General features: G+C 36.5%; 38 protein-coding genes and 1 other annotated feature. Of the genes, 16 read left to right on the forward strand and 22 right to left on the reverse strand.

The window, feature by feature from the left end; all coding sequences use genetic code 11:
* Positions 1 to 275 precede the first annotated feature (275 nt).
* A complete protein-coding gene (locus FC97_RS04140) occupies positions 276 to 1,295 on the reverse strand; it encodes a YeiH family protein (protein WP_056967847.1) in 1,020 nt (339 codons plus the stop codon).
* 100 nt (positions 1,296 to 1,395) lie between these two features.
* On the opposite strand from FC97_RS04140, the gene FC97_RS04145 reads away from it, so the two are divergent.
* A complete protein-coding gene (locus FC97_RS04145) occupies positions 1,396 to 2,265 on the forward strand; it encodes a LysR family transcriptional regulator (protein WP_054643846.1) in 870 nt (289 codons plus the stop codon).
* Here FC97_RS04145 and FC97_RS04150 read toward each other — a convergent pair.
* Entirely contained in the window at positions 2,255 to 2,839 is a 585-nt protein-coding gene (locus FC97_RS04150; protein ID WP_054643847.1) for a peptidylprolyl isomerase, read from the reverse strand. The genes FC97_RS04145 and FC97_RS04150 overlap by 11 nt on opposite strands.
* A 121-nt stretch (positions 2,840 to 2,960) precedes the next feature.
* Between FC97_RS04150 and FC97_RS04155 the strand changes: the two genes are divergently transcribed.
* Complete coding sequence (locus FC97_RS04155; protein WP_056967849.1) at positions 2,961 to 3,320, forward strand: DUF2200 domain-containing protein; 360 nt, start codon at positions 2,961 to 2,963, stop codon at positions 3,318 to 3,320.
* On the opposite strand, the gene FC97_RS04160 is transcribed toward FC97_RS04155, so the two are convergent.
* Positions 3,317 to 3,766 carry a helix-turn-helix domain-containing protein gene (locus tag FC97_RS04160; RefSeq protein WP_054643848.1) on the reverse strand — a complete coding sequence of 150 codons (450 nt, stop codon included), beginning with the start codon at positions 3,764 to 3,766 and terminating at the stop codon, positions 3,317 to 3,319. The genes FC97_RS04155 and FC97_RS04160 overlap by 4 nt on opposite strands.
* Before the next feature lie 187 nt (positions 3,767 to 3,953).
* Between FC97_RS04160 and FC97_RS04165 the strand changes: the two genes are divergently transcribed.
* Together FC97_RS04165 and FC97_RS04170 are read left to right on the forward strand one after the other, a co-directional pair.
* Positions 3,954 to 4,205, forward strand: a complete 252-nt coding sequence (locus tag FC97_RS04165; RefSeq protein ID WP_054643849.1) for a hypothetical protein — start codon at positions 3,954 to 3,956, stop codon at positions 4,203 to 4,205.
* 86 nt (positions 4,206 to 4,291) lie between these two features.
* Entirely contained in the window at positions 4,292 to 5,134 is an 843-nt protein-coding gene (locus FC97_RS04170; RefSeq protein WP_054643850.1) for a mechanosensitive ion channel family protein, read from the forward strand.
* Positions 5,135 to 5,350: 216 nt separating this feature from the next.
* Here the strand turns inward: FC97_RS04170 and FC97_RS04175 are convergent, their stop codons facing one another.
* Both FC97_RS04175 and FC97_RS04180 read right to left on the reverse strand, forming a co-directional pair.
* Positions 5,351 to 6,304, reverse strand: a complete 954-nt coding sequence (locus FC97_RS04175) for an aldo/keto reductase (protein ID WP_054643851.1) — start codon at positions 6,302 to 6,304, stop codon at positions 5,351 to 5,353.
* A gap of 82 nt (positions 6,305 to 6,386) precedes the next feature.
* Positions 6,387 to 7,391 carry an NAD-dependent epimerase/dehydratase family protein gene (locus FC97_RS04180; RefSeq protein ID WP_054643852.1) on the reverse strand — a complete coding sequence of 335 codons (1,005 nt, stop codon included), beginning with the start codon at positions 7,389 to 7,391 and terminating at the stop codon, positions 6,387 to 6,389.
* A gap of 97 nt (positions 7,392 to 7,488) precedes the next feature.
* On the opposite strand from FC97_RS04180, the gene FC97_RS04185 reads away from it, so the two are divergent.
* Together FC97_RS04185 and FC97_RS04190 are read left to right on the forward strand one after the other, a co-directional pair.
* Positions 7,489 to 8,130 (forward strand): TetR/AcrR family transcriptional regulator, encoded by a 642-nt coding sequence (locus tag FC97_RS04185; protein WP_054643853.1) that lies wholly within the window; start codon positions 7,489 to 7,491, stop codon positions 8,128 to 8,130.
* Positions 8,131 to 8,200: 70 nt separating this feature from the next.
* Positions 8,201 to 9,610, forward strand: coding sequence for a C69 family dipeptidase (locus FC97_RS04190; protein WP_054643854.1), 1,410 nt, complete (start codon positions 8,201 to 8,203; stop codon positions 9,608 to 9,610).
* A gap of 163 nt (positions 9,611 to 9,773) precedes the next feature.
* Here FC97_RS04190 and FC97_RS04195 read toward each other — a convergent pair whose 3' ends face one another.
* Positions 9,774 to 10,313, reverse strand: a complete 540-nt coding sequence (locus FC97_RS04195) for a hypothetical protein (protein ID WP_054643855.1) — start codon at positions 10,311 to 10,313, stop codon at positions 9,774 to 9,776.
* A 177-nt stretch (positions 10,314 to 10,490) separates the two neighbouring features.
* Here FC97_RS04195 and FC97_RS04200 point away from each other — a divergent pair, with 177 nt between their 5' ends.
* Both FC97_RS04200 and FC97_RS04205 read left to right on the forward strand, forming a co-directional pair.
* Positions 10,491 to 11,669 carry an exonuclease SbcCD subunit D gene (locus FC97_RS04200; RefSeq protein WP_056967851.1) on the forward strand — a complete coding sequence of 393 codons (1,179 nt, stop codon included), beginning with the start codon at positions 10,491 to 10,493 and terminating at the stop codon, positions 11,667 to 11,669.
* 2 nt (positions 11,670 to 11,671) lie between these two features.
* Positions 11,672 to 14,842 carry an AAA family ATPase gene (locus FC97_RS04205; protein ID WP_056967853.1) on the forward strand — a complete coding sequence of 1,057 codons (3,171 nt, stop codon included), beginning with the start codon at positions 11,672 to 11,674 and terminating at the stop codon, positions 14,840 to 14,842.
* A 238-nt stretch (positions 14,843 to 15,080) separates the two neighbouring features.
* Here FC97_RS04205 and carB read toward each other — a convergent pair whose 3' ends face one another.
* The 3 genes from carB to FC97_RS04220 form a co-directional block, all read right to left on the reverse strand.
* A complete protein-coding gene (gene carB, locus FC97_RS04210; RefSeq protein ID WP_054643859.1) occupies positions 15,081 to 18,257 on the reverse strand; it encodes a carbamoyl-phosphate synthase large subunit in 3,177 nt (1,058 codons plus the stop codon).
* 18 nt (positions 18,258 to 18,275) lie between these two features.
* Complete coding sequence (locus tag FC97_RS04215; protein ID WP_054643860.1) at positions 18,276 to 19,334, reverse strand: carbamoyl phosphate synthase small subunit; 1,059 nt, start codon at positions 19,332 to 19,334, stop codon at positions 18,276 to 18,278.
* A 277-nt stretch (positions 19,335 to 19,611) separates the two neighbouring features.
* A complete protein-coding gene (locus FC97_RS04220) occupies positions 19,612 to 20,511 on the reverse strand; it encodes an HNH endonuclease (protein ID WP_054643861.1) in 900 nt (299 codons plus the stop codon).
* 104 nt (positions 20,512 to 20,615) lie between these two features.
* On the opposite strand from FC97_RS04220, the gene FC97_RS04225 reads away from it, so the two are divergent.
* Positions 20,616 to 23,501 (forward strand): DEAD/DEAH box helicase, encoded by a 2,886-nt coding sequence (locus FC97_RS04225; protein ID WP_056967855.1) that lies wholly within the window; start codon positions 20,616 to 20,618, stop codon positions 23,499 to 23,501.
* A gap of 50 nt (positions 23,502 to 23,551) precedes the next feature.
* Here the strand turns inward: FC97_RS04225 and FC97_RS04230 are convergent, their stop codons facing one another.
* Complete coding sequence (locus FC97_RS04230; RefSeq protein ID WP_054643862.1) at positions 23,552 to 24,994, reverse strand: aminotransferase-like domain-containing protein; 1,443 nt, start codon at positions 24,992 to 24,994, stop codon at positions 23,552 to 23,554.
* 124 nt (positions 24,995 to 25,118) lie between these two features.
* Between FC97_RS04230 and FC97_RS04235 the strand changes: the two genes are divergently transcribed.
* Complete coding sequence (locus FC97_RS04235; RefSeq protein ID WP_054643863.1) at positions 25,119 to 25,733, forward strand: LysE/ArgO family amino acid transporter; 615 nt, start codon at positions 25,119 to 25,121, stop codon at positions 25,731 to 25,733.
* A gap of 226 nt (positions 25,734 to 25,959) precedes the next feature.
* Here the strand turns inward: FC97_RS04235 and FC97_RS04240 are convergent, their stop codons facing one another.
* The 4 genes from FC97_RS04240 to FC97_RS04255 form a co-directional block, all read right to left on the reverse strand.
* Positions 25,960 to 27,912, reverse strand: a complete 1,953-nt coding sequence (locus FC97_RS04240; RefSeq protein ID WP_054643864.1) for a hypothetical protein — start codon at positions 27,910 to 27,912, stop codon at positions 25,960 to 25,962.
* 133 nt (positions 27,913 to 28,045) lie between these two features.
* Complete coding sequence (locus FC97_RS04245; RefSeq protein ID WP_056967858.1) at positions 28,046 to 29,827, reverse strand: ABC transporter ATP-binding protein; 1,782 nt, start codon at positions 29,825 to 29,827, stop codon at positions 28,046 to 28,048.
* Positions 29,824 to 31,545, reverse strand: coding sequence for an ABC transporter ATP-binding protein (locus FC97_RS04250; RefSeq protein WP_054643865.1), 1,722 nt, complete (start codon positions 31,543 to 31,545; stop codon positions 29,824 to 29,826). Before FC97_RS04250 ends, FC97_RS04245 begins: the two co-directional genes overlap by 4 nt.
* A 251-nt stretch (positions 31,546 to 31,796) precedes the next feature.
* Complete coding sequence (locus FC97_RS04255; RefSeq protein ID WP_054643866.1) at positions 31,797 to 33,125, reverse strand: enolase C-terminal domain-like protein; 1,329 nt, start codon at positions 33,123 to 33,125, stop codon at positions 31,797 to 31,799.
* Positions 33,126 to 33,224: 99 nt separating this feature from the next.
* On the opposite strand from FC97_RS04255, the gene FC97_RS04260 reads away from it, so the two are divergent.
* Positions 33,225 to 34,124, forward strand: coding sequence for a LysR family transcriptional regulator (locus FC97_RS04260; protein ID WP_054643867.1), 900 nt, complete (start codon positions 33,225 to 33,227; stop codon positions 34,122 to 34,124).
* 26 nt (positions 34,125 to 34,150) lie between these two features.
* On the opposite strand, the gene FC97_RS04265 is transcribed toward FC97_RS04260, so the two are convergent.
* Positions 34,151 to 35,278, reverse strand: a complete 1,128-nt coding sequence (locus FC97_RS04265; RefSeq protein ID WP_056967859.1) for a lactonase family protein — start codon at positions 35,276 to 35,278, stop codon at positions 34,151 to 34,153.
* 14 nt (positions 35,279 to 35,292) lie between these two features.
* Positions 35,293 to 36,591 (reverse strand): mandelate racemase/muconate lactonizing enzyme family protein, encoded by a 1,299-nt coding sequence (locus FC97_RS04270; RefSeq protein WP_225868796.1) that lies wholly within the window; start codon positions 36,589 to 36,591, stop codon positions 35,293 to 35,295.
* A gap of 218 nt (positions 36,592 to 36,809) precedes the next feature.
* Between FC97_RS04270 and FC97_RS04275 the strand changes: the two genes are divergently transcribed.
* On the forward strand, positions 36,810 to 37,799 hold the full coding sequence (locus FC97_RS04275; RefSeq protein ID WP_054643870.1) for a hydroxyacid dehydrogenase: 990 nt from the start codon (positions 36,810 to 36,812) through the stop codon (positions 37,797 to 37,799).
* Positions 37,800 to 37,815: 16 nt separating this feature from the next.
* Positions 37,816 to 39,213, forward strand: a complete 1,398-nt coding sequence (locus FC97_RS04280; protein WP_054643871.1) for an SLC13 family permease — start codon at positions 37,816 to 37,818, stop codon at positions 39,211 to 39,213.
* 52 nt (positions 39,214 to 39,265) lie between these two features.
* On the opposite strand, the gene FC97_RS04285 is transcribed toward FC97_RS04280, so the two are convergent.
* Positions 39,266 to 40,120 carry a LysR family transcriptional regulator gene (locus FC97_RS04285; RefSeq protein ID WP_054643872.1) on the reverse strand — a complete coding sequence of 285 codons (855 nt, stop codon included), beginning with the start codon at positions 40,118 to 40,120 and terminating at the stop codon, positions 39,266 to 39,268.
* 110 nt (positions 40,121 to 40,230) lie between these two features.
* Between FC97_RS04285 and FC97_RS04290 the strand changes: the two genes are divergently transcribed.
* Positions 40,231 to 40,716 carry a GNAT family N-acetyltransferase gene (locus tag FC97_RS04290; protein WP_054643873.1) on the forward strand — a complete coding sequence of 162 codons (486 nt, stop codon included), beginning with the start codon at positions 40,231 to 40,233 and terminating at the stop codon, positions 40,714 to 40,716.
* Here the strand turns inward: FC97_RS04290 and FC97_RS04295 are convergent.
* Complete coding sequence (locus tag FC97_RS04295; protein ID WP_054643874.1) at positions 40,709 to 41,215, reverse strand: hypothetical protein; 507 nt, start codon at positions 41,213 to 41,215, stop codon at positions 40,709 to 40,711. The genes FC97_RS04290 and FC97_RS04295 overlap by 8 nt on opposite strands.
* Before the next feature lie 187 nt (positions 41,216 to 41,402).
* Positions 41,403 to 41,653 (forward strand) — a binding site (T-box leader).
* A 78-nt stretch (positions 41,654 to 41,731) separates the two neighbouring features.
* Here FC97_RS04295 and asnA point away from each other — a divergent pair.
* Complete coding sequence (gene asnA / locus FC97_RS04300) at positions 41,732 to 42,739, forward strand: aspartate--ammonia ligase (protein ID WP_054643875.1); 1,008 nt, start codon at positions 41,732 to 41,734, stop codon at positions 42,737 to 42,739.
* Positions 42,740 to 42,781: 42 nt separating this feature from the next.
* Here asnA and FC97_RS04305 read toward each other — a convergent pair whose 3' ends face one another.
* From FC97_RS04305 to FC97_RS04320, 4 genes are all read right to left on the reverse strand, one after another.
* Complete coding sequence (locus tag FC97_RS04305) at positions 42,782 to 43,576, reverse strand: N-formylglutamate amidohydrolase (RefSeq protein ID WP_054643876.1); 795 nt, start codon at positions 43,574 to 43,576, stop codon at positions 42,782 to 42,784.
* Between the two features lie 177 nt (positions 43,577 to 43,753).
* Positions 43,754 to 44,503 (reverse strand): LiaF transmembrane domain-containing protein, encoded by a 750-nt coding sequence (locus FC97_RS04310; protein WP_054643877.1) that lies wholly within the window; start codon positions 44,501 to 44,503, stop codon positions 43,754 to 43,756.
* A gap of 2 nt (positions 44,504 to 44,505) precedes the next feature.
* Positions 44,506 to 44,958 (reverse strand): LytTR family DNA-binding domain-containing protein, encoded by a 453-nt coding sequence (locus tag FC97_RS04315; protein ID WP_054643878.1) that lies wholly within the window; start codon positions 44,956 to 44,958, stop codon positions 44,506 to 44,508.
* 294 nt (positions 44,959 to 45,252) lie between these two features.
* Complete coding sequence (locus FC97_RS04320; RefSeq protein WP_056967862.1) at positions 45,253 to 47,451, reverse strand: alpha-galactosidase; 2,199 nt, start codon at positions 47,449 to 47,451, stop codon at positions 45,253 to 45,255.
* Positions 47,452 to 47,717: 266 nt separating this feature from the next.
* Here FC97_RS04320 and FC97_RS04325 point away from each other — a divergent pair, with 266 nt between their 5' ends.
* A complete protein-coding gene (locus tag FC97_RS04325; protein WP_054643879.1) occupies positions 47,718 to 48,416 on the forward strand; it encodes a Bax inhibitor-1/YccA family protein in 699 nt (232 codons plus the stop codon).
* Positions 48,417 to 48,613 lie beyond the last annotated feature (197 nt).

Consider the following 48,613-nt stretch of genomic DNA (forward strand, 5'->3'; position numbering starts at 1 on the left):
TAAGCTTCAAAGCGTTGATGCCATTGCTCTGTCGCAACAACAAGATATATATTACCCGTTCGGTTACGACGTTGCAACCCTTTTTTAATTATTTTTTTGCTTTTATATTAATTAACCAGAAAAAAATTGGTTTCTTCCTATTAGTTAATGAATATGCTTCGATATGATTTTTATGTCTATCACTATACCACGATCAATAAACATGTCCATTGACTTTGTGTCTTCCCCATAAACAAAGAAAAAGCCTACTCTTCCATAAGGAAAAGTAAGGCAATTTAAAAGAACATTTTGCTAACTACAATTGTAAAAGTCAGTAAAACCACTGATGCAGATAAAGCGGCCAAGACTGCATTACGTCCACTACTCAAAAAGGCTTTGAAATTAACACTCATCCCTAGAGCAGCCATTGCCATCCCCAGAACTAAATAAGCTAATTTGACTAACAGATTCAATAAGCCACTAGACATGGGAACAAAGGTACCAATAACACTAGCCAACAAAAATCCTGCCATAAACCAAGGTATCGGTAATTTACCTTTTTCACCTTCATTAGTTTTATCTTGATGCTGATACCAAATACCTATTATCAAAGCAGCTGGTGCTAATAGTAATACTCGAGATAATTTGGTAATGATTGCAGCACTTAGACTAACTGGCCCGCCGGCGCTACCTGTTGCAATTGCATGTGCTATTTCATGTAGCGAACCTCCGGCCATAACTCCAAACTGCATTGATGTCATATGCAACAATGGCTTAATAGCAATTTCGATTAAAGTAAAGACTGTTCCTAAGATGGCAACAATTGCTACAGCTAATACTTCATCATTATGTTTATCAGCTTCTTGATCTTTGGAAACTTTGATTTGTGGTGAAATACCCATTACGGCCGCTGCTCCACAGATACTAGTCCCACTAGCAGTCAAAATAGCCAATCGTTTACTAACTCCGAACTTTCTAGCAATGTTATAGGTTAAGACAACCATTCCGCTAACGATCACTATTGCAAAAAGAATTGTTTTCACTCCCGCGTGGGCTAAGTCAATCAAATTCAATTTGAAACCTAACAAGATGATTCCTAATCGAAGGAATTTGTTAGAAATAAAGCCTATTCCACTCTCAGCTTTTTGAACAGCCGGACGATAAAGTTGAAACAACATCCCTAGTATCAGCGAAAGTACTAACGCACCAATCACTGTTAAATATGGCAAGCCACCTAAGAAGCTACCAACAATCGAACACAATAAGGTCATAAAGAATGCATAATAGAAGCTTTTTTCAAAAAATTTTAAATACATAAGTTAATCCTCCCTGTTTAAGAGGATAATATAGTATTGTCATAAGTAAAAATTAGTATTTATTACTTTTACATAAGCAAAATTTATCATAGGAGCAATTATGTTAGATAAACGTTATCAAACCCTAGTTGTTTTGGCCGATACCAACTCTTTTACCAAGACAGCTCAAGAATTATTTATTACTCAACCAGCTGTTTCTCAACAAATAACTTCACTTGAAAATGAACTAAATCTTTCTTTAGTCGTTCGTGATCATAATCGTATCCACTTAACCGATATCGGTCAAAAATTGGCTGGTTACGCTAAACAGGTTGAATTTGAAAGTCAAAAAGTTCTCAATTCTTTAAAAACCCCCGCCAAATTCAATATGGGGTGTACTCTTTCACTTAGCTCAACACTACTACCAAGATTCTTAAATCACTTAACCGATAAAATCCAAATTTCTACTACCGAGATTAAGAATACCGACCATATCCTACAAAATATCCGTGATGGCAAAATTGATTTCGGCTTAGTTGAGGGAAACTTTGATACCGATGAATTTGATTCTTTCTTCTTGCAAAAGGAAAACTTCGTCTGTATCTCCCACCAACAACTTGATATCTCAACTATCGAGGATGTCTTCAACCAGACCCTATTGATCAGAGAACCTGGTTCCGGTAGTCGCAATATTTTCGAAAATTGGTTAGCTACTCAAAACTACAAGATTGGCAACTTCAATAAAGTAATGGAAATTGCCAGCCCTAATACCATCATCGAATTGCTCAAGCAGATTCCCGGTATTACTTTCATATATGAATCACTTGTCGCTGATGATATTAAAAATGGGCAATTAAAAAAACTAGATTTTCCAGGATTCAAAATTGAACATCCCATTAATCTAGTTTTTCTCAAAAATTCTTATTTTAAAAATACTTATCAGGAGTTAACTGCTTCATTTCTTCAAGAAACGAATTCTACTACTTACTGATTTCAACGCTTTCCATAACGATGTCTTCTTTAGGTTTATCATTACCATCACGTTTAGCACGACTGATCTCTTGAACAACATCCATACCTTCAATAACTTGTCCAAAGACTGTGTGACGATGATCTAACCAAGGTGTACCACCATTCTTATAAGCAGCGATGATTTCCTCAGGGTAACCAGCGCCAGCCATTTCTTTAACCATACGTTTAGGCATATTTTCGTTTGAAACAATAAAGAATTGACTACCGTTAGTATTAGGACCGGCATTAGCCATTGATAGAGCACCCGTTAGGTTGTATAGTTGGTCACTAAATTCATCCTCAAAACTCTTACCATAAATACTTTCACCACCAGCACCAGTACCAGTTGGATCTCCACCTTGAATCATGAAGTCAGGAATAACACGATGGAAGATAATTCCATTATAGTAACCCTTTTGAGCCAACTCGATAAAGTTCTTAACCGTCTTAGGAACCAGTTCATCAAATAGTTGAACCTTGATTACTCCGTGATTTGTTTTAATTGTTGCCACACTACCTGTAGCATTTTCTAAATCCAATTGTGGATATGTCATATTATTGTTTCCCTTCTATTTATCTAATCTAAGTAAATCTACTTTACCATACTAAATCAAAGTACAGGTGGTAACTGACTTTATTTTGTTACACTAACTAAAAAGGTTAACGGAGGTATATATGAAGAAGAAAGACATCACCCAAATGGCATTTCGAGATCTCTACCCACTTTATGTTCAAAAAGTTGAGCGCAAAGGTCATTCACAATCCGAAGTCAACCAGATAATCTATTGGTTAACTGGTTATAACGATCAATCATTGTCGGAACAAATTGAAACAGGTGCGACCCTAGCAAATTTTTTCCAAAACGCTCCACACATAAACGAAAATACCGCTTTAATCAAAGGAACCATCTTCGGCATCCACGTTGAAAATATCCAAGATCCTTTAGTTCAAGAGATTCGCTATCTGGACAAATTGGTCGATGAGCTGGCCCACAATAAAACTATGGAACAAATTTTACGCAGTGAAATATCTTAATTCCGTTTACGTAATTTTTTAAATAGGTAGTTAAATCCACTAATCAATCCCATTAGTAAGAATAGATAACCTATGGGAATCAAAAAGAATGGTTCATGTAAAACGCCGTTACTATCCAGTGAGGAACCAATTATCTTAAATAATAAGAAGCAACCCATTCCAGTTAAAGTCATAATTATTGTTACATATAGATTGATACGCATTTTTCTAGTCTCACTACTATCATTCATTAATTTTGTCGTCATTGTTGAATCACCTAAGATTAATTGGTCTAAAGATAATTGGAACGTTTTAGCAATCATAACGACCATTTCCAAATCAGGTAGGTTACGATTATTCTCCCAACCGGAAATTGTTTGTCGTGAAACATTTAACTTCTGGGCTAGTTGTTCTTGAGTTAATTTCCTACTAGTGCGTAACTTTTTTACCTGCGATCCAAAGTCCATCACTCGGCCCCCTTTTTCCATTAGTTATACCGATATAGTGGCAGAATTGAAAGCTTGAGTTACAAGCATCCTTGATATATCAATATTTATAATTCAATATTTACGATCCGTATACTCATCTATAAACATAACTAATTCTGTGTTATCTTGTATATCCAATGAAATCCAAAGACTGAGGGTACAAATTTTGATCACAGAAAATATTCAAGACTACACTTTAGGAAAAGAAGAACCTACATTAGATATCTCCATTACAGGAAACAGTAACATTGATTATTCCCACGATGACTTAAAGATTGCAGCCGCAATTAAGTTAATCGAATCTTGCGACAATCTGAACTTTACCTTACAAACTGGAGAACACGAATTATACAAGGAATTGTCCGACAAACTGTACGTCGCAGTTGAAGATTTTGTTCCCAAGAGTTACTTAAGCTAATAAAGAGACAGCCTACCCAATCGGTTTAGCTGTCTTTTTGTTTATGCTATCATTATTTCAGCTACTTTTTGAAAGGAACTGAAATTTTGAATACATCCCTTAACTTAAATACTCTTATTAAAAAAGTTTTTCTGAAAGTCGATTGGGAGTCGCTATTACAACATGTTGTCTCGGTCGTTTTCCAATTAATCTTATTAACAGTTGTCTTACTTTTGATCAATTGGATCGGTAAGAAAATCATTCGTCATATCTTTAAAACCGGACTGCGTAATTATAAGCGTGGTATCTCACCAAAGAAATTAGACACCATTTACACTTTAGTTCTCAACATTTTTAAATATATCCTGATGTTCTTCTGGATCTACGCTTTATTATCAGCCATTGGAATTCCTGTTGGCACGTTAATTGCCGGTGCCGGAATCTTCAGTTTGGCTATTGGCCTTGGTGCTCAAGGATTCGTTTCCGATATGGTCAATGGCTTCTTCATTCTTTTAGAACAGCAGATCAGCGTGGGCGATACAATTACGGTCAATAGCGTTGAAGGCCAAGTCACTTATGTTGGTATTCGAACAACTCAAATTCAAAGTGTTGATGGAACGTTAAACTATATTCCTAATCGAAATATTACCGTCGTCAGCAATAAATCTCGTAATAATATGCAGGCTTTGATGGAAATTCCTGTTTCTAGTGCTGCTCCTTTTGAGGAAATCACTAAAATCATTAATCAGATCAATCAGGATCTGGATTTGAAGAAATTGCAGATTACTAAAAAGCCTTATATTGTTGGATTCTCTAATCAACCTGATGGCACTTTGGTTATTCAGGTCGCTACTTATACTAAACCGGGTGCTCAATTCCATGTTAAGAATGTTTTATTGGAGAAATATCTTTCTGGTATTACTGGTGCTGGGATTGATTTGCCTAAATAAATTAAAAACCGCTAGACTTCCTTTTTTCGGAGGGAGTTTAGCGGTTTTTTTGATGTTCTTATTTAGATAACTATTGTTCTATGTTTTATAGTGAAAACGCGTTCCACAAGGGCAACCTCTTCCGGTTTGCTACAGTCCTGGAATTGCCCGCACAGTACGCGGGCGATTCCAGGACTTAGGCAAATCCTCGGAGGCTAGGCGCCCTTGTTCCACGCTCTAAGGCAAGTCATTGCCGGCAGCAAAGTATACGTCGTACCACTCTTGTTTAGTAAGTTCTACATCGGCACCTTTTGCACTATCTACTACGTGTTCTGGATTCATTGTTCCTATCAACACTTGAATTCCTGCTGGGTGTCTTAAGATCCATGCTACTGCTATGGCATTCTTGCTTACTCCATATTTATCTGCTAATTCTTGTAACTTAGCATTCAATTCTGGGAATTTGTCGCTACCTATGAATGTTCCTTCGAACATCCCATATTGGAATGGTGACCATGCTTGTATTGTTGTTCCCATTCTTCTGGAGAATTCTAATAGTCCTCCATCGTGATTTATAGAACGGGCATCGGTCATATTTGTGTGCATTCCGTAATCAATCATTCCTGTGTGAGCAATACTAAATTGTAATTGGTTGATCAATAACTTCTGGTCAACGGCTTCTTGCAACATTTGGAATTGTTGGGGATTGAAATTGGATACACCGAAGTGTCTTACTTTTCCGTCTCTTTGCAATTCATCAAAGGCTTCAGCTACTTCTTCCGGTTCCATCAATGGATCTGGACGATGCAATAGGAATGAATCTAGATAATCGATTTGCATTCTATCAAGAATTCCATCAACAGCTTCAATAATATGCTTCTTTGAGAAATCATATCTTTTACCAAAAACAAAACTTCCATGACTACGGGCTGGATCAAAAACAATTCCACCTTTTGATTGAATGTAGACATCATCACGTGAGATGTTTGCTTCTTTCATAGCTTGTCCGAAAACTTTTTCAGAATTGCCCATACCATAGATATCGGCTGAATCAATATAGTTAATACCACTATCAACAGCGGCCTCAAGTGTTTTAGCTGCATCTTTAGCTGATAAAGCTTCCATGCGCATTATTCCTAATGCAACGGCTGAAGCTTTCCAATTTGTGTTACCAATATTTAGTTGTTTCATAAGTTTTTAAGTTCCTTTCGTTTTTCTCAACGATTTAACAATAGTACTTAGAGTGTGGTCTAGGTCAATTGTTTTTTCAAAATTATTTATCAAGTCCTAATTTAATCAAAGTTTTAGCTGCATCCATGACTGTTTCTTCTGGTTTATGTTGTGTCCAGCCCAAATCATTTTCCGCAGCGGCAGTCGTATGACGATATTTACGATCCAACATTGGTACTAATGCACGCAAGCTAGGAACGAAGCGCGCTAATAATTTAGTCACTGTATTAGGCATCATTCTGATTTTAATTTTTTTATATGGGAAATTAGTCTGATAAATCTTTTCTACATCTTCCATCTGTAATACTTGAGAAGCAGCTAGGTATCTTTTTCCAATAGCAACGGGATTCTCAAAGGCTAATCGGTGCAGCCTGGCTAAATCTCTAACATCCGAAATTTCTAACGGAACATGTGGTGTCATTGGCAATCCGCTTAACATTTGTAACAGAATTCGATTAGAACTGACCGCTTTATCTGACAAAACAGGACCAAAGATTGCACCTGGAAGTACTGTTGTCAATTCCATACCCTCTTCTTTGGCATATTCCCAAGCAGCTTTCTCAGACTCAACCTTTGAAATACGATAAGGATCTAAATCTGGATTCTTAACATCCGTCCAAAAACTCTCATCCAAAACGGTGGTACTACCACTTTCAGGAGTAGATGCTGCCTGTGAACTAGTCATTACTACTCGCTTAACGCCAGCTTCTTTAGCTGCTTTTAGAACTGTAAGTGTTCCATTCTTGGCAACATTAACCAGTTCTTCAACCGTTTGAGTTCCATTCCCCATTGGTGAAGCTACGTGGATCACGCCATCAGCACCTTTAATACTTTCTACCCAATTCTTGTCACTAGTTAGATCAGCTTCAAAAAAACTAAGATTCTTCATTTCATCCTTGGAAACGGCTCCAGCAATTTCTTTTTCTAGACGATCTGCCTTCTTCATTGACCGCACGCTGGTACTGACCTCATATCCTGCATTGAGAAAATCGACGATCACCCATCCTGCGACGAATCCTGTACCACCTGTTACAACTACTTTTTTCATAATTTATGTCCTCTGTCTATTTAATTTAGACAAATAATACTATCAAGTGTCTATATTGTCAAATAAATGATATAATTATTTTTGGAGGTATTATTGCATGACACCAAAAGAAGAACTAATTATCAAATTTAATCATATTATTCTCATACAAGGATTCGATAATTTTTCAATGGTAGATTTAGCAAAAATGGCCGGTATTAGTCGTGCTAAACTCTATATCTACTTTAAAAATAAAGATGAAATCGTCCAATCGGTCGTTCAACGACACTTAGAATTTCTACAAAAAAATCCCATCCCCACAAAAATTGAAGATGAGAATCTACTGCCAACTATTTTGAATTCCCTCTTATTAATGGGATCAACCACTGAATTATTCAAAACTGAATTAAAACAAACTTATCCACAAATGTATCGTCAATTCAGTCACGGTTACGAAGAATACTTTCAGGCCTTGGAAAAATATTATCAGATTGCCCAACAGCAACAATTAATCATTAATGATGTTTCCGCAGAATTCTTGCTCTTCCAAAATCAAATCAATATTCATGGAATTTTAGATAATGTTAGAGTTAACCAGATAAGTTTGGAAAAAGGAGAACAGTACTTAAAAGAGTATTTTATTTATCAGATTCACTCCCTATTAGTTAAGCCCGAAGTAGTGATATCTGATCAAATTAAAACCTTCGCTCATACAATCATTAATGAGTATTATGATACGTATGCACAAATTAATAACTAGTCCATTTGGTTTCAATTATTAAACCAGTTATAATTAAGATATTAATAACCATAAAGGGAGCGATTTAATAATGGAAAAACGTATTAAAGGTTCATGTACATCAATTTTAGTTGGTAAAAAAGCTTCTATTGACGGTTCAACAATTATTTCTAGAAATGACGATGGTCATGAAGCACTTGACCCTCAACGCTTTGTTGTAGTTAACCCTGAAGATCAACCTAAGGACTACACCTCAGTTATCAGTAAAGTAAACGTTGCTTTACCTGACAATCCTCTACGTTACACTTCAATTCCTAACTCAATTTTGACAAACGGAATCTGGCCTGCTGCCGGAATTAATAGTGAAAATATTGCTATGTCAGCGACCGAAACTATTACTACTAATTCACGCGTCTTAGGATTAGATCCATTCGTTGAAAACGGACTTGGTGAAGAAGATCTTGTAACCGTAGTTCTTCCATACATTCACAGTGCTAAAGACGGTGTTAAACGTCTCGGTGCTCTACTAGAAAAATACGGAACTTACGAACCAAACGGAATTTCTTTTGCTGATAATGAAGAAGTTTGGTGGTTAGAAACAATCGGTGGGCACCACTGGGCAGCCGTTCGTATCCCTGATGATGCTTATGTCGTTGCACCTAACCGTATGAACATCGACAATTTCGACTTTGATTCAGTCGACACACTTTGTTCAGATGATTTGAAAGATCTCATCGATCAAAACAATTTGAATCCTGATTTTGACAAATATAACTTAAGACATATCTTAGGTAGTTCATCAGTCAAAGATACTGTTTATAACAATCCACGTGCTTGGTCTGGACAAAAATTCTTCAGCCCTGATGACACACCAGATGATCCAATGAACCAAGATCTACCATTCATCTGCCACGCCAACCGCAAGATTTCTATTGAAGATGTAAAATTCGTTTTGAGTTCACATTTTGAAAACACTAAGTATGATGTTTACGGATCAGGTACCGAATCCGAAAAGAAACTCTTCAGACCAATCGGTATCAACAGAAACCATGACGTACACATTCTCCAAATCAGAAATAATGTTCCAGCAGAAATCGCCGGAATCCACTGGTTAGCATATGGTGCAAATACCTTTAATACCGTGGTTCCATTCTATGCCAACGTAGAAGACACCCCAGCACAATACAAAAATGCCACAGGCAAATTTGACATGAACAATATGTACTGGTTAAGCTGTACTACTGCCCTATTAGGCGATACAGATTACGATCTATACGTTGATATGAGAAACGATTATGAATTAGATGCTATGAGTACATATCGCAAGATCCAAAATGATACCGATAAAGAAGTCGCCAACCAAAGCGATGCTGAAAAGTATCTAGAAGAAGCCAACAAGAAATTAGCCGACGTAGCCTTTGAAAAACAAACCAAGTTACTCGGAGACATGGTTACAATGGGATCAGAACATATGAAGTTACGTTACAATCTAAATGATTAGAGAGCGAAGCAGGCCTGCATAGCTCGTTTCCACTGTTCAGCAAAGAACCATGGTTATTCAGAACAAAACAAAACTATCCAAATAAGGACGGCAACTCAAAATCGAGTTACCGTCCTTATTTACATTAATGCTCAGAAGCTGACCGTGTTTTTTTCCCGCTCTCTTATTCAATCAATTTCAAAGTAACTCTAGTATCACCATAAACCGGATCCTTAACTGTTTCCTTAGCAACCTTATTATTATCACTCAATTTAAATTTAACCGATGAAATGGTGTCACCATTAGTAAACAAAGTTTGAACATCATCGTCTGTAATCGACAACGTGTCACCTTTTCTCGTGTAGTAAAGCCATTGCGTACCGTTAGAAAAGCGATAGTACATTTGATTTTTTGAAACAATGTGAATACTATAAGGCTTCTTTCCAGTCACACTATACTCATTATCAATGATAGAAGCTGAATTAGTATATATTGAAAGAAATGGTATCCCAACAAATATTAATGCAGCTACTATAGCTCCGCTGATCTGACTTCCCCTATCCTTTTCAAATTTATCTTTGGCCTGAGCAAGCTCTTCTGCTGTTTTATCTTTCAATTCTTCCGCTTCTGGATCAAAATTCCAATTTCGATATAAGTTATAAAATGTAACAATTATAAGAGCCAATGAACCCCACCTAATAATCTGTAAAATTAAATGCATCATATATTTCCTCCGATTGTTTAATCGCTATCTTTTATTAATTACCCTTCAACATACTTGTTACGTTCACAATGACCAAAAGACAAGTACGAATTGAAACATTTTTCGTAATTTAGTATTGATAAAAACAATTTTTCATCGTAAAAAGGAAATAGAGCATTATCTTCATGGAGGAATAATATGAAACTTTTACACACTGCCGACTGGCATATTGGTCGGACTTTAAACGGCTACTCATTACTCAATGAACAAAAAGCCGCCTTTCAACAAATCTTAAACATCGCCTTAGAAGAACACGTCGATGGTATTGTTATTGCCGGTGATATTTATGACCGTGCCATTCCTAATGTTGATGCCGTCACAACTTTGAATGAAATGTTTAAAGAAATCAATATTGAACACCATCTACCCATTTATGCTATTTCAGGAAATCATGATGGGGCCAAGCGCCTCAATTATGGCCGTGATTGGATGGAATATAACAACTTTCATCTCAATACTTTAGTCAGTGAGGCGTTCAATCCAATTGAAACTACCGAGGCTCAAATCTTCATGTTGCCATTCTTTGATCCGATGGATGTTCGAGCTTTCTACAATCAGCAAGGCGTTCCTGAAGAGGACACGCAAAAAATTCATTCAATCGTTGATGCCATGAATCTTGTTTTAACAGACATGCAAAAGAATTTCGATCCTAATAAAAAACACTTACTCATCACTCACTTTGCGGTTACGCCAAACAAAGAAGATAAAATAGAATTAACTAGCGAAACTACTTCAACCGTTGGCGGGCTTGCCACTTTAACCTCTGATCAATTTCAAATGTTTGATTACGTCATGATGGGCCACATTCACACTCGTTTTGCCTCCCCAAGTGAAACTATCCGTTATTCTGGCAGTCCTGTGAAATTCAACGTCAAAGAAGCTCGTATTAAAAATAAGGGTAAAGGTGTCGATATTGTTGAAATCAAAGATAATGAAATCACCCATACTTTCAAAGAAATCAACCCTCAAACTGACTTGATCGTATTAGAAGAGGATTGGGACACTTTAATTGATCCCACTTTCTATCAGCAACAACCAATTGATAGTGCCTGGTTTGCCATCACCGTAAAAAATTTCGACCGCAGCAAACATATCAACGTCCGTGCCCAACTACAAGAAATCTATGGAACTGTTATTGAGCTTGATTACGAGAACGTCTATCAAGATAAACAAGATCAGACTGTGCAAAACATTAGTGAATTAAGTCCTGATGAAACAGTTGATCAATTTTTCCACAGCATAACCGGAAATGATTTATCTAAAACTCAAAAACAAATTGTGGATAAAATTTTTGTTGATTTAAGAAAGGAGAAATAATTTTGAAACCTATTTACTTACAGATGAATTATTTCGGACCCCATGAAAACTCCAGTATCGACTTTCGAAAACTAGATGAAGCACCAATTTTTCTTATCGGTGGTGACACTGGTGCTGGTAAATCAACAATTTTTGATGCCATGACTTTTGCTCTCTTTGGCAGCACCACAACCGACGGACGTGATGCTCGAGAAATGCGCAGTCAATTTGCTCCCAACGATAAGGCAACTGAAGTGACTTTCTATTTTGAACAAGGAAATAATCTTTATCGTATCGTTCGCCGTCCAGAACAGTGGCTCAAAAGTCAACGTGGTGATAATCTTGTGGATAAAAAACCAATTGCCAAATTGGCTATTGTGGATAAAGTTGGTGGAACTGAAATTGACAGTATTGCTGCTAAACCCAGTGATGTCGGAACTGCTATCACTGAGATTCTCAACCTTTCGGCTGAGCAATTTAAAAAAATTATTCTCTTGCCACAAAATGATTTCTCCAAATTCTTAAAGTCAAAAACTGATGCTAAAGAAGCCATCCTTAAAAAAATCTTTGGTACCCAGCTCTACTCTGATTTTGCCAGCAAATTAAAGGAACTCTACTCCACTGATAAAAAGAAAAATGAAACCTTTGCTACTGATTTAGCCGCACAGTTGAACTCTGATAATTGGACCAATAAAGAAAAAGAACAGTTAAGTCATGAATCTGATCAACAAAAAGTTGTCGTACTTGAGAGTTTTGTAAACAAACGTCAAGCCGAATTTAATTCTGTAGAAAAACAAGCTGCTGAACTAAACAAACAAGTTCAAACTGCGGACAAGAATTTTCAAAGTGCCAAAGATTTAGACAAACAATTTTCCGATTTGGATACCGCTAAACACGATTATCAATTGAATATCGTCAACAAAGAATCTGAAATTTCTACTCAACAACAACACGTCTCAGAATTACAATGGGCAGATGGTTTGAAAAATACTTTACGTGACCTCGATAGTAAAAATGAAGAGTTAAAAAAGATCAATGATAGAAGTCAAAAATTAACTGTCCAAATGAAACTCTCTCAAAAAGACTATCAATCAGCTACAACTAAGAATGAGGAATTAACTGCTCAAAAAGCCGATTTTGATCAAAAGGAAAAACAAAGTAAGAAGTTAGCAATTCTGATTCCTGACATTGAACGTGTTGAAAGAATCCGCAAGGAAATTGCCAAACAGGCGCCTGAATTGTCAGCTTTACAAGATAATTTATCTGAACAAAATGAAGAACTTCAAAAAATCACCTCACAAATTGATGCTAAAAAAGAATCTTTAATCGATAGCGACAAGCTTCAAACGCAAAAGGATACCTTAACACGTGAAAAAGATGATTTTGTCGAAACCCTCACTCCCCTTGAAAATCAACAGCTTAGCAATCAAAAAGATGTAAAACGTCTCCAAACTCATTTAGATGAATTAAAATCGCAATTACAGTCGAAAACAGAAAATCTTCAACAAGCTCAAGCTGATTTTCAAGAGAAAAAAGGTCATCGTCAGGCGCTAATGATTGCTCAGCTTCAAAAAGAACTAGTCGACGGAGAACCTTGTGTTGTCTGTGGTTCCACTGATCATTCTCATATGGTTAAGACGATTGACGCCGATGAAACCGAATTAAAAGCTTCAATGGAACAAGTTGATAAATCACAAAATCAATTTGCTTCAGCTCAAAAAGAAGTTGAAACAGTTAATAACAATATTTCCGAGACAACCGCTGAATTAAATGCAGCCCAGGATAGTCTTAAAATCGCTACCCAAAAATTGAATGAGACTTATTTGGAATTAACCGAAAAATCTGAATTAACCTTTGCTAATGAATTCAATCTGTCTGCTTCAAAATCAATTTTTGAAAAAGAGATTGCCTCTCTTACTGGACAATTAGCTATTGCCAACAAACTAACTGCCGAAATTGAAAAATTAACTAAAGACAGTCAAAAAATTGCTGACGAACAAAATGAATTTAAGCTTGATTTAGCTACCAAAAAATCAGCCTTAGAGGCCAACCAAAAAGATCTCAAACAAACTCTTGCTAAACTTGGTAATGAAAAACGCTCTAGTCAGGAAATCACTCAAGAAATTAAAACCTTAGATGCAGCCGTTAAGGACTATCAAGAACAAGTTACTGAAACACGAAAAGTGGCTCAAGATAGTCAGATTAAGTATTCCAACAATAAAACACAGTTAGAAGATGTGGAAAAACAGGCTGCTGAACAAAAGATTGCTATTGAAAAATTACAAGAGAATATCGATTCAGTTTTAAGTGACTCTGATACCAAGACTAATGACATCAAAGTATTACGTATTTGGATTGACGAAATAAATGATGGCGTGCTTTCCGACTTACAGATCAAAATTTCTAACTACAAACAAGAAAAAACTCGTTTGGAAAAACGTATTGATGAATTATCTACTGCATTAACCGACAAAGAAAAACCTGATTTAGAAACACTTCAAACAGTCTTAAACAATTTACAAACTCAAAAGGATGAATTGATTTCTCAAGTTGCCAATGCTAAACGAACTTTCCAAGATGCTGAAAAGAACTTAAAACGTATCAAAGATATCATTGCGCAACAAGGTGACTTTGCGAAGAAGTTCAGTCAATTATCCGATCTCTATAATATTGTGAATGGTCAAGGTAACAATGACAGTAAATTGAAGTTAGAAACTTATGTTGTGCAAAACTATCTACAGAAGGTTCTCAATTACGCTAATGATCACTTTATCAACTTGCTTTCTAACAATCGTTATACTTTTGAATTGTCAGATGATCCTAGCGACAAAATGCGTGATCACGGCCTGGATATCAATATCTTTGATAATGAAACTGGTAAATCTCGTTCATCAGATACTTTATCCGGTGGTGAAACCTTTATTGCCGCCTTGTCTATCGCCCTTTCACTTAGTGAAGTCGTTCAATCATCTTCTAATGGAGTTCAAATTGATGCTTTATTTGTTGATGAAGGATTCGGCTCACTTGATGATGAAACCCTTGAAAAATCTATGACTGCTTTGGAAACTATCGGTCAAAATCGTATGGTCGGTGTTATCAGTCATATTGAATCTATGAAACAAACTATTGGTCAACAGGTTTTAATTAAGAAACTTGGCGATGGTCGTAGTAAGGTTGAAATTGTTAATAAGTAACGTAAAAAAGCCGCCCATTTCTGGATGGCTTTTTATTTTTGGGGAGAATTATTTTGAGGATTTTTTTGGATAGCCCTTTGTTTCTAAATAACCATTGTTCTTTGCAATATAGTAGAAACGAGTTACGTAGGCCAGATTCCTGTGGTTTGCTACAGAACTGAAATCATCCGCAAGTTCAGCAGCTAATTCCAGTTCTTAGGCAAATCCTCAGAGGCTGACCGCCCCTGCTTCGCTCTCTTTATAATGCATTAACGCCGATAAACCTTTTCTCCAACACTCTTAAAATAGCATCGGCTGTATCTAATGATGTGTAAAGTGGTACTGAATTCAAGACGGCATTTTGTCTGATGATATATCCGTCTGATGTATGTGTTCGTTTGTCTCCGATTGTGTTGATCAATAATTGTACTTTGTTGTGTGTGATGTCATAAATAATATCTTTATCTGACTCACCTACTTTTGGTACGGCCTTGGCTCTGACACCTAATTTATTGAAGTAATCGGCAGTCCCTTGGGTTGCTAACACTTGGAAGCCTACTTCTTCAAATCTTCTTGCTAAGGTAGATGCTTCTTTTTTGTCTGTATCATTAACAGTAATCAGAACATTTCCAGCATCTTTGATATGTTGATTAGTTGCTTCAAAGGCTTTATATAAGGCTTCAGTATAATCAATTCCTGATCCCATGACTTCACCAGTTGATTTCATCTCTGGTCCTAAGGCACTATCAACATCGTTTAATTTATTGAAGGAGAATGTTGGTGCTTTAACATGGATCAATCTTGATTCTGGTGCTAGTCCTGGTTCTAATCCTAGAGTATTAAAGTTAGCTCCTAAGATTAATTTAGTAGCAATCCTTGCCATTTGAATTCCGGTAACTTTACTTAGGAATGGAACTGTTCGGCTGGCACGTGGATTTACTTCAATTACGTAGGCTTGATTATCGTGAATAACAAATTGAATATTCATGATTCCGACACAGTGTAATTCTTTTGCTAAACGTTTAGCGTATTCAACAATCTGATCTTGTACCGAATCAGGAATATTTTGTGGAGGATAAACGGCCATCGAATCTCCTGAATGAACTCCGGAACGTTCGATATGTTCGATGATACCTGGTAACAAGACGTTCTCGCCATCACTTAGAGCATCAATTTCACATTCACGTCCTGTTAAGTAACTATCAATTAAAACTGGATGATTATTTGATACATGAACGGCTTCTTTCATATATTTATTCAATTCAGCATCCGATTTGATAATCTCCATTGCTCGTCCACCTAGAACATAACTTGGGCGAATCAAGACAGGATATCCAATTTTTTGAGCAATTTTTAATGCACCTTCTGGTGAAGTAGCTGTACCACCAATTGGTTGAGGAATCTCTAGTTTCTTAATAATTTGATCAAATAAATCACGATCTTCAGCACGGTTGATATCTTCAACTTGTGTACCTAGAATCTTGATACCATTTTCTTTCAAAGGCTCGGCTAAGTTAACTGAAGTTTGACCACCAAATTGAACGATAGCACCAATTGGTTTTTCCAAATCACAGACATTCAAAACATCTTCCAAAGTTAGTGGTTCAAAATATAATTTATCGGCAATTGAATAGTCGGTTGAAACTGTTTCAGGATTATTGTTAATAACGATTGCTTTATAACCCATTTGTTGAACCGCATTGACACAGTGAACCGTTGAATAGTCGAATTCAATCCCTTGTCCAATTCGGATAGGACCTGAACCTAAGATTAAAACTGACTTATCAGACATCTTTTCTGATTCATTTTCAGTTTCATAAGTACTGTAGAAGTATGGTGTTTCAGCTTCGAATTCGCCGGCACAGGTATCAACAGTTTTATAAGTTGGTAAAATTCCACTTTGAATTCTGAAGGTACGAATAATATCTTCTGACAAACCATTCAGACGGGCAATTGTCTTATCCGAGTAGCCTAGACGTTTAGCATCGGTTACAATCTCCTTGGTCAATGATCCATTCGTCAATTCTTTTTCGAAGTTGATGATATTTTTCATTTTGGCTAAGAAGAAGGGATTGATAGCTGTTAATTGATTGATTCTTTCATAAGAAACATCCCGACGTAATAATTCAGCTAGATAAAATAGTCGATCATCCTTAGGTGTTTGGACATATGTTTCCAAATCTTCAGTAGACTTATCTTTGAGTGAATCCATGATTAAATCATGTTGATCAATTTCCAAAGAACGAACGGCTTTTTGAAGAGCTTCTTCAAAGTTACGTCCCAAGGCCATTACTTCACCAGTAGCTTTCATCTGTGTACCAATTGTGCGATCAGCTTTGGAAAACTTATCAAATGGCCAACGTGGAATCTTGCAGACAACATAATCCAAAGCTGGCTCGAATTGTGCAAAAGTTTTTCCAGTAATTGGATTAGTGATTTCATCTAATGTTAATCCGACAGCAATTTTAGCGGCAATCTTAGCAATTGAGTAACCAGTTGCTTTTGAAGCCAAAGCTGAAGAACGGCTGACACGTGGATTTACTTCGATGATGTAATAGTTACTTGTCTTAGTATCGATAGCTAGTTGAACGTTACAACCACCTTCAATTTTTAGTGCACGAATAATTTTTAGCGAAACATCACGTAATTTTTGAACTTCAGTATCTGAAAGAGTCTGAATCGGTGAAACAACGATGGAATCTCCAGTATGAATTCCGACCGGATCAACATTTTCCATATGACAGACAGCTAAAGCATTGTCTGCACTATCACGCATTACTTCGAATTCAATTTCCTTGAAGCCAGCAATACTTTGCTCAATTAAACATTCAGTTGATGGTGAAACTTTCAAACCACGTTCAACGATCTCCTTTAATTCAACATCGTCATGCGCAACACCACCACCAGTTCCACCCATTGTGAAAGCTGGTCTGATAATTACAGGAAAACCAATTTGGTCAGTGAACTCTTTGGCATCTTGGTAGGTATAGGCTGTCTTTGAAGCAGGAATTGGTTCATGTAACTTCTGCATTAATCTTTTGAATTCTTCGCGATCTTCAGCTTCGTTAATAGTATTTAATTTAGTTCCAATAATTTCGATATTTAATTGATCAAGGATTCCTGATTCTTGCAATTGAACAGCCATATTCAACCCAGTTTGACCACCTAATGTTGGTAGAATAGCATCTGGGTGCTCCTTAACTAAAACTTTTTCCACAAATTCCAAAGTGATTGGTTCGATGTAAACTTTATCAGCGATATGTTTGTCGGTCATGATCGTAGCTGGATTGGAATTGATCAAAACAACTTCATAACCCTCTTCTTTAAGAGCTAAACAAGCTTGAGTTCCTGAATAATCAAATTCGGCAGCCTGTCCAATAATAATTGGACCAGAACCGATGATCATAATTTTTTTAAGGTCTGTTCTTTTTGGCATAATTAATTTTTCCTCCAGCTATTTGTTTAGTCTTTCCAAGAATTTATCAAAAATAAAGTCAGCGTCATGTGGTCCCGGCATTGCATCCGGATGAAATTGAACTGAGAAAGCATTGTATTTAGTATGTTCAACACCTTCAACTGTTTGGTCATTCAATTCAACTTGGGTCACTTTCAAATCTGTATTAGCGATGGATTCCGGATCAACCGCATAACCATGATTTTGTGAAGTGAAATAAATTTTGCCTGTTTCCAAATTTTTAACTGGATGATTGAAACCACGATGTCCAAATTTCATCTTAAAAGTTTTCGCACCATTGGCTAGACATAAAAGTTGATGTCCCATACAGATACCGAAGACTGGATACTTCTTCTCTAGTTCCACGATGTTACCCAAAATATCAGTGTGATCAACCGGATCTCCAGGTCCATTACTCAAAAGAATCCCATCGGGTTTTAAGTTTTCGATATCCGCAACTGAAGTATTACCTGGCACAACGGTTACTTTAACGTCGCGTCTTTGTAATTCATCGACAATACTTTGTTTGTAGCCGTAATCTAACATCACGACATGCTTACCTTTGCCCGCAAATACCTGTGAAGTTTCAGTAATACTCTTATTCAATTGGTCTCTATCCAATTGCCAGTCTGCAATTTGGTCAATTAATCCTGAATTCAAATTGTCGACGATAGCTGCCTTTAGAGCTCCAGCTTTCCTAATTTTCAAAGTAATGGCACGTGTATCAATCCCTTGGATTCCGGGAATATTCTCTTCTTTCAGGAATTGGTCGATAGTCATCTCACTTTGGTAATTACCAACAACTTCCGCAATTTCACGAGCTAAAACACCTTTGATGTATGACTTAGGTGACTCGTTAAACTTTTTAGAAATTCCGTAATTACCAATCATTGGTGTACAAAAATTAATAATCTGTCCGTTGTAAGATTGGTCAGTGATAGCTTCCTGATATCCACTCATACCGGTTGTGAAAACTAACTCACCAATCGTTTCAACATCACCACCGAAAGCCTTACCTTCAAAATATGTACCATCTTCAAAAACTAGATATCTTTTCATAATATTCTCCAAACTTTCACAATATTTGAGACAGAAAAAGGGATGCTTTATCCAGCATCCCTCAAGTTTTGTCTTAGATTGATTATTTAGACTGAACCTTTGAGACCTCTCTGGATCTGATTAAAAATTCAAGATATAAAAAAACTTTCTTTGCCAGTGCGACAAAGAAAGTTAGTTAGGGTTTCCCCATAAGCGATTGCACTTTCCAAGTCTCACTGGACTTAATTAAAAGTTGTTGTCCATATAATACAAGGAACTTCAGTGTTCGTCAATAGGGTTATTTTTTAAAGACATGCTCACGGTGATATTGTAAATATTCTTTATTAGGAGAATATTGGTAGTTCATATGTATTTTTCTATTCTTGTATTTATTTAATAATTTATTAGTTTCCCCATCTGGTGCAGCAACATCAGAAATAACAATATGGCCTTTATCATTGAAGGTAAAATACCCTGCTGTGAAGGCTTCAGCTAACATTTTGGTAAAGCTGATTCCATTACGCGGATCCAAACGAATCTCCTTATTGGCCGACCAAGGAACAATTCTCGCTACCACCAAATCATCCTCATCCACCGGACCAGCCACCGCTGATTTATAATGATAATTAAATTTTACTTTATCCGTAAAAAACTTTTGAACCGCATTGTAAGTTTTAACACCCTTAGCCTCATCATTGATAAAATACAATTCATTCTTCTCAGCCTGATAACATTTCACCGCCAACAGTTCTTCAGCATCCGACAATTTCGGTTCAGATACCATATTCTTCTGACGCTCTAATAAACCTCTGTAGTCATGCTCATTTATCTGCGTGATGCCATTCATGTTAAAGAAGTTAGACCACTTACCTTTGAATTTACGAAATGTCCAATCAAAAGTACGCAAATTTTGTTTCATGAGACGATGAGAAAACAAATAAGGTTGTTCAATTGTGACAATGTCATTGCCAGTAGCTGGAGCTTGCCTTACAACCTCGCCGAATTTTCCAGCACCATAAAGGTAAAATTCATTACCCCACTCTGAAGCACTGCCGGAGCGACGATAAATGATCAAATCACCTTTGTGAAGCTGATTATTATTATGATTTTGATAACTATAGTATTTAAAATCCACATCATTGTGTTCAATACTGGAGCTGGAATCTATTATGAAATAGTTAGTTTGGGAGTTATTCATAAATTACACATCCTCTACTCTTCATTGTACACAAATCATCTATAAAACTTAACCGTTCTGATATACTTGTCTATTAGAACAATTACAAATTGGAAGTGAATTATATGGACCCTGATTACGAAATTAACCAAGGCGTAAACTTTGGCTTTATCGACAACTCGACACAATCATTATCTCGTTATCAACCAGCATTGGTAACTAACCAAAACGGAACTGTGCTCGACACCTTGGAAGATGAATTACGCAATGCCAAATCTTTCACCATTGCCGTGGCTTTCGTTACTTCGGGTGGTCTACTAGATCTCAAAAGTATTCTGGCTGACATCGCTACACATGGTGTCCGTGGAAAACTTATCACTTCAACTTATTTAGGCTTCAACAATCCTAATGTCTTCGATGATCTATTACAAATCCCTAATCTCGACGTTAAAGTTTTAGACCAAGATGGCTTCCATACGAAAGCCTATTATTTTAAACACGATGATTATGAAAGTGCCCTAATCGGAAGTTCCAATCTAACACAAAACGCTTTGAAAAAGAATTTCGAATGGAACTTACGCATCACTTCGACTGAACGTGGTGATGTTATTCATAATGTTAAAAACGAACTAGATAGTCTTTGGCAACAAGCTATCCTTTTGACACCATCATGGATAGAAGATTATCGCCAGAATTGGCAACCTAATTATTCAAATTATCAGAGCAAGAAAAAGATCAAATCAGCAGGTAAAATCGTTCCTAACGCGATGCAGAAACCAGCTTTGGAAGCTCTGAAACACTTACGAGATGTCGAACGTGCTAAAAAGGGACTAGTTGTGGCAGCGACTGGAACTGGTAAAACCTATTTAGCTGCTTTTGATGTTCAACAATTTAATCCTAAGAGACTATTATTCGTCGTTCACCGGGAACAAATTCTGCGTAAAGCTATGTCCAGTTTTAAAGAAATTTTAGGCGGATCTGACAACGACTATGGTATTCTCAGCGGTAATCAAGAAGAAGTAACTGCGCGTTATCTTTTTGCAACGGTTAACATGATTTCTAAAAAATCGATTCGTGAACAATTGGGAGCCACTGCCTTCGACTACATTATCATCGATGAGGCTCATCGCGTTAACCAAAATCAGCCTGGTGAAAAGGAATCAATGTACCAACGTTTGATGAACTTCTACCAACCACAATTCATGTTGGGAATGACGGCTACTCCTGAAAGAACTGATGGAACCAATGTCTACAAGTATTTCGATTATCATCTGGCTTATGAGATTTCATTATTAGACTCATTAGACAACGACCTACTCGTACCTTTCCACTACATCGGTGTAACTGACTATGAGAAAAATGGTGAAGTTATCGATGACAAAACTAGTTTGAAATATTTAGTATCTGATGAACGTGTAAATTACATTATTGATAAAACTAATTACTATGGTCCTCGTGGTGATAATGTACATGGATTAATTTTTATTAGCCGTGTCGCTGAAGGTCGTGAATTGGCTGTTAAGCTTACTGCTAAAGGAATCAATGCTCAACTTGTTTCTGCTGAGGATACGGTCGAAACTCGTGAAAAAGCTGTTCGAGAATTGACTGACGGCAAACTACAATACATCATCACAGTTGATATTTTTAATGAGGGCGTGGATATTCCTATCCTCAATCAAATTGTCATGATGCGTCCCACAAAATCCAGCATCATATTTCTACAACAACTAGGCCGCGGATTACGTAAATCTGCTCATAAAGAATTCGTGACAATTTTAGATTTTATCGGTAATTATGATGAAAATTATATGATTCCAATGGCATTCGACCGCTCTCATACCAGCAACAAAGAGAAAATCCTCAAACAGATCGTCAGCCCCAGTATTTCTGGAGTTTCCACGATTCATTTTGAAGAAGTAGCTCGTAATCGGATTCTGGCAGCCGTTTCAAAAGCTCGTTTAAATGATATGAATCGTTTCAAAGTTGCTTATCAAAGCCTTAAAGATAAAATTGGCTTGCGGTCACCTATGTTATTAGATTTTGCTAAGCTAGGCAGTGTTGATGTTCCCGATATAATTGATAAATTTAAGACTGTTTATGACATGCAAAATAAATTTGAAAATAACATTTCTGATTCACTTACTAAAGAACAGTACTCATTTTTGAAATTTATTTCTGCGGAAATCACTGTATCTAAACGTCCGGTGGAAGCTTGGATTTTGAAACAATTGTTACTTCGACATACTTTAACTGACGAAGAAATTCTATCTGAACTTCAATCTCAAAATATTTTCTGTGACAGTGAAACTTTGATCAATGTGGCTTCTGTCTTAGATTTCAGTTACTTTTCAAAAGTAAAACAAAAAAAATACGGCCAAGTTGTGTTAACTGACCGTATCGTTGATAAATGGAAATTTACTTCTGAACTCCAGCAAATGTTGCAATCACAAGCATTTAGAAAATATTTTGAAGATGCCTTAGATGCAAAACTTTGGGATGTACGTCAGAATCCAACAATCTATCGTAATCGATTTATCATTGGTGAAAAATATTACCGTCCTGACATTATCAAGATGTTGAACTGGAAAAATGAACCGAATTATATAAATATTGGTGGTTATGGATTACGCGATGATGGACGTTTTCTCCCAGTTTTCATATCTTTAAAGAAAACCGTGAAAGTCCAAAATAAGATGGTATATGAAAATACCTTCTCGGATCGTTCCACCCTACCTTTGTTCTCTAAAAGTGGACGTTCAATGTCCAGTACAGTCGAGAGTGAAATTCTCAAACATAAAGGTTTTGGGATGATCCAATTATTCGTGAGAAAATCTAACAACGATAGAATCGATGGTAAAGATTTTTACTATCTTGGTTCCGCACGTATTCTTACCGCAAAAGATATTGTTGAAGAAAACAGCGATGGTAAGCCAACCAAATTAGTTGAATTTACACTTCGATTGGAACATGAATTGGATTTGGGATTGTATCATTTTTTGACTGAAGAATAACAAAAACAGCAAGACCAATTGAGGTTTTGCTGTTTTTTATTACACTACGTTTAGAACAGTTTTCGTAATTTTCCCATAGCCGCACTAAATTCCTCACAAGTAGTATAGGCAAAGGATAACCGAATAGATCGGTTCTTCTTAAAATCATAAATATCACCGGTATTCAAAAGTATTCCTTCATCCAAGGCCTTCTCAAACAAATCTTCGGCTTCAATATCATTCTTAAAAGTCAACCAGATATAAAATCCACCAATAGGTTGATTCCAAGTGGCGATTTCTTGAAAATTATCTTCCAAAACTTTCAAGGCATTATCGCGACGTTTCTTCAATTCCTTTTTCAAATTAACCAGATATTCATCATACAAACCGCTATTCAAGAATTCAGCGAATACCAATTGTGATAAGGAACTGGCCTCATAATCCATCTGCATCTTGGTATCTCCTAGTCTCTGGATAACTGGTTCAGATGCAATGACCCAACCAATCCTCAAGCCTGGTGCCAAAGCTTTTGAAGCACTGCCTAAATACATGACCATCCCGTTTTTATCCATAGCTTTCAAAGCGGTTGGTTGCTGGTCAAAACATAATTCCTGGTAGACTCCATCTTCTATGATTGGGAGTCTATTTTGTATACAGAATTCCATCAATTCATGACGTCTGAAGTCTGACATGGTGGTACCGGTAGGATTATGATTGGTCGGGATCGTGTACAAAACTGATTCCTTATCTTTCAAACGTTTCTCAATACGCCAATATTCCATCCCATCTCTATCCATTGGTATTCCGTCTAAATTTAGACCCATGGATTGGAAAGTTTGGAGTGATTTCAAGTAACTTGGCGCCTCGGTGAAGACAGTGCTACCATCCTCCAATAAACATGAAGCAATCAGTTGCAAAGCTTGCAACGCACCGGAGGTAATCAAAATATTTTTCACTCCAACATTGATGCCTAATTTTTGCATATGTTTAGCAATCGCTGTTCGCAACTCTAACAAGCCTAAGGGTTCCGCATATCCTAAAGATGTTATTTCGGTACTCAATTTTTGCATGATTTCCGACCACATTTTTTTAGGAAAAAGTCGAGGGTCCAACTCCCCTGTTCCTAAACGGGTGATCTTAGGAGCAAATTCCCAATGATTGATCTGTTGAATACGACGCGTATTCTCTTGAAAATAGCCGGCAGAAATATATTTTTTCCAATTTAAAGATGTTGGCAACATCAATGACCAGGTATTACTGATAATCTGAGTCCCGGCACCATGTTTACCAGAGATTATTCCGTATGAAGTCAATTCATCAATGGCAGTCGAAATAGTACTCCGATTCACGTGAAACATTTTGGCTAAATCCCGCTGTGACGGCAATCTAGTACCGATCTGCCATTGTCCACTGGCGACTTTATCACAAACATATTTAACGATTTGGCGATAAATTGGTACCGAACTTTTTTTGTCTGGTTGCCAGTCAATCACGACTGGAAATTCTCTTCTCATCCAATTCTCCTTTGGTTGGGTTTATAAAAATAACTTGGTTGGTTACTATTTTTAAAAACACTTATATAATCAGTATTGTGCTTAAATTATAAACCATAATTTGGTTGGCAAGGGAGGTAAAATTATGAACTTTTTTCTACAAGGACTAACTATGGGATTCGCGATTGAAGCGCCGATTGGTTTAGCAAATTTATTCGTGATCAATAATGCGTTAACTCAATCACGCCGTCGTTCATATATCGCTGCCTTTTTTGTGGCTTTCTTTGACATTGCTCTATCAATTGCCTGCTTCTTCGGTATTGGAGCAGTCATGAAGCAATTTGAATGGCTCAAAATTGCTATTCTTCTTTTCGGAAGTTTAATCGTAATTTATATGGGGATTAATCTTTTACGAGCTGAAACTTCTGAAATCGGCAGTAAAGATACTGAATTAACCATGTTCAAAACCATTTCGACAGCATTTGTCATGATTTGGTTCAATCCACAAGCAATCATTGATGGATCACTGATGTTGGGGGCTTTTCAAGTCACACTACCAGTCAATAGTTATCCAATCTTCATTGGCGGTGTTGTCATCGCTTCATTTGTTTGGTTTATTGGTTTGAATCTAGTCATCGCTAAGTTTAAAGATAAATTCAACGCTAAAGTTTTACGGACTATCAACATGGTCTGCGGCGCTGTTATCATTCTTTACGGTTTGAAATTGTTCTATAACTTCATTACATTGATAATTCATTAAGCCTCTTGGATTTAAAACAAATAAAAACGGGTAATCGTATTTTGATTGCCCGTTTTATTTTTGCTTTTATTTATAAATAACCAATATTCTATGCAATATAGTAGAAACGCGTTCCACAAGGGCAACTTCCTGTGGTTTGCTACGATACCGAAATCACACGCCAAGTACGCGTGTAATTCCGATATCTAGGCAAATCCTCAGAGGCTAAACGCCCTTGTTCCACGCTCTAACTAATTGATTCGATTAGTGACCACTCCAATTGTGTAGTGTAATTACCAGCCTCGTGAACACTGTTGCCAATGAATAGTTTAGGTCCTTCATGATCTTGCCAAGCAACTGAATCAAGCGTTTGACCATTAACAGTTTCAGAAACAAGCGTACCATTTTCATTCAGAACTTCATAACTACCATCTTGTTGATAATAACGCATCTCCGAATTTAATACTTTTTCATCAGATTTAAAAGGATTTTTCTGCGATAAATATAAAGTTAAAGCCTGTTTATTACGACGTTTATCATCCACTTCCAAATGACTGCTTTCAATCTTATCTCTATCAAGTAAAGTATCGGTCGTATATGAATTAATTGTTTTGTAACTCCAATCATTTGCTTGTAAATTGATACTATTGTCAGCAAAATTCAATTTTAAATTTTGAGCTGGGAGATACTGTCCTAGCAGATTACCACTAGTATCGTAACCATTTGCACTCACAGTAGAATCGAACGATAAAGTTTCATTTTTCCCAACTGTTGAATTGATTTCAATTGCGAAATCCTTTGTGGTTACGAAATTTAAATTACGCAAAGTCAAAATTGTACCTTGATTATTATCCGGATCAGACACGCTAATATAATCCGTAAAATTTTGATTGTTCACCTTGACGTTATCAATTACCGAAGTCTTAGGTAACTTAATTTGTATTTCAGCCCTTGTCAAAGCCGAATTCAGATTACTATCCTTAACCGTAATTCGATGAATCACTTTATCATTCTCGGCCACATTATTTATGATTGTATTCTCACTATTGTGGTCCTCATAACTACTGTTGAAGATAGTATTATTAACAGAAACATCAGGAACGACATTCTTTCTAACGCTCAAATTAGCTTTATTAGTAGTAACGGTCGTCGTACTATCACCACTTGTTACAGTCAAAACTGCATAGTACTTAGTTCCATTATCAGTAGCATAAACTGTATTAGCAGTTGTATACGTTAGAACATCACTATTGTTGTTAGTTACAACAGTATCTTTACCCGCAGTATCTACCTTATGCCAGACAACATTAGTCGGTTTTTCATCGAATTTTCCTTGTACCGCAAAAGTCGCTTTCTTACCTTCATCGACTGTTTGGTCATCCAATCCTCCACCAATCTTAATATCGACATAACCACTAACACTGGTACCATCACTGTTACTCATTGTCCCAGTCACTCGAACTGTTCCAGATTTACTACTGGTATTGGCCGTTACTAGTCCCGTCCTACTATCTACCGTTGCCAAACTAGTATCGCTAACCTTCCAAGTTATATTTCCCGTTGCATTATTAGGTGTTGGAGTCCCAGTTACATAGGTTGTAGCCGCACTGGACTGATTGTTGTACAAATAATTATCATTAGCTTTCACACTCAAGGCAGTGGCATTAATAGGACTTGGAAAAGTTGTTATAAATGCTACTTTTGAATAAACGATAGTATCTAGTAAACCTGGAATTAGGCCATACCAGCGCGTCATCTGTTGATAATAGACCGTTCCCACTTTAGTTGGTGTCACCGTTAATTCTTTAGTTGTTTGTGACATCTGAGTCCAAGTCTGCCCATCAGTGGATTGGTACCAAGTATAATGTGGACTTGATAGCAAGCCTAATAGGGCATCGACAACTGAACGACCAGAATCGGTATAGAGAGTTTTAGGATTATTGACGTACGTGTATTGATTTTCCGGTTGTAAATTATATCCCGAAGACAACCAAATAAACAACAAAATTATCGGATCAGCAGTTGGCGTGTGATATGGAGTAACTGCCGCTTTTGCAGTGGTTGCCGTAGGAATAATCTTAGATATAATTTTATTTTCAGGAGCACTTTTATCAAAATTTGATTGATCTAAACTCATGGCTGTGAAAACCAGCATCATACTAAAAAGAGTACTAATTAGAATTTGACGTTTCTTTTTCATCTCCCTTACCTCTTAACCTTTTCTCAAGTTTACGGGTTTCCAGTAAAAAAGGCACTTTTATACTCTATTCCACAATAAATAGCCAGCAACTCTTTTTCGAGTTACTGGCTATTTCCTTCTTTATTTACGTAATTTAATCTGTAACCATTTGATTACGGTAAAGTCCGGCATAGAAACCATCCTCTGCCAACAATTTATCATGATTACCTTGTTCAATAATCGCACCATCTTTTAGAACAACAATTTTATCGGCATTCAAAATTGTCTTCAAACGATGAGCAATAACGAAACTAGTCCGACCTTGAATAACTCGGTCCATTGCCGCTTGAATGTTAGCTTCCGTGACAGTATCAACATTTGAAGTGGCTTCATCCAGAATCAATAATTGTGGATTAGTCAAAATTGTTCTGGCAATCGACATCAATTGTTTCTGGCCAGCTGAGAAAATACTTTGCTCATCAGATACTTCTGTTTCATACCCCTTAGGCAAACTGGCGATGAACTCATGAATATTAGCCTGCTTAGCAGCATCAATAACACGTTCCATACTTGCGTCAGGATCACCAAATCGAATGTTGTCTGCAATCGTTCCTGAGAATAATTGTGGATCTTGTAAGACAATACCAACATTCTTTCGTAATTCTTTCAAAGAGAACTCACGAATATCAGTTCCATCAATCGTAATTCCTCCACTATCCACGTCGTAGAAACGATTCAAAAGATTCATAACAGTTGTCTTACCGGAACCTGTTGGTCCAACTAAAGCCACCATTTCGCCCTTATGAACAGAAATTGAAACACCATGTAAAATTTCTTTACCTGGTAAGTAACTAAAGTGAACATCATCAATTTGCAATTCATCTTTAATCCCAGCCAATGATTTACCTTCAGCAGGTTGAACTTCATCTGGCTGACTTCTAACTTCATCAACACGACGAGCACCTGTGATGGCTAATTGAATCATTCCGTACAAACTAGTCAATGACATGATTGGTTGGTAATACTGCTGTGCATAGTTAACGAAAACAACAACCAAGGCTAAAGCAGCACCAGTTGATAGAGTTCCGTTTAAAGCAAACCATGAACCAAAGAAAATAACGATAGCTGTGTTTAACAAGGACATCCCTTGCATCAAAGGATTCAAAACACCTGACCAAATTTGACCAGACATAGCTGATTTACGGACTTTTTGATTGTGTTTTCTAAATCCTGCAATCGAATCTTTTTGTAATCCATTAGTGATAATAACTTTTTGAGCAGTAACTTGTTCATTAATATAACCGTTCATTTTACCGATATCATCCTGTTGATGGTTAACCGCCACACCAGCTTTTTTCATAACAACTGCCGCAATGATTAAAGCTACCGGAGTAGATCCCATCGTTACCCAAGCCATTGTCACGTTCTGATCAAACATAACAATCAAAATACCAATAAATTGAGCTACGGATAAGAAAATTTCAATTAAAGCCTGATTCATCGCATTAAAAATGTTATCCAAATCAGAAGTGTAACGTGCCAAGATATCCCCATCACTGTGAGAATCAAAATATTGTACTTGCATCCGTTGCATCTTACGGAATAACCCAACACGCATCGTACCAGTTGAATAGGCTGTAATTCTGGCTAAAATCATACTAGCTATAAATAAAGTACTGGCATCACCCAAATACAATGCCAAGTAAACCCACAAAGTTTTATGGAAAGAACCTAAATTAGCATCCCCACGGGTAGCAGTATTTGTCCACTGTTGTAAGTAAGTTGTTAACTCAGAAACTGCACGACCAAGATAAGTTGGAGCAATAACAATACATGCGGTTGAAATACCGATTAGTATCGCCGTCACGAGAAAACCAAACCAGTATTTTTTTAAATAGTGCCAATAGTATTTTCCTGCATTCTTTAAATCCCTCATGATTTTGCCCCCTCTCTAGCCTTTTGCGTACGGTAAATCTCTTGATATACCGAATTATGAGCCACTAATTCTTTGTGATTACCATTTCCAACAATGTGACCACTATCCATAACTAAAATTCGATCTGCTCGTAAAATTGAAGAAATCTTTTCAGCAATCACTACTGTAGTAGTCTTCGTCAAATCTCTATCCAAAGCTTCTTGAACCAGTTTTTCAGATTTAGCATCCAAAGCTGATGTGGCATCATCCAAAATTAAAATCTTTGGCTGCGCAATAACACCACGAGTAATTGACAATCTTTGTTTTTGACCACCAGAGAAATTAGACGAGCGTTCTTCAACCGGTGCATCATAAGTCAAAGGCAAACGTTCAATAAATTCAGAAGCTTGCGCAACGTTAGCTGCCCATTGCATTTGAATTGGTGTGGCATCTTCTTTAACTTGACGTAAATTAGCTGAAATAGTTCCTGAGAATAACGTTGAACGTTGTAAAACGTAAGCAACCGTCTCTCGTAAAGATTTTTCAGAAAGTTGACGAACATCAACCCCACCAACTTTGATCGTACCAGAATCGGGATCATACAAACGGGCAATTAATTGAGCCAATGTCGTCTTACCCGATCCAGTCGCACCAATGATACCAATCATTTCACCGGCTTTAACTTTGAAACTAATATCCTTCAATGTCGGCGTATCATCACCAGGATAAGTAAAGGTTACATTATCAAATTCAATGTCACCTTCTACCGGATCAGAATTACCCTCAACGTATGACATACTAGGATCAGTTCCCATGACTTCACCAATACGTCCTAGAGAAATATTAGCTCTAGAAGCTGCAATCATTAAGAAACCACCATTAATTACTGCAAATAGAATTTGCATCAAATAGGAAATAAAACTAGTAATTGCTGCTAAATAAGTAGGATGAACCGTTAAGTTTTGTCCAACTAGATAAACTGCCAAAACTACGGCAATATTGGCTGTTAAGAAGAAAGCAGGCATCAGAATGGCAAAAGTGTAACCAATCTTAGCTGTAACTTTAGTCAAATTATCTGAAGCAGCTGAAAACTTCTTGATTTCATGTGGCTCTTGCACAAAGGACTTAACAACACGAATACCCATCAAATTTTCACGAGCAACCGTATTAACATCTTCAATATCTTGTTGTGTTTCCGCAAAATAACCACTCATCTTTTTGTACGTGTACAAACTAACTGCTATGACAATAATCATCATACCAATCAAGACCCACCACTGTTGTGGCATTGTTATCATGGCTAAAATGAAGGCTCCGATAAACAACAATGGAATCCGACTTACTTGTTGAAAAGCAGCCATAACAATTTGCTGAACCTGATTAATATCATTCGTCATTCTAACAACTAAGTTCGATGCTGAGAACTTCTCTACATCCGCATAGGCAAAAGATTGTACCTTATCGTATAGATCTGAACGTAAATCAGTCGCCACGCCTAATGCAACGTGAGCTGAATAAATCGTATTGACGACCCCTGCAATAATTCCGACTATCGCTAAAATAATCAAAATTATTCCTTGTTGAAAAATGGTATTCTTATCACCCTTCAAAATTGCATTCATAATTACTTGCAACAATCGTGGTTGCCAAAGTGTCGCAAACACTAAGGCTATAACTGAAATAAGCGCAATATAAACATCTTTTCGATAGCGCTTGATATATGGCATTAATACTTTCATTAATTTCCCCCCTTTTGTTTAGTTCCAATCCAGTAAAAAAAAACAAGACACTTAGCAGCAATGGCTACCTAGCATCTTGTCCAGCCTCAAAAACAGACCCTCCGATGGTTCTTCAGTTGAATTAAAACGTTAGTAGCTAATATTACAATGAATAAATATTAAATTCAAGCACCTTCCTTAATAATATAAAAAATGCCTTACAATTGCCAAAACTTTAATCAGTAATTGTAAGACATTATTAATAATATTTTTTATCTAACCATTGAAGGTTTCTTTGGATCAAATTTCCAGTTTGGAATTAAGAATTGCATAGCCTTGGCATCATCACGAGCACCAAGATTCTTTTCAACATACAATTCATTAGCTTGCTTAATCTTATCAAGGTCAATTTCAACTCCTAGACCTTCATTAGTCTTAGGAACAGTCAATTGTCCATTTTCAATCTTATATGGATTTTTTGTAAGGCTTTGTCCATCTTGCCAGATCCAATGAGTATCAACATCAAAAACACGACCTGGGGCAGCGGCGGCAGCATTGGCAACCATTGCTAATGAAATGTCAAAATGATTGTTAGAGTGAACTCCCCAATTCAAATTGAATTCATTACACAATTGAGCTACACGAACAGCCCCCTCCATTGTCCAGAAGTGTGGATCAGCCAATGGAATTGAAACAGAATTCAAGGCAATTGCATGAGACATTTGACGCCAATCAGTATCAACCATATTTGTAGCTGTAGGCATGTGAGTAATTTGTTGGAACTCAGACAGAATTTCACGTCCAGAGAAGCCATCTTCGCCACCACATGGATCTTCAATATAGTGAAGAATACCTTTCAATTCATCAGCATAGTGAACAGCTTGTTTCAATGACCAAGCACCATTTGGATCTAGATCAAGTTTAGCTTCTGGGAATGCTTCATGAAGTGCTTTGATAGCAGCGACTTCTTCCTCACCATCAAAGACACCACCTTTAAGTTTGAAAGTCTTGAAACCATACTTATCATAAGCGGCCTTTGCTAATTTAACAATTGATTCAGGGTCCATAGCTGGTTTACGACGTAACTTACCCCAGTCACTAGAATTATCATCATCTTGTAGATATGGCATATCGGTCTTACTTGTATCTCCAACATAGAACAAGTAACCCAAAACGCCGACCTTTTCACGTTGTTGACCATCACCTAATAGTGCAGCAACGGGAACATGGAAATGTTTACCTAATAGGTCTAAGAATGAAGTTTCAATAGCTGTTAAGGCATGTACCATAATTCTTTGATCAAATGTTTGTTGACCACGGCCTCCTTTATCCAAATATGAGAACTTCTCTTTAACTTTCAAAAGAACATCTTTATATTCACCGATTGTTCTACCGATTACTAATTCTTTTGATTGATTCAAAGTATCAGTGATCTTTTGTCCACCAGGAACTTCTCCTACACCGACTTGACCCTCATCAGTTGTTAAAACCACAATATTTCTTGTGAAATATGGTCCATGGGCACCACTCAAGTTTAATAACATGCTGTCATAGCCAGCAACTGGATATACATCCATTTTTTCAATTTTTGGAATACTCATAAAAATTCTCCTCGTGTATTTATTGATTAATCGAAGTAATAATTGTTCATGTATAATAATGTTAGTTATTTAATTTTTTTTAATTGGGGGATCGTTGTAATGGAAATCAATCGACTCAAAACTTTTTTATCTGTCGCCAGAAATGGTAGTTTCAAATCTGCTGCCGAAAAATTATTTCTTTCTCCACGAGCAGTTTCAAAACAGATGGATCAAATCGAAAATGAACTCGGTACCTCACTATTTGAACGGAAGAAAAATAGTACTAAATTAAATCGTGCTGGTAAGCAATTTGTTGTTACAGCACAAGATATCGTCAATACTTACAACGATGCTCTAACTAAAATACAAACTATCAATGAAAAACCAACACCCACTTTGAGAATTGGCTTCTCATCCCTCAATCAGACCGTCATTTTAGAAACCATCATTGCTCCCTTTATGAAAAAATATCCGGAAATCAAACTCGAGTTAAAGGAAGAAAGTGGCATTCGTTTGATTCAATTATTGAAGCGTAACAATTTGGATTTTGCGGTCACACCCTTTTACGACCTTTCTCGTGAAAATGCTGATTTCAAGGCCATGAAGATGATCAAACTAGCCGAAGGCGAATTAATGCTCGGAGTTAGTGTCAACAGTCCTCTTGCTCAACAAGATTCAGCAAGTCTAGACGAAATAAAACATATGAAAGTCCTTTATTACAGTTCCTCTGAATCTTATTATTTGAGAGAAGTTTTCCTTGATAAATTCGACGGCTTCCTCACACCTGAACAGATTAGTCGTGTTTCTTCACTAGAGCAGCGTGATATGTTAGTTGCTTCCAACAACGGGGTTGGCTTTTATCCTAGCCCTTTTATAAATAAGGAACGGGCACAAAATCCAATGATCAAGTTCCTCAAAATCACAGACAATGTTAATAAATACTATGCTTCAGCTTTCCTGTATCAACCGAATAATAAAAATCCTTCACTAAGAAATTTAATTTCTGAATTAAAGGAGTGAAATCCTAAACGATTTCGCCTCTTTTTTTAAGCTAGAAAATCAGTAGCTTCAAGAACACGGACACAGGCGTCATGCTTGATACCAGTTTGAGCGATGCTTAAGTAACCGTACTTAGTATCACGATTGAAGAGGATTAAATCGTTAGTGTTTTGGTTAGCGCAAAGTAAGAAATCTCCATTCTTACTCAAACTGAAATCACGTGGAAAGACACCTTCAGTCTTAATATTTTGAATCTTTTCAAGATGTTTACCACCATCCAAAACCTTATAAACAGTAATTGAATCATGTCCACGGTTTGAGATATATAGGAACTTCTCATCAGGTGACAATCTGATAGCAGCTGAGCCACTGTGACCAACATACCCTTCAGGAATATTAGAGTAGTCAGCAATTCTTTCCAATTTACCAGTTTCATGGTTGTACTCGACAACACCGACACGGCTAGATAGTTCACCTAGAACATAGATGTAATTAGTTTTTTTGGCAATGGCCAATTGACGAGGACCAAATCCTGACTTTGCATCAAAGGCCGACTTCAAAGTTAATTCTGCAGTATCGAAATCAACATCGTAAATGAATAACTTGTCACAACCTAATCCGCAAACAATTAATCTGCCATCTGGCAACTCTCTGGCAAAATGAATATGGGCGTGATCTTGTTCAACTAGTGGTCCGTGACCTTCGATTGGATAAGTATGACTATCAGTGATCTCATAGTTATCGTTCATCTTAAAAGTATGAATAGCATTAGTATTATAATTTGCGGCAAACAAAACCTTATGCTCACTGTCGATTGAAATATATGAAGGAACTGTATATGGTAATTCATTCCAGAAATAAAGATTCTTCGCAGCATCATAAGCTTCGTAAGATCCATGTTTCTTAGGTAAATAACTAGCTGAAATCAATTTACCAGTTTTGACATCAACGATTCCTACTCCACCTTGATTACCATCTTTAGTCAAAACAGTTGCAATTTTTCCATCAGTCTCAGAATAATTTAGAAAAGCTGGATTATCGACTTTAGCCAACAAGCTAATATCGATAATCTTTTTTTCGTCAGTATCAAGGGTAGCGACGTACATACCTTCTGATTGATTGTGGGGCGTATAACTATCTTCTGTATAACCGCCTAAAATAAATTTATCCTTCATTTTAAAAGCCTCCGTTATTTAATAGTTACTTTCTTACATTTAGCAATGACTTCTGGTTTCAATTCTTGGCCAATACCAGGTCTGTCAGGAATATCAATAAAGCCATTTACTGGTTGATAATCATCATATTTACATGTTGCACGATCTTTAGCATTGATAGCACGTTGATAAACTTCGTGAATCAAGAAATTAGGGATAACTGCTTCAACTTGAAGAGCCGCTGCAATCGCGATTGGGCCTCCACAAACATGAACTTGAGCGTTGATGTCATACGTATAAGCCATATCACAAATCTTTTTAGCTTCAGAGATTCCACCAGCTAAACAAAGATCAGGTTGAGCAACTTTGATAGAACGATCTTCAAAGAATTTTCTAAAGCCCCAACGAGTGAATACTCTCTCACCTGCAGCGATTGGAATATTAACTCTTTGAGAAACTTCCAAAGTATTGTCAGGATTCAATGTATTAACGGGTTCTTCATAATAAAGAATATCCAAATCTTCAAGTGCTTGACCGATCTTAATGGCAGAAGTCGTATCTGAGTTAGCGTGCATATCAATAATGATGTCCAAGTCATCCCCGCCAACCTCACGCATTGCTTTAACACGATCGTAAGCGACCTTAATAACATGTTGAGAAACAGTTCCTTTGGTATTCCATTCGCCACCACCATCTGGTTGGTCACTCAACATAATAGGATCGAACTTCAAGGCATCATAGCCTTCAGACATAACCTTCTCCGTTACCTTTGCATAATCCTCAGGTGTGATCAATTTTAGTTTGTCGATATGTTCACCCCAGTTATATTGCAATTGACTGGCATAAGCTCTGAGATGATCATTAGTTTTACCACCTAAAATTTCATAGGTAGGAGTGTTGTAGTACTTGCCTTTAATATCCCAAAGTGCAATATCGATGGCACTAATAGCTGCATTGACAACGACGCCACCGGCAATTCCCCAATAAGTAGTATTGAAAAGTTTGTCCCAAATCTTCTCAATGTTCAATGGATCTTCACCGATAATAACTTGGCTGAAGTCTTGTAACATACCAAAACCGCCACGCCAACCTTTGCCGTATGCCAATCCAGCTTCGCCAAAACCACAAATATCAGTATCAGTGTTAATTCTGATTACTAGTGGACACCAATCTTCCTTGGACCCCTGACCATTGCCACTAAAACTAGGATCTTCACTTGGAACCTTCATAATATCAACGCTAACAATCTTCATCGTCTTTCCTCCATTCAAATTACTTTGTGCAACTATTTTCAAATTAATTGTAGTTACATTTTTCACTAATGCACAGTTCATTTATTTACCCCTGCTGAACTTTTTGTTCTTATTTTTGATTATTTTATTTTTGTAAGAGCTTGAAAAATCCTAGTAAAACAATATTTCAACCTTTTTATACGTAATATTTAGTTCGTCTGGGGTCCATTTGGTGACTGTAGCTTAGTGAAATCATTAACTATAATTAGTGGTGAATTTAAATTAGTGATATATGTAACTTTTATAGGAGGTTGCCACATATGAAGAAAGTCTTATTAAGTGAAAAGATCGATGATAAGGGAATCCAGCTTCTTAAGGACAATGGTTTTGATGTTCAAGTTTCCGTTGGAACTGACGTTGAAACAATGAAAAAAGAGATCAAGGATGCTTATGCCGTAATCATGCGTTCATCCGAACTACCTGCTGAAGTAATTGATGCCGGTGAAAATCTTAAGATCATCTCACGTAATGGTACTGGTATTAATAACGTTGATGTCGACGAAGCCACCAAGAAAAATATTTTAGTAGCCAAAGTTAACGGTGCTAATGCATTTGCCGTTGCTGAATACGTTATGACGACTATGTTGATGCTAAGTAGAAAAGTTTTAGCTTCAAATAAATTGATCCATGAAAAGAAAGATGAATTAGCTGAAATTGGCTCACTACCCGGTTTCTCAACTCAATTTAACCTCAACGGTAATGAACTTCGTGGCAAGACTTTAGCTATTCTTGGTTTAGGAAAAATTGGTCGTGAATTAGTTAAATTAGCTCAAGCATTTGGTATGAATGTTGTTGGCTACGATCCATACTTGAAAGAATCACCAGTAAAACTTTACAAGAATTTAAAAGATATTTATCCCGTAGCTGATTTTCTTTCAATTAACATGCCACTCACACCTGAAACAAAGAATATGATCACTGCCGATGAACTAGCCACTATGAAAGATTCAGCTTTCATTATTAATTCAGCTCGTGGTGGAATCATTAACGAAAATGATTTGGCCGCTGCTCTAAATGCTGGAACTATTGCAGGTGCCGCGGTTGATTCCTTCAATCCTGAACCACCAGCTCCAGATAACCCACTATTCACAAGTAAGAACACTATTTTGACAAGCCATATGGCTGGAACAACCGTTGAAGCTAACCAAGCTCTCGGACTCGGTGCTGCTCAAGCTATTATTGACTTCTCAAATGGTAAAGTACCCGAATTCCCAGTTAATCAAGAAATTTTAGCATCAGAAAATAAATAACAAGAGGTAACCCACTATGAAACATAAAAAGTTAATTGCCGGCATAGTTGGGATCGTTCTTGGAGTTATTATCACTTTCTTTATTCCAACTCCTCATGGTCTAACTCATGCGGGTATGATTGTTTTAGCTTCACTAGTTACAGCTAATATTTTCTGGATTTTTAACGTTATTCCTAGTTTTGCTACTGGCTTATTGATGCTTTCTTCTTGGGTCGTTTTAGGTGCTGTTAAATTCGAAGTCGCCTATCAAATTTTCTCAACAACGACTATGTGGATCATCATCGGTGGCCTAGGTTTAGGTGCCGCTGCTACCAAAACTGGTTTAATTAAGAGAATTGCATTAAAAATTATGACTTTCTTCCCAGCTAATTTTAGAGGTCAAACTTTGGCACTCTTCACAGCTGGTACAATTATTGCTCCTATGATTCCTAGCGCCCATCCTAAAACAGCTATGAGTACACCAATTGCTAAGGGAATCAGCAACGCCTTAGGTTACAAACCTTTTGGTAAAGGTAGTTCTGGACTATTTCTTGCTGCACTCTGGGGCTTCTTCGTTACCGAAGCCAGTTTCTTAAGTGCTACGGCACAAAATTATGCTTTCAAAGGACTCTTACCCGCCAAAGCTCAAGCCCAATTGAACTGGGGTAATTGGTTCATTATGATGATTCCTTGGACAATTATTATTTTGATTGGTGGTTATTTCTTATTAACTTTCCTATTCAAACCCAAAAATGATAAACCCGTTTCTCGAGAATTTATTTCAAAACAATTGGATGAATTAGGACCAATGTCACGTGAAGAAAAAATTACTGCGGCTGTTATCTTGGTTGCTATCGTCTTTTGGATTCTGGAATCCGTCTTCAATATTCCAGCTGCCGTTACTGCCATTATTGGTGTTAGTGTTCTAGTTGCTCTAAAAGTTTTGACTCCAGAAGACTTCAAGACTCGCTTGAGTTGGAACACAATTATCTTCATCGGTACTGTTATGGCTTTAGGTAATGTTATGCAATCAGCTGGTTTAACAACTTGGTTAAGAAAAATCTTAGCTCCAGCTATTTCACCAATTATTGGAAACATTTATATTACCGTAATCGTTTTGCCTATTATTATTTATCTATGCAAGTTTGTCGTTGTATCTTTGATTTCTACCGGTACTTTAATCACAATCGGCTTGCTTCCATTCTTCTCACAAATGAGTTTCAGTCCTGCAATTATCGCTATTATCGTTACAACCAGTGTTAATGTTTGGCTTTTGTCTTACATGAACGCCCCTATTTTGACAGGTAGTGCTGCTGTTCAAGATAGTATGGCTTCACGTGGTGCCATGGCTAAATCGTCTATTGGTTATATGTTATTGAATATCGTTGGTTTACTCGTTTGTGTTCCACTTTGGCAACTTATGGGTATCGCTTAAAATTAACAAAAATAATAACCGTCACTCCTTCGGGAATGGCGGTTATTTTGTTCTAAAACATTTGAATAAATTCAGAAATCAAATTGGATTTATCCTTATAATTTCTAGTCAACAAATGGGCGTGAACGTGATTCACAATATCAGTTTTAATAACTCGTAACTTCTGATTCTCTATTTCATTTTCTACCATTGTTAATGGTAAATAACTGAATCCTAATCCATTAACTACTGCCGCTTTGATAGCCGCAATACTATCTAAACTAGTGGTTCTAAATTGGCGTTGATGTTGCTGCCAAACGGCAGTTTCAAATTGATTACGATAACTACATTCCGGTTCATTGATGATAAATTGAGCGTTTTGATCATCAAGTATTTTTTGAAATGAAACTTTACTATCCGTTGGCACCACTAAAACCATTTCTTGTTCGCCCAAATCATGATCAATCAGTTTCTTACTAGGACGACTAGGCCACATCATGAAAGCCACATCCACTTCACCCCGCAACAATGTTTCTTCATTATGTAAGCAAGTCGCATTCCGCAATTCAATTTGAACTTGAGGATATTTCTGTTTAAATTGCTTCAACATCGGTGCCACCATAGAGATAGTTAATGATTCTGGTGCCGCAATTTTTAAAATCCCTGTTTGTTCTGCTTCTTGATTCCAAGTCTTGATTTCAGAAAAATTCTCTAACGTCTTCGTCACCAATGGTAGAAGTTCTATTCCAGCCTGCGTGATTATGACTTGTCGTTTTTGATATTCGAATAATTTAGTTCCTAATTCCGTTTCTAAATTTTTGATCTGCATTGAAACATTCGACTGCGTATAACCTAATAATTCAGCTGCTTTTGAAAAATTGCGTGTCTCCGAAATCATTTTAAAGGTGGTTAACTCACGTACATCCATAATTTTGTCCTAACTATCAATTATTTTGATAATACCTATTCTTAATATCAATTATACATATCAATAGTCTCATATTACAATTGAATCATCATTAAGAAACGAGGCTCTCCATGCAAATAATTCCTTATCAAAATAAACCTAAAAATCAGGCTCAGTTAGTCGATTTAATTAATTATTGTCAAAACATCGAAGCCAAATTAGATATCAAAATGGCTGAACAAGACGATGTTTTTCAAATCCCAACCTACTATCAAAAAAATGACGGTAATTTTTGGATTGCTTTAGACAACAATCAAATTGTAGGCTCCATTGCTTTTTTGCCCTTAGACAATAAAACTGCAGTCCTAAAAAAATTCTTCACTTATCCAAAATATCGTGGTCAACCTCACCATTTAGGTACCCAACTTTATCAAACTTTATTGACCCATGCCAAACTAAAGTCATTCCAACGTATTATTTTGGATACACCAGAAAAAGAAGAACGTTCACACTATTTTTATGAAAAACAAGGTTTTCAACAGGTTGCTCCAGAGAATTTTCACGCTGACTATCTCTATCCTGACCGTGATTCCAGACTATATGTTCTAACTATTTAGCCAAGTTTTGAACATCATCAACTAATTTTTGAGACATTTCTAAACTCCGATGTATATCATTCACTACTTTAGAATATCCCTCTAATAGTTCCTTTGACTTAGGATGATTTTGATAGGCTTGATAGGCCAACTGCAAATCCAACATTTTTCCATCTAAATCATTTCGTAATCGAATCTGTTCATCTTCAATAATTTCGTGTAATGACGGACGTAATCGTTTTAAAATTTCTGGATTTAAGCCATTAGTTTTATTCAATGGGTTATACGGATACGCCGTTACTACAGTATATTCCTCGACATTTAGTACCATCAAGACATCATTATCACGATATATTTGAATATTTCCATTGGAATCATCGTCATTTTTGAAAAAATTTGCTTCACTCAAAAATCTTTGTGTCCATGTTTGAACCTTGGTTTTAGGAATATTAAATCGTGTCCGAATCCTCATTGTAGCGTGTTTACTGATTTTATATTTTTGTGAATTAGGGACTCCCATTGCTTCCACCTCAATTTAAAATTACGCAATTTTAGTGTAAGTAAAATCCAAAATTTTAGATATTTGAAAAGTTAATTTTTACATTTTCTCTACATTAGAGCAATTCTAATTAGTCTTTCTAAAATTAGTTTTTATCAAATTTTTATTTTACATTTTCGAATTTAATGCTAATATAAGTGTCACAAGATAAAAAACGACAAGAAAGAAGAGTAAGTTTTTCCACACTGACAGTGAATTGGGAATGGTGAGAACCCAACTAGTAAATGGAATCGCTGAATAACACTTTCTTATGTTTCTGGCTGAAATGACTACGTCAAAGTAAGTACAGACGTTAACCGGTACGTTACCATCGGTGGAGCATGTTTGTGCTCTTATTGAGGTGGTCTGTTTTTATATAGACAACTTGGGTGGTACCGCGAAAAGTCTTTCGTCCCAGTTATTATTAATTTAATAACTAGGATGAAAGACTTTTTTATTTTGCATAAATGGAACTATCAATCAATTGGAGGACTCAAAATGGACTTAATTATACCTAAGGATTACGATCCAAAACTATCTGTTAAAGAAACTCAAAAAGCGATTCAATATATTCGTGAAACTTTTCAAGATGAATTCGGTAAAGAATTAAACTTATCCCGTTTATCCGCACCAATGATGGTCGAAAAAGGTACTGGTTTGAACGATAACCTTAATGGTGTCGAATCACCTGTTTCCTTTACGATGAAAGGTATTCCCGGTGAAACTATCGAAATCGTTCACTCACTAGCAAAATGGAAACGTCTAGCTTTGAAACGTTACCACTTCGACATGCACGAAGGTATTTACACTAACATGAATGCTATCAGAAAAGATGAAGACCTCGATAACATCCATTCAATCTATGTCGATCAATGGGATTGGGAAAAAATCATCGCTAAAGATGAACGTACAACTGAAACTTTGGAAAATACTGTTAAACAAATTTTCAAAGTTATCAAACATATGGAACACGAAGTTTGGTATAAGTTCCCTAAAGCAGTTCATCACCTACCTGACGAAATTCACTTCGTTACAACTCAAGAACTAGAAGACCGCTGGCCTGACAAGACACCTAAGGAACGTGAAGATGCCATCTGTAAAGAATACGGTGCTGTCTTCTTAATGCAAATCGGTGGACCTATGAAGAGTGGCAAACGTCATGACGGCCGTGCCCCTGATTATGATGACTGGAAATTAAACGGTGATATCTTGTTCTGGTACGAACCTCTACAACATGCCCTTGAAATTTCAAGTATGGGTATCCGTGTTTCCGAAGAATCAATGAAGGAACAATTAAAGATGGCTCACGCTGAAGATCGTGCCAAATTACCATTCCATCAAGCCTTATTGAAGGGCGAATTACCATACACCATCGGTGGTGGTATCGGACAATCACGTCTTTGCATGTTGTTACTTGGCAAAGCTCACGTTGGTGAAGTTCAAGCTGCTGTTTGGCCTGAAGATCTTCGTAAAAAATGTGACGAAAATAACATCCATTTACTATAAAAATAAAGCTCATATTCTGTTTTTGAACAGAGTACGGGCTTTTTATTTGGATAAAATATAATTAAGTAATTCCATAAAAATACTTTGTAAACTATTCTTGGCTGTTGTGAATGTACCCACATCAACTCCGGATAATTCTTCCTCACCAAAGTAACGATTTTCAATATACATATGATAGGCCAATTCAATTTGCATTGATTCTACACGTGGATTCTGACCGTAATGTGGCGTGATATAACCGCCTGTGAACGGATGATTATTGGAAACTGAATAACCTTTTTGATTGAACTGTTCCGTCATAAATTGACGTAATTTAATATCAGAAGTCGTGTCAAAACGATTCCCCAGCACAATATCATCAGTCTTGACGTCTTCATGTGGATATTCCGCAAAACTGTGGAGATCGAATAAATATACTTTTTCGAACTTCTCTAGTTTATGATCAATTAACTTTTGCAATTGTTGATGATACGGTTTGTAAAAAATTTCGATTCGTTGAGATATTTGATCTGGTGTTAACGAATCTTGATAAATGTCCTTGCCGAAAGTCGTTTTGCTATAGACTACTTCATAACGATAATCACCATTCTGATCAATCATAGTAAGATCCCGATTTGGATCTGCCATATAGCGATGCATATTATTTTGTAAAGTGGTGAATCCACTTTGTGGTAGAAAATCGTATAAATCTGGTAAAAACCAATCAACATTAGGCAAAGGTCGATCCGGAATAATCTCTTTTTGAATTTCAGCAGGAATTTGCGTCCCACTGTGTGGTAAATCGATAATAATCGGTAATTCATCAATTCCTTCATTGTAGACTGTGAAGTTTTCCATCGTTTCTCCCTCTCTTCTTTATTTTATTAGACTACCATTTTTGCAAAATGGAAACTTGCTTTTACTACTCTATTTTAATATTTTGCCGTTTTGCTAAAATAGAATTCTATTTTTGTTCTTCTATTTTAATATTTCGCCGTTTTACTAAAATAGAGCCGCATAATTGCGACTCTATTTTTAAATATAACTAATTTTTAAATTACCCAAGGAAACTAATCCTGAAATTGTAACATCTGGACTGTCTTCATCAACGTTGCGAACACCATCTTCTGTGATGTTTCCCATATTATTATTTACGCCCTTGATAATATTCCAATTACTAGGAATGTATAATTCAGCTCCACCCAAGGAAACATTAACATTAATAATCGCTGTATCCTTAACAGTCACGTGATCGAAATAAACTTTAGCTTCACCCATATTCACATCAATATTAGCCGTCTTAAAATCATCCGACTTCACATATCTAACGCTGTTACCCATTTTGACATAAACATCAACATCTGGCTCATCGATTGTCTTCATATCAGGCTCGGATTTATACTCATAGCTAAAAAAAGGACCACGATGACCTCTAGTAAAGGCTTTTCTATATCTCATCCAAGGACGATGTCTATTCAATAGTGGGTTCAAAATCATTGATAAACCAATTGTTATTAATAATGCAGCTCCCAATATTGTCCAAGGAACAATTGCCGTAATTCCCAAAGGTTTCGCATATAGGATCCCCAAGAATGCTAAAGAGAAGACTGTTCCCGAAATTGAGAAGTACACCAAACTCTTAACTAAAACTGCCACCAGAAAGATAGTAGCTATAATTGTCCAAAAACTGAACGTATATGTAATTAGATGCAATTGACTGACAACTAGAATCGCAGCACTTAATAGTAAGAATAGACCCCAAAAGATTCCATTTCTATTTTTCATAATTAAACCTTCCTTTGATTCAATTTGATCTTCAAACTCTTTAAAAATCGCCTTGAAACGTAAATTTGCTTGTAAGAATCACGAAATTGAACAACATTACCAGTTACCGAACGCGTTAACGAGAGAATTTCATCAACATTCAAAATAGCTGACTTAGATATCCGCAAAAAATTATCCGGCAAATTCTGTTCCAATTCGTATAACCGATAATGAATTAAAAAGGCGTTGTCTTTAGTGTGCGCATAGACATTTCGGTCATTAGTCTCAAAAAATAAGATTTCTCTGAGTTGCAGCGAATAAACAGTATCATCCAAATAACCATTGAGACTGTGAAATCTAGTTTCAACTTCTTTGATGTTATGTAAAATTTCTTGAACTTCATCATCATTTTTATTCGCATGAATCACAATCTCTTTTTCCGAGTATTGCGGCGAAATATCTACTTTTATTTTCACATCGAACAACCCTTTCGTTAAATGTATTACACCACATCCCCATTCTGATGTACATACTAGTGGTTTATGCGGTTAAAATTCAAACCTAAGTGGTTATTTTAAACTAAAAGAACAGCCTCTATTAATCATTCAAGATATACCTTTTACTTGAATCTCTTAATAGAGGCCGTTCTTATTTATTATTTAGATTTTATAATGATTATTTAGCGAAGTAGGGTTTTTAGCTCCAAGTCGACCCATGGCGTTCCAACCAAATTTTCTTGTTGTGGAGGACGGCAGAACCTAACTTCTAACTCATTTAGAATTGGAAGCTTCTTCAATATAAATTTGTTCTGAGGGGTAATTACCTTTTGGCTGCATCAATTTCAATCCAGCGTTCATTAAGGCATCGCCGCTGTAAATATAATTTTTGACTTTATATTTAACATTGGACTTCAAGCCACGTAATTTAATATAGACGAACGGAGGATTACCGACTACATCCGTTGCCACAACCGTAACCAAACTTTGTGATCGATCTTTAGAAACAATTTGCCAAGCCACGACATCACTATCACGAACAAATGGACTGACCAGACGATAATAATCACCATTGAAAGTCATTTCTTGAATATTTTTGTAAAAATCAGTATAGGTCTTAGCTTGCTTTTTGTCCGCATCACTCATCTTAGTGACATCTAACTCATAGCCAAACGTTCCCGCCATTGCTACATTAGCTCGGGTTTCAAATGGCGTTATTCGTCCATTTTGATGGTTAGGACTAGCTGAAATATGCGAACCCATCGTTGATATAGGATAGAAGAAACTCGTTCCATATTGGATCTTTAAACGATTGATAGCATCCGTATTATCCGAAGTCCAAATCTGCGGTTCATATGCCAACATCCCTAAATCAAATCGAGCACCACCACTAGAACAACCTTCAAATAAAACGTCAGGATATCTTCGAGTTAATCGTCCTAACAATTTATAGAGTCCCAACACATAGCGATGTTGTAACTCTCCTTGTCGTTTGTTAGCTAAATTTTTAGAATACCACTCAGTGATTGGACGATTCATGTCCCATTTAATATAGCTAACATTGGCACTATCCAAAACATCAGATATTCGGTCAAACAAATAATTTTGAACTGCCTCTTTTGACATATCCAAAACCATTTGTCCTCTACTCAATAACGGTTTGCGATGTGGGAAATTCAAGACCCAATCGGGATGAGCATTATAAAGTTCACTATCTTCATTAATCATTTCAGGTTCAAACCAAATTCCGAATTCCATTCCTAAAGCATTGATTTTTGTTACCAATTCATTCAACGAACAACCAAGTTTTTGTTCATTTACAAACCAATCGCCTAAAGAACTATTGTCATCTGAACGCTTGCCAAACCAACCATCATCCATAACAAAAAGATTGGCACCGATATCTTTAGCAGCCGTTGCTATCTCTAATAATCTTTTGCCAGTAAAATCAAAATAAGTTGCTTCCCAATTGTTGATCAACACTGGACGTGGACCATTGACATACTTACTACGACAAAGGTTCTCTCTTATTGCATCATGGAAATTATGCGACAATTGCGTCAAACCTGTACTAGAAAAACTCATAACTGCTTCGGGAACTTCAAACATAGCTCCTGGATCTAGTTGCCATGAGAATTCATTATCGCCAAGTCCTAAAGTAACTCGACTCTGTTCCAAAGTCCCCAATTCAGCCGTTGCCTGAAAATTACCACTATAAACAAGATTGAAGCCATAACAGTTGCCCGTTTCTTCAGTCGTATTTTTATCTAAAAGTATGAAGCCGGGATTTTCTTTAGCACTCGATATCCCGTAGTCTGATCCAAAAGTCGTTACATTATGAGTCAAAGCAACTCGTTCGAAGTTACGTTCATCCGCCCAACGACCGTGAAAATGGATCAAATCATATTGACCCGAAATAAGGTCGAGTGATAGGGATTGAGCCTTTTTAATCTGGATTGCATTTTCACTAAGATTACTAATGACTACAGCTCGAGTGATAACATCCTTATCCTCAAATACACCATAATAAAGTTCAACTTCAATATCGGAGACAACATCTACTAAGGTGATTTTCAAAGTTTGAGCATCGTTATCATGAGCATAAAATGAAGGCAATTCGGTCAAACTATATTTACCATCTAAAACCTCGTAACCTTTATACTTCAAATCAATAATTCGTGTGCCATCAGCATTCTCAACATCCAGAGCCACACTCCCTAAATCTCCAGTACCTACAGTGGGAAACTCTTGTGGCATCAAGGTCAAAGAACCAATTCGATTCTTTGATTCATATGGATAAGGCGCAAAATGAGAAGGTCCATCATATAACAAGTAAGAAAGATCTTGATGATCAATTCTCTTTCCATAATAAAGATGATAAAGATAACCAAAGTCGCCAACTTTCATTTGATAGGTACTATTCCGTGTCTGAAGTGTAAATATTTTTTTATCGTCATTTATTAGAATTGCCATTGTCAGTTTCCCTTCTATTTTTAACAGTCTTTATTCCATCACTGTCTTAGATACTAACCCAATGCTCATTACAAAGTAACCCACTAGAAGATAGTAAAAAATAAATCTATGTCCACATCGTTCCAGCCAATCGGTTTTTCTGTGGAGGATGGCATACTTAATCAAATTTAATAAGAATCAAAATAATAATTCCATAATATTTACTACTAATATCAATAAATGTTATGCTATTGTACAATAATTATAGAGTCTTTAAGGAGGAAACTATGCAAAGTATAGACAAAGTAAAAGCCACTGGTTTGGCTAGATTCACATCTCTAGTGTACTTATACACTGGCTTGGGAATTGCTTTTTGGATGATTTGTGCTCAAGCAATTGCTAAGAACACTGCTTTATCCATGGCACTGTTCCAAGGTATGGCAAATCACCGTATTATTTCACTAATTTTAATGATCGGTATTCCAATGGGTTTCATCAGTTTATGTAGTCTTTTCGCAACGAGATCTTATTTCCTAACATTTTTAACTTACTTAGGATTCTTGTTCACACTATCATTTATCGGTGTTCCAATTTTCTACATGTATTCAGCTAAGAGTATCATTCAAACATTAACCGTTACATCGGCTATCTTCGTTGTTTCAGCTTTTATTGGTTTCGTTACCAAGAAAGATTTAACTAAGTGGAGCCGTACCTTGATAATTGGCCTTATTTCAGTCATTGTGGTTGAAGCAATCAACCTCTTCATCTTCAAGAGTACAGCCTTAATGATGCTCGTTAGTGGAGTTATCATCATTCTCTTCTTGTTCTACATTGCTTTTGATTCTCAAAATATCAAACGTATTTATCAAAACAATGCTACATCAGAGAGCCTTGGTGCTATTGCATTACTTGCATCAGTTAACTTGGTACTTGATTTCATTAACTTGTTCTTAAGTATCATCCAAATCTTTGGAAATAATAACTAATTTAAGAAGCGTAAAACTATCATTCAGTTTTACGCTTTTTATTTCCACTTGAATCAAATTATTTGCATATAGATTAATAAGCTAGTAATATCATCATTTCAAAGAAAAGACTCGAAAACGTCAGCCCTCATATGCTATGTTTTGAAGTGCAATAAAAAAGTTAGACATTTTTATAGGTTTTAAAAAATCATGGATTG

It is taken from the genome of Companilactobacillus kimchii DSM 13961 = JCM 10707, from assembly GCF_001435445.1.
Taxonomy (GTDB): Bacteria; Bacillota; Bacilli; order Lactobacillales; family Lactobacillaceae; genus Companilactobacillus; species Companilactobacillus kimchii.

Coding starts and splice junctions, on each gene's coding strand:
- FC97_RS04140 (WP_056967847.1), bottom strand. CDS start 1,295: ATGTATTTAAAATTTTTTGAAAAAAGCTTCTATTATGCATTCTTTATG.
- FC97_RS04235 (WP_054643863.1), top strand. CDS start 25,119: ATGAACTTTTTTCTACAAGGACTAACTATGGGATTCGCGATTGAAGCG.
- FC97_RS04180 (WP_054643852.1), bottom strand. CDS start 7,391: ATGAAAAAAGTAGTTGTAACAGGTGGTACAGGATTCGTCGCAGGATGG.
- FC97_RS04290 (WP_054643873.1), top strand. CDS start 40,231: ATGCAAATAATTCCTTATCAAAATAAACCTAAAAATCAGGCTCAGTTA.
- FC97_RS04215 (WP_054643860.1), bottom strand. CDS start 19,334: ATGAAAAGATATCTAGTTTTTGAAGATGGTACATATTTTGAAGGTAAG.
- FC97_RS04190 (WP_054643854.1), top strand. CDS start 8,201: ATGGAAAAACGTATTAAAGGTTCATGTACATCAATTTTAGTTGGTAAA.
- FC97_RS04245 (WP_056967858.1), bottom strand. CDS start 29,827: ATGAGGGATTTAAAGAATGCAGGAAAATACTATTGGCACTATTTAAAA.
- FC97_RS04285 (WP_054643872.1), bottom strand. CDS start 40,120: ATGGATGTACGTGAGTTAACCACCTTTAAAATGATTTCGGAGACACGC.
- FC97_RS04325 (WP_054643879.1), top strand. CDS start 47,718: ATGCAAAGTATAGACAAAGTAAAAGCCACTGGTTTGGCTAGATTCACA.
- FC97_RS04240 (WP_054643864.1), bottom strand. CDS start 27,912: ATGAAAAAGAAACGTCAAATTCTAATTAGTACTCTTTTTAGTATGATG.
- FC97_RS04260 (WP_054643867.1), top strand. CDS start 33,225: ATGGAAATCAATCGACTCAAAACTTTTTTATCTGTCGCCAGAAATGGT.
- FC97_RS04265 (WP_056967859.1), bottom strand. CDS start 35,278: ATGAAGGATAAATTTATTTTAGGCGGTTATACAGAAGATAGTTATACG.
- FC97_RS04150 (WP_054643847.1), bottom strand. CDS start 2,839: ATGACATATCCACAATTGGATTTAGAAAATGCTACAGGTAGTGTGGCA.
- FC97_RS04310 (WP_054643877.1), bottom strand. CDS start 44,503: ATGAAAAATAGAAATGGAATCTTTTGGGGTCTATTCTTACTATTAAGT.
- FC97_RS04175 (WP_054643851.1), bottom strand. CDS start 6,304: ATGAAACAACTAAATATTGGTAACACAAATTGGAAAGCTTCAGCCGTT.
- FC97_RS04220 (WP_054643861.1), bottom strand. CDS start 20,511: ATGAATAACTCCCAAACTAACTATTTCATAATAGATTCCAGCTCCAGT.
- FC97_RS04195 (WP_054643855.1), bottom strand. CDS start 10,313: ATGATGCATTTAATTTTACAGATTATTAGGTGGGGTTCATTGGCTCTT.
- FC97_RS04305 (WP_054643876.1), bottom strand. CDS start 43,576: ATGGAAAACTTCACAGTCTACAATGAAGGAATTGATGAATTACCGATT.
- FC97_RS04200 (WP_056967851.1), top strand. CDS start 10,491: ATGAAACTTTTACACACTGCCGACTGGCATATTGGTCGGACTTTAAAC.
- FC97_RS04185 (WP_054643853.1), top strand. CDS start 7,489: ATGACACCAAAAGAAGAACTAATTATCAAATTTAATCATATTATTCTC.
- carB (WP_054643859.1), bottom strand. CDS start 18,257: ATGCCAAAAAGAACAGACCTTAAAAAAATTATGATCATCGGTTCTGGT.
- FC97_RS04145 (WP_054643846.1), top strand. CDS start 1,396: ATGTTAGATAAACGTTATCAAACCCTAGTTGTTTTGGCCGATACCAAC.
- FC97_RS04270 (WP_225868796.1), bottom strand. CDS start 36,591: ATGAACTGTGCATTAGTGAAAAATGTAACTACAATTAATTTGAAAATA.
- FC97_RS04275 (WP_054643870.1), top strand. CDS start 36,810: ATGAAGAAAGTCTTATTAAGTGAAAAGATCGATGATAAGGGAATCCAG.
- asnA (WP_054643875.1), top strand. CDS start 41,732: ATGGACTTAATTATACCTAAGGATTACGATCCAAAACTATCTGTTAAA.
- FC97_RS04250 (WP_054643865.1), bottom strand. CDS start 31,545: ATGAAAGTATTAATGCCATATATCAAGCGCTATCGAAAAGATGTTTAT.
- FC97_RS04295 (WP_054643874.1), bottom strand. CDS start 41,215: ATGGGAGTCCCTAATTCACAAAAATATAAAATCAGTAAACACGCTACA.
- FC97_RS04225 (WP_056967855.1), top strand. CDS start 20,616: ATGGACCCTGATTACGAAATTAACCAAGGCGTAAACTTTGGCTTTATC.
- FC97_RS04280 (WP_054643871.1), top strand. CDS start 37,816: ATGAAACATAAAAAGTTAATTGCCGGCATAGTTGGGATCGTTCTTGGA.
- FC97_RS04320 (WP_056967862.1), bottom strand. CDS start 47,451: ATGGCAATTCTAATAAATGACGATAAAAAAATATTTACACTTCAGACA.
- FC97_RS04155 (WP_056967849.1), top strand. CDS start 2,961: ATGAAGAAGAAAGACATCACCCAAATGGCATTTCGAGATCTCTACCCA.
- FC97_RS04160 (WP_054643848.1), bottom strand. CDS start 3,766: ATGGACTTTGGATCGCAGGTAAAAAAGTTACGCACTAGTAGGAAATTA.
- FC97_RS04230 (WP_054643862.1), bottom strand. CDS start 24,994: ATGAGAAGAGAATTTCCAGTCGTGATTGACTGGCAACCAGACAAAAAA.
- FC97_RS04255 (WP_054643866.1), bottom strand. CDS start 33,125: ATGAGTATTCCAAAAATTGAAAAAATGGATGTATATCCAGTTGCTGGC.